Origin of the sequence: Limnohabitans sp. (assembly GCF_040401135.1) — a bacterium.
Classification (GTDB): domain Bacteria; phylum Pseudomonadota; class Gammaproteobacteria; order Burkholderiales; family Burkholderiaceae_C; genus Limnohabitans.
In genome coordinates this window covers 1-54,054 of sequence record NZ_JBBAOV010000012.1, presented here as the reverse complement: position 1 = coordinate 54,054, position 54,054 = coordinate 1, and the positions used below count along the sequence as shown (strand labels likewise).

Genomic DNA, 54,054 nt, shown 5'->3' with positions numbered 1-54,054 from the left:
AGAGCTTTTGTGCCAGCGTCAGCTAGACGCTGAAACGCTGGCGGGCTGGCGTACCTTTTGGTCGTTGGCCACCCACTTTTTTGAAGGTCTGCGCTTGGCCCCCAACCGCAGCATTCAAGAGCCCGAGGCCAATGCAGCCTCGCAAGTGCTAAGTGGTTTGCAGCTGCGTGAGCAGTTCAACGCGCACGACAAACCCATGGACGACAGCCTGCAAGTCATCAACCACTTGCTGTTTTTAGAGCAGGCCGACGTGATTTCGCAGCGCTTGGTCAGCATCCTCAACGATTGGTCAGAATCGCCCGAGTCAGACCTGCCCATCGAAGCCCAGCTCGACGTGCAAAGCATGGCCCAACTGGCTGAAGATGTTCAGCTGACGGCTGTGCAACAAGTGGCCGATTCGTTGGCTGTGCAACTGGCCCGCTTGCGCGCCAAGCGCGTGGCCGATGACATCAAAACCAGCCTCAGCGGCGCCCAAGAAGTGAGCCGCTTGCTGCAACACTTCGCGGTGGGCAGCGTGCGCGAGCCGCAGCCGCAAGTGTTGGCGGCACTCAAAGGGGAGTGACAGCGCCTAAGTGCTGTCGTGGCGAATAGCCTCGTTCCTTACTTCACTTTCTTCACCACCGCATACCGCTCCAGCGTGCGCGTGCGCGCCTCGGCGTGGTCCACGATGGGTCTTGGGTAATCTCGGCCCAGTACCAATCCCGCTTCTTCTAATTCCAAAGGTTTGGCCAGCCATGGTGCGTGGATGGCTTTGTTATTGAGTTTGGCCAGCGCGGGCACATAGCGGCGAATGAACTTGCCTTCTGGGTCAAACTTTTCGCTTTGGTTGGTGGGGTTGAAGATGCGAAAGTAGGGCTGCGCATCGCAGCCGCTCGAGCTGGCCCATTGCCAACCGCCGTTGTTGGCAGCAAGGTCAAAGTCGTTCAGGTGCTCGGCAAAATAGCGCTCGCCCCAGCGCCAATCGATGCCAAGGTCTTTGGTCAAAAAGCTGGCCACCACCATGCGCAGGCGGTTGTGCATGTAGCCAGTTTGGTTGATCTGCGCCATGGCCGCATCCACCAACGGATAGCCCGTGCGGCCCTCGCACCACGCGGCAAACAGTTCTTTGGCTTGCTTGTGATGGTCCCACTTGATGTCGTTGTATTCGGGTTTGAAAGCACCCGTCACCACACGCGGATGGTGATGCAAGATTTGGTGATAAAAATCGCGCCAAATCAGCTCTGACAGCCACACCTCAGCACCGGCCGAGCCCACCCGCATGCGCTTGAGCGCGGTGGATGCCAACTGGCGAATCGACACCGTGCCGAAGCGCAAGTGCACGCTTAGGTAGCTGGGGCCTTTGATGGCGGGGAAGTTGCGTGTTTCGTCGTAACGGTCCATGCGGTCAAAGAAGTCTTCAAACAAAGCCAGGCCGCCGGGGCTGCCCGTGGGCACATGCAAGCTGCTGAGGTTGGTGGCTTCAAAGCCAAGGTCTGCCAAGCTAGGCACAGCCAGTTGGTAGGCTGGTGGCCGTGCGGCCAAGGCTTTGATGTATTTACCCACGGGGTAAGACTTTAAATAGTAGTCGTTCACCTTTTGTAACCACGCGTTTTTGTAGGGCGTGAACACGCCGTAAGGCTTGCTCATTTGCGTCAACACCTCGCTACGCTCAAAAATCACATGGTCTTTGAAGGTTTGAAAACCAATGCCAAAGTTCGCTAAGCTGCCGCGCACTTGGGCGTCGCGTGCCTGCGCATCGGGCTCGTCGTCGTGGTTGGCAAACACCTCTTGCACGCCCAACTCGTGGGCCAAGCGCGGCACTTCATGCGCTGCCACGGCGTGGCGCACGATCAGGCCCGCACCCGCTTGGCCAGCCACGGCGTGCAGCTCGGCGTCCAGCGCCACCAGTGACTCGCGGATGAACTCCACACGGCGGTCAGCACGGGGCAGGCTGTCCAAAATGGCCTTGTCGAACACGAACACACAATGCACGTGTTTGCAGCTTTTGAGCGCTTGAAAAAGGGCTGCGTTGTCAAACGCACGCAGGTCGCGACGAAACCACATCAGACCCTTGTCCACGTGGGGCAAATGGTGTGTGGATTTAGACGATTGGCTAGGCATGTTCACCCTTTAAAATTACGGTATGTCTGCTGATTCTCTCTCCATCAACCTCACGCATCATTTTCTAATTGCCATGCCCGGTTTGGAGGACGAGACTTTTGCCAAAAGCGTGGTCTATGTGTGCGAGCACAGCGAACGCGGCGCGATGGGCTTGGTGATCAACAAACCAGGTGAACTGTCGATGAAGGGCTTGTTTGAAAAAGTCGACTTGCCCCTGCACCGGCAAGACCTGATGAATGCCCCTGTGTTGCAAGGCGGCCCCGTACACACCGAGCGTGGATTTGTGTTGCACGATGGGTTGTGGAGCCATGAGGCTGAGCCTGTGGCTGAGGTGATTGAATTGGTTAAGGCAGCCGAAGATGCGGCCGTGCTCACCGCTGTGAGCGACAAAGAATCGGTCTACGCCTCCACCATGGCCATCCCCGGCGGCCTAGAGATGACCACCTCCAAAGACGTGCTCGAAGCCCTGTCCATGGGCGCTGGCCCCAAGCGTGTGTTGATTTCCTTGGGCTACTCGGCCTGGGGTGAAGGCCAACTGGAGTCTGAGTTGGCCGAAAACAGTTGGCTGACGGTGGGTGCAGACATGGCGGTGATTTTTGACACGCCTGTCGACCAACGCTACGCAAGAGCCATGAAACTGCTGGGCCTTGAGCCTTGGATGCTCTCCGGCGAGGTGGGGCATTCATGACTGAACAAGCCGCACCTTTGGCAACTGCGCCCAAGCCTGCCGTGCCTGATCACTTTCAATCTTTTCTCGCGTTTGACTTTGGCGTCAAACGCACCGGCGTGGCCTATGGCAGCCGCTTGTTGCGTGAGGCGCAGCCGCAAGCCACTGTCAATGCCGAGGGCGAGGCCCGTTGGCCACTGATTACCCAACGCATTGCCGAATGGCAGCCCAACGCGCTGGTGGTGGGCGTGCCTTATCACCCCGATGGTGCCGCGCACGAAAACACGGCCAAGGCCAAAAAATTTGCACGCCAGTTGAATGGGCGTTTCAACCTGCCGGTTTTTGAAGTGGACGAGCGTTACAGCACCACCGAAGCGCACAGCCAAGGTGCCAAAGATGCAGACGCTGCATCGGCTTGCATCATCCTCAATCAATTTTTTCGAGAGAACTTATGAGTACCCACGGCAACCTCATGTTGGATGCAGAAAGCTTGTACACCGAGCTGCTCAAAGGCGTGCGCAGCATGCTCACACCCACCACACGTTTGGTGGGCATCACCTCGGGTGGCGCTTGGCTCGCTGCACGTTTGCAAAAAGATTTGGCTTTGGAAGGCGAAGCCGGCAGCATCTCATCGGCCATGCACCGCGACGACTTTGCGCAACGCGGCTTGGCTGATGGCGGCCAAACCAAGCTGCCGTTTGAAGTGAACGGCGCACACCTCATCGTGCTGGACGACGTGCTGTACACCGGCCGCACCATTCGTGCCGTGCTCAATGAATTGTTTGACTACGGCCGTCCTGCCCATGTGCAACTGGCTGTGTTGGTGGACCGCGGTGGCCGCGAGCTGCCCATTCAGGCCGACTTTGCCGCAGCACGTGTGGCACTGCCAGCCACCCAATCGCTGGCGCTGACGGTTGAGGCCAATGGGCAATTTAACTTTTCGGTCGAGACCGAATAAAGGCCAGACATGCTCTACAAGCGCAACCCCCAACTTAACAAAAACGGCGAGCTGATACACCTGCTCTCCACCGAAGGTTTGTCACGCAATATCCTCACCCACATCTTGGACACAGCTGCCAACTTTGTTTCGGTCAACGACCGCGAAGTGAAGAAGGTGCCACTCCTGCGGGGAAAAAGCGTGTTCAACCTGTTCTTTGAAAACAGCACACGCACACGCACCACGTTCGAGATTGCCGCCACGCGTTTGTCGGCCGATGTGTTCAACCTCGACATCGCACGTTCATCCGCTGCCAAGGGCGAGTCGTTGCTCGACACCATCGCCAATCTGAGCGCGATGGCCGCAGATATTTTTGTGGTGCGCCACAGCGAGTCGGGTGCGCCTTACCTCATTGCCGAACACGTCGCGCCGCACGTGCATGTCATCAACGCCGGTGACGGCCGTCACGCACACCCCACGCAGGGTTTGCTGGACATGTACACCATCCGCCACTACAAAAAAGATTTCACCAACCTCACCGTGGCCATCGTGGGTGACGTGTTGCACTCGCGTGTGGCGCGCTCGGACATTCACGCGCTCACCACACTGGGCTGCGCCGAAGTGCGCGTGGTGGGCCCTAAAACCTTGGTGCCCAGTGACTTGTCGGCCATGGGCGTGAAGGTGTTTAACAACCTTGAAGAAGGCATCAAGGACTGCGATGTGGTTATCACGCTGCGCTTGCAAAACGAACGCATGAGCGGTGCATTGCTTCCATCGAGCCAAGAATATTTCAAATCTTTTGGCCTCACGCCAGAGAAGCTGCAACTGGCCAAACCCGACGCGATCGTGATGCACCCGGGCCCCATCAACCGAGGTGTGGAGATTGACTCAGCCGTGGTCGATGGGCCGCAAAGTGTCATCTTGTCGCAGGTGACGTTTGGTATTGCAGTGCGCATGGCCGTGATGTCCATCGTGGCGGGAAATGAAGCATGAACATCTTGATACAAAACGGTCGTGTCATCGACCCCGCCTCTGGCTTTGACCACGTGGCTGATGTGGCGGTGGCTGAGGGTCACATCGTGGCAATTGTGAAAAGTGACGCTAAGTCGGGCGACAAATTGCCAGCCAATTTCAAAGCAGAGCAAACGATAGATGCCAAAGGCTGCATCGTTGCCCCTGGCTTGGTCGACTTGCAAGTGCGCTTGCGTGAACCCGGCTACGAGCACGAAGGCATGTTGGCCTCCGAGCTCATGGCCGCTGTAGCCGGTGGTGTGACCAGCCTGGTGTGCCCACCCGACACCGACCCCGTGTTGGACGAGCCCGGCCTGATTGAAATGCTCAAGTTCCGCGCCGAAAAGTTGCAGTGCGCACGCGTGTTTCCACTAGGCGCGCTCACGCGTGGCTTGAAGGGTGAAGTGCTGACCGAAATGTCAGACCTCACCGACGCAGGTTGCGTGGGCTTTAGCCAAGCCGAAGTGCCTTTGGAAAACACACAAGTGTTGCAACGCGCTTTGCAATACGCATCGACCTTTGGCTACACCGTGTGGCTGCGCCCACAAGACATGCATCTGGGCAAAGGCGTGGCCGCCAGCGGTCCGCTGGCCACCCGCTTGGGTTTGAGTGGCGTGCCTGTGGCGGCAGAGACCATTGCCCTGCACACCATCTTTGCGCTGATGCGCAGTACCAAAGCCCGCGTGCACCTGTGCCGCATCTCTAGCGCCGAAGGTGTTGAGCTGGTGCGGGCTGCCAAGCAAGAAGGCTTGGTTGTGACGGCAGACGTGAGCATCAATTCTTTGCACCTGACCGATCACGACATTGGCTACTTCGACAGCCGCGCCCGCGTGACCCCCGTGTTGCGCCAACAACGTGACCGCGATGCCCTGCGTGCCGCTTTGGCCGACGGCACACTCGACGCTTTGGTGTCAGACCACACGCCCATCGACATCGATGGCAAGGCGCTGCCATTTGCCGAAGCCGAGTCGGGTGCGACGGGCCTAGAGCTATTGCTTAGCCTTTCGCTCAAGTGGGCGCAAGAAAGCAAAGTAAGCGTGATGCGCGCCCTCGACGTGCTAACCGCGCAACCTGCCAAGGTGTTGGGCAAGGTGCAGGGCATGCCACGTGACATGAGCAACAGCTTGGGCCGGTTGCATGTGGGTGGCGTGGCCGATGTGGTGGTGTTTGATCCCGCAGTTGAATGGCAGGTCACACCCGATGCGTTGCACAGCCAAGGCAAGCACACGCCGTTTGCGTTTGACATGACGGGCATGGTCATGCCCGCTCGCGTCAAAGCCACCCTGGTGGCCGGCCGCATCGCTTACAGGGTGGCTTGATGAAGCACTTGTTGGCACTAGTGAAGTTTGTGCGCGTCATCGGGTGCATCTGGGTGGCGTATTGGGACATTCGTAACAAATTCCCCAGCTACAGCGACGATCAGCAAGCCCGCTATGTTGAGGTTTGGGCTCGTGGCATGTTGTCTGCCATCGGCATTGAGGTGCGCGTCAAAGGCCACCCAGCTCACGGTCCCGTGTTGATGGCGGCCAATCACATTTCGTGGCTTGATATTTTGGTCATGCATGCGGCTTGCCATTGCCGCTTTGTGGCCAAGTCTGAAATTCGCGACTGGCCTGTGTTGGGCTTACTCACCACAGGTGGCGGCTCGCTATACATCGAGCGATCTTCCAACCGCGATGCTCTGCGCGTGGTGCATCAAATGGCTGAGGCCTTGCAGCAAGGCCACGTGCTGGCGGTGTTCCCCGAAGGGGGCACGGGCGACGGCATCACGCTTTTGCCGTTTCATGCCAACTTGCTGCAAGCTGCCATTTCGGTGAATGCCCCCATTCAACCTATTGCCTTGCAGTTCATGGATGCCCACACCCACGACATTAGCCTAGCCCCGTGCTACCGTGATAACGACACCTTAATTGGCTCACTATGGCGCACGTTGTGCGCGCCGCCTTTGCTGGCGCAAGTGCGCTACGGCGACACGCAAACTGCCGATGGGCGCAACCGCCGTGAGTGGGCGGTAGACCTGCAAGCGACAGTGGCTGATCTGTGCAAGTGATATCCTTTTTCAAATATGGCAACTAACAAATTAACCCCATCTCCCGTCAAAGCAAAAGCTGTGACGGTGAAAAAACCTGCAACAAAAAAACTGACGCTTAAGCCTGCTGCCAAAGCAGTAAAGGCAACAGCCAAAGTGGTTAAAGCGCCTGTCAAAGCGTTGAAGGTACGTGCAAAGACTTCTAAACAGGCGTCATCCGATAGCGCCGATTTAGATGAGATGTTTCACTTGGCCGCAGAAACCTTTCGGGTTATGTCTGCGCCCATGCGTTTGAAAATCATCAATTGCTTGTGCACGGAAGAAAAAAATGTAGGCCAGTTGCTGGAAGAAATCGACACCACACAGCCCAATATGTCTCAGCACTTGAACACCTTGTTCAAATCTAAAATTTTGGGCCGTCGCCGTGAAGGCGTTCAAATTTACTACCGCATCATCAACGAGCGCGTGGTGACACTTTGCCGTGCTGTGTGTACGCAAATCGCCATTGACAGCGATATTGCGCACTAAGGCTTGAGGTAAACGTAGCCTTCTTTGGACTGTAAACGCGCGACTTCGGATACGCCAGACGGCACGATCTTGGCATCCATCGAGACTTTGTTGGCGTCGATGTTGCGTGAGGTCAGTGTGTTGTTACACACGCGAAATTGCACGCCTTTGCTTGAAAGGTCAGACACGATGCCGCTGAACTCGCGGCCTTTGTTGTCTTTGGCACCATCCAATAAAAAGTCAATGCCCGCACCGTGCGTGACCACGACGATTTTTGCCGAGGCGTCGGCGTTCAAGTGGTTGCGCACATTGCCCAAGATGGCTGCCGCTGTGTCAACACCCGTGTTGACGTGGTAGGCCACCTTGATGTCTTGCGCTTGCACTGCGCCAAAGCTCAATGCAAGTGTCATGGCGGCAAGTGTGTGAAAGACGGATTTAAGTATGTTCATACAAAAAGATTCTCACATCAAGCTATCGGCCCAAATGTTTTGGGCCCAGTTCCACGCGTAAATGCCTTCCAGCTCATTGGGCGCTGTGGACACTCCGCCAGAACCAGGTACGGTTTTGTAGGTCTTGTCTTTGGCGTCGTATTGGTGAACTGAGGCCACGTGCACCACCAGTTTGTCGTTCACAAAGCTGTAGCAGGTGTTGCTGAGGAACGGTGATGGGTTGACGGGCATGTCTGACAGTTGCGCCACGATGGCTGCAGCGGTGACCTTGCCATGCGAGTTGGCCATATGGCCAGACTTGGGCATGAGCGGGGCCAACATGATGGAGTCGCCAATGACGTGAATGTCTTTGGCCTGCGTGGACTCAAAGGTTTGGTAATGCACACCACACCAGCGTGCGTTGACGTTGGCCAAGTTTGATTGCACCGCAATGCCACCGGCGCGCATGGCAGGCAACACGTTGAGCACGTTGGCTTTGATGTCGTCTTGCACATCAAACTTCAAGGTGTTGGTCTTGGCGTCCACCGCCACCACTTTGTGTTGTGGCACGTACTCCAATATGCCCTTGTAGTTGTCAGCCCAGAACTTTTTGAACAGCGGCCCTTTAGATGTGACGTCTTGGTTGGCATCCAAGATAAGCACCTTGGACTTGGGCTTGTGTTGTTTGAAGTAATGTGCAGCTTGACTGGCACGCTCGTACGGTCCGGGTGGGCAGCGGTATGGCGCTTCGGGAATGGTGATGGCAAACACGCCGCCATCGTCCATGGCTTCTAGTTGCTTACGCAAGGCAAGCGTTTCTGGGCCGCCTTTCCACGCTTGCAAAATTTGGCCTGAGGCTTGGGCTTCTTTCAAACCTTCGACGGTGTTGAGCATCAAGTCAATGCCGGGCGACATGATCAGCTTGTCGTAGCGAATCGAGGGCCCACTGGCCAAGGTGACGGTTTTCTTGACGGGGTCCACGCTGGCCACGTAGTCGCGAATAATGTTGACACCGTGTTTGCCCGACAACTTGTCGTACGGTGTGGTGATGTCAGCCATGGTTTTACTGCCGCCAATCACTAAGTTAGAAATTGGGCAAGACACAAAATCACCACTGGGCTCAATCATCGTGACGTCAATTTTGTAGTCTGACAACATGCGCACATACTTGGCAGCGGTCGCGCCGCCATAGCCGCCCCCCACCACGATCACACGTGCTTTTTCGGGAACGCGGCCTACAGAGGCACACCCCATCATGCTACCAAGAGCACCCAACGAACCAAGCGCCATAGAGGCTTGAACAAAGCTGCGACGTTTCATGATAGATCCTTGATTAACGCTTGGTAGCAGCGTAGTAGCTGGCGATGGTGTCAATTTGGGCATCGGTCAGGCCTTTGGTGATTTGGTGCATCACTGTTGCAGGTCGTGTTCCATTTTTAAAAGCTTGCATTTGCAACACGTGGTATTCCTTGGGCATGCCCACCAAGGATGGAATAGCTGAACCCTCGACGGTGCGGCCCTCGGTGCCGTGGCAGTTGGCGCACATGGCGGCCGTGGCGCGGTTGTGCAGCTGCGTGGCTTTGTCTTGGGCGTGAGCAGTGGCGCTCACACTGAGTGTCAAGGCTGTAGCGGCAAGTAGGCGTAACAAGTGGGGAGATGTTGTTTTCATCGAGACCTCTTTGAACGGAGTAAATCAATCAGTGATCAGTAATATATCCAGAATGTGAAAACGCCATCACGGGGTTTACCCACTGATGACGCCGATCCACACATAAAACTATACCGTATGAATTCGAAGTAGTTAGTTCGGATTAGGGCTGTATCAAGTTGGGTGCGCTGGCCGGCGGTGCGTCTAACCAACGGTCAACCAAACCTGCTCCCATCCACATGCCAATGAGGGAGACCCATGCGGTTAATGCAAATATCGATCCACCCGTCACGCCCGCACCCACGGCGCAACCGCCAGCCAGCATCGCGCCAAATCCCATGAAGACAGCACCCACGATATAGCGGCGCATGGCATAGCCATCTTTAAAGCCTTCAAGCTTGAGCTCTTTGCCTATCCATGCCGCAAAGAAGGAGCCCAAGAACACACCGGGCATCAAACCAAAGTCAAAGCCAATGCCAGGAGGGTTGGGGGCCAACACGCGCATCAGCCACTCGGCCGATGGACCGCTGAAGGTGATGCCTTGAATGTGCACCACTTCAAATGACGCTTTAGACACGCTGTAAGAAAACCACCAAGCCAGCGCGACGCTCAAGCCCGTGCCAATGCCGCCCACCCACATCCAAGCCCGCTGCGTGGTTCGTGTGGTGAAGTAAAGAGCAGCCAATAGCCACACGCAGCCAATCATCAAGCCGGTGGTGTGGCTCAAGCCCAAAATGGATAGCAGGTCACGGCTGCTACCACCTTCGACGGTCCACCAAGTGCTGATTTCTTCGCGCAAGGGTGACAGCGCGCCCGACAGGGCCGATTGCGCGGTAACCGCAAAAATTAAACCCGATAGCAACGCACGCAAGTTGCCGGTAGCCGACAAGACAAGTAAGCGGCTGGCGCAGCCGCGCGTCATGATCATGCCTACGCCGAACAACAAGCCACCCACCAATGCCCCAGACAGGCTGCCACGCGAAGCCAGTTGGCGTGCGGTGCTGACATCCAGGCCGCCCAAAACAATCAAACCTTGAATAGCAATGACAGCCGCTGAGAAGGTAAGCAACCACACCGACAACTTCTCGCCAAACTGGTGGTGCCAAAACTCGATCACTGCTGCGCGCAGGCAAAACTTGGAGCGCTGTGCGAAGAAACCAAATAACAAGCCGACAAGCAAACCGCCCGTGGCTAAAACATAGGGTTCGCCATAGGCTTCATTGAATGCGGTGAGGTTCATATGGTTTAGTCTATGCTTATATTTGTACTATGCTAAGTGCCATAGCTTGCGCGATTCTTGATACACATCAAAAGCGACTGTGCTAGATATTTTTTTTGGAGAAGTAATTGTGAAAGTTCTTTTCGTTCGTTCACTGTGCGTGAGTTTGTGGCTGGGTTGCGCGAGCTTTGGCGGCTCTGCGCACGCAGAAAAAACTTTGCCCCAAGTTGCGGCGATCAAGCCGCTGATGCAAGCCAAACAAGTGGTCCCCAATGTGTATTACGTGCAGGGCGTTTCCGAGATGGGTTCGTCGGCGAATCAAAACTTCATCTCCAATGCGGGCTTTGTCGTCACACCTGCGGGCGTGGTGGTGATCGATGCGTTGGGCTCCCCCGAGCTTGCACGACGATTGTTGGCTGAAATTACCAAGGTGACAAAAAAACCCATACACACCGTGGTGCTGACGCATTACCACGCTGACCATATTTATGGTTTGCAGGTGTTTAAAGATTTGGGCGCACGCATAGTGGCGCATGGCGCCGCGCGTGAGTACCTGACCTCCGACACGGCACGTTTACGCTTAGAGGCTTCGCGTCAAGAGCTTTGGCCGTGGGTGGACGAAAAAACTCGTTTGGTGCCTGCCGACGAATGGCTGACGGGCTCCAAAATGTTGACCGTGGGTGGTGTGCGTTTTGACATCCAGCCTGTGGGTCCCTCACACACAGCGGAAGACTTGGTGGTGTACTTACGCCAGCAAAAAGTGCTGTTCGCGGGCGACTTGGTGTTTCGTAATCGCATTCCTTTTGTAGGTCAAGCAGACAGCCGCCATTGGATAGAGGCCATGCAAAGCCTGCTTAAGTTTGACACCCGTTGGGTGGTGCCTGGCCACGGTCCCATCTCCAACGATGCCAAGGCCGATATGACTCTCACGCGTGACTACCTCATCTATCTGCGCGAGACCATGGGTCGCGCCGCTAAAGACATGGAGCCGTTCGAAAACGCCTACAGCAGCACGGATTGGTCAAAGTTCGAGAAAATGCCCCTATTCAAATCAGCCAACCGCATGAACGCCTACAACACCTATTTGCTCATGGAGCAAGAAGCCAAGTGATGCACACGCCTCGTTTGTCTCGTCGTCACGCCATACAAGGTCTTGGCTTATCAATGGCCGCTCTGGGTGTGGCTGGCTGGGGTGTTTCGCTGGCTGTGGCTGCCCCTGTGATCCTGCCTACTACGGATGCTTTGTCGGATGCCTTGACCCTCGCTTTGCGGCAAAAGCAGCCCTTGGTGGTGATGGTCAGTTTGCAGGGCTGTGCCTTTTGCAAAGTAGTGCGAGAAAACTATTTACAGCCTTTGCGTGCCACTGGGTTGCAGGTGGTGCAGGTCGACATGCGTGACCATCGCACCTTGGCTGACTTTGATGGCACGCCGTTGACGCACGATGCATGGGTGCGCAAGCAGGGCATTAAGTTGGCGCCTACGGTGTTGTTCTTCGGCGCACAAGGGCGTGAAGTGGCCACACGGTTGAAAGGCGCTTATTTGCCTGATTTTTACGGCGCTTACTTGGATGAGCAATTGGCGGTGGCACGCCGTGTAGTGGCTGGCGCATGATCCCGATTAAGACGGAATCAGCTTGGCGCGGTACATCCGACTGCCGTAATTGCGGTATTCGCGAGATGGTGTTGTTTGCTGATTTAAATGAACAAGACTTCAACCTCATTCACGCTCCCATTGATGACTTGGTTTATCAGTCTGGGCAATCGTTGTACGACGAGTCAGACAAAGCTCTGGGCGTGTTCACCCTGCGTAAGGGGCTGGTTAAGCTGGTGCGCGTCACTTCGGATGGCCGAGAGCGTGTGGTGCGCGTGCTGTTTGCCGGTGACGTGGTGGGCCTTGAAGCCTTGGCCACAGGCCAATACGACAGCCAAGCCGTGGCTTTGAGCGAAGTTTCGTTGTGCCGCATCCCGCTTGACGTGATTCACCAACTCGGGGCCAACAGCCCGCGCTTGCATCGCAAACTTATGGAAAAGTGGCAAAGCGCGTTGAAGCAAGCGGAAGATTGGCTGGCCGAGTTGAACTTTGGTAGCGCACGCCAACGCGTACAACATTTCATTCTCAAAATGCATGAGGTGTCGCAAGACGGCACTGCCACCTTGTTTAGTCGTGATGACATGGGCGCCATGATGGATTTGAAGCTTGAAACGGTCAGCCGCGAGGTGACATCCTTGGTGCGTGCCGGTGTGATCGTGCCGATTGACAAAAATGGGCGACATTACAAGGTGTTGTTACCCGAGCTATTGACATAAAAGTAAAAGGAGACATGGCATGAAAAAGTATGCGGTTTTGTTCCTGTTCTTGACGGCAGGCTTTGCCAATGCCCAGCAGCATGCACTTTTCAAAGATGCAGACCTTAAAGTCGGTGAAAAGCTGATTGCCGAAAATCAATGCAATGAATGTCACATTCGCCGCGTCGGCGGTGATGGCAGCGCTATCTACAGGCCCAAAGGTCGCATCAACACGGCAGGTGCTTTGCGCGGCATGGTGGAGTATTGCAACACCGAGTTGAATCTCGGATTTTTTCCTGAAGACACCAACGCCGTGGCGGCTGTCCTGAACAAACAACACTATAAATTTCGCTGAGCTAATTTGGTTTACGGTGAAAACCCGATGGCCTTAGTATCAGAGATGATTTATATTAGTTGCTGTTGATATATAACTTGATCTGGAAGGACTGTCTGTGAAAAAACCAGATGGCATTCAATCGGGACGCATCCAAAAAGCGCCCGAAAACTTTTTAAACCGTGACGGCATTAGTACTGTCATCACGGAAAGCAAAAAAGACCGCCGCGATTTCATTCGTAACGCATTTGCCGCTGCTGCCGCTGGTGCTGCTGCACCTATGGCTTTATCTCAGGGTAATCCTGTGCCTGTTGAGGGCGGTGATCCCAATATCTTGAACTTGCCTGAGCACACCACGGGCCTTGGCCAAGGCGTGGCCGCCAACAATGGCTATGGCGTAACGTCTAAGTTCGAATCCAACGTGCAGCGTCGTCAAAGCCCTGGCTTGACCCAAACCACACAAGCCTCGGTGTCGTTTGCGCCCTTGCAGTCTTTGTTTGGCATCGTTACACCGAGCGGTTTGCACTTCGAGCGTCACCACCAAGGCTGGTGGGACATCGACCCCTCCAAACACCGATTCATGATCAACGGCATGGTGAAAACACCCAATGTTTTTACCATGGACGAAATCATGCGCTTGCCTTCCGTGTCGCGTTTTCATTTCATCGAGTGCGGTGCGAACACAGCCGTGGAGTGGGGCAACGTGGCGGTGCCCACTGTGCAATACACACATGGCATGGTGTCGTGCAGCGAGTTCACAGGCGTGCCTTTGATCACCTTGCTCGAAATCGCAGGCGCTGATTTCAAGAAAGCCAAATTTATTTTGGCCGAGGGTGGCGACGGTTCATCCATGACCCGCACCATTCCGATGAGCCTCATCTTGTCAGGCGAAGTGCTGGTGGCCTATGGCCAAAACGGCGAAATGTTGCGCCCTGAAAACGGTTACCCCTTGCGGTTGATCGTGCCAGGCATTCAAGGTGTGAGTTGGGTCAAGTACCTGCGCCGCATTGAAGTGGGCGACATGCCCTACGCCGCCAAAGACGAGGCCGTGCACTACATGGACTTGATGCCCGATGGGCAACACCGTCAGTACACCAACATCCAAGAGTGCAAGAGCGTGGTCACCACGCCCTCTGGCGGTCAAGTGCTGTTGGATAAAGGTTTTTACAACATCACGGGCCTCGCATGGTCGGGCCGTGGCAAGGTCAAAAAAGTCGACGTGTCTGTGGACGGTGGCCGCAACTGGCGCCAAGCCCGTTTGGAAACGCCGGTGCTCAGCAAAGCCTTGACCCGCTTTAACATCGACTGGGTGTGGGATGGCAAGCCCGCCATCATCCAAAGTCGTGCCACCGACGAGACCGGTTATGTGCAACCCACCTACAAGCACTTGCGTGCTGCGCGTGGCACCCGTTCGATTTATCACAACAACGCCATCCAATCTTGGTTGGTGCAAGAAAACGGCGAGGTCAAGAATGTCCAAGTTTCGTAAAGTTTTTTTGACCACAGCCCTATTGGCTGTTGCTGGTTTTGCCAGCGCACAAAGCACGGCTTACCCAGGCGTGGGCCGTCCGGCCACCGCCAAAGAAGTGGCCGCATGGGACATCGATGTCCGCCCTGACTTCAAAGGTTTGCCCGCTGGTTCAGGTTCGGTCGCCCAAGGCCAAGACCTGTGGGAAGCCAAGTGCGCCCATTGCCACGGTGTGTTTGGTGAGTCCAACGAAGTGTTCAGCCCCTTGGTGGGCGGCACGACCAAAGACGATATCAAAAACGGCAACGTGGCTAACTTAAAGCGGGCAGATTTTCCGGGTCGCACCACCATGATGAAAGTGGCCACGGTGTCAACACTTTGGGACTACATCAACCGTGCCATGCCTTGGACTTCACCTAAGTCACTCAAGCCCGACGAGGTGTATGCGGTTACCGCTTACATGTTGAGCTTGGCCGATGTGGTGCCAGAGAACTTTGTATTGACCGACAAAAACATCGCCGAGGTACAAAAGCGCATGCCCAACCGCAACGGCATGACCACCAAGCATGCGATGTGGGCTGGCAAAGAGTTCAACGGTACGCCCAAGGCCGACACCGCCAATGTGGCATGCATGAAGGACTGCGTTCCTGAAGCCAATGTGGCTTCTATGCTGCCCGACTACGCACGCAATGCGCATGGCAACTTGGCTGACCAAAACCGTTTGGTCGGACAGCAGCACGGTGCGAATACAGCGATGCCTGAAAGCAAATCAGCCGCTGCGGGTATAACTGCGGCAGCACCTGTCGCAGCTAAACCAGCAGTCAAAGTGGTTGACCCCGCCTTGGCTTTGTTGGCTAAGCACAACTGCACCGCGTGTCATGCGCAAAACTCCAAAGTGGTGGGACCCAGCTTCAATGACATTGCCAAAAAATATTTAGGAAAAAATGACTATTTGGTGGGCAAGATCAAGGTGGGCGGTTCCGGTGTTTGGGGTCCCATCCCAATGCCCATGCAAAATGCGCCTGATGCAGATATCAAAACCATGGCTAACTGGCTTGCAGCCGGTGCGGCAAAATAACCTTCACTCATTTTTAGGAGCATTACATGCAAACTCGTCGCGAGACCCTCAAGCACAGCGCTGCGGTAGCAGGCCTCTTGGCCTCAACTGGCCTGTTCCCACAATACGCACAAGCGTTTGACAAAGCTGCCTTCGACGCCAAAAGTGTTGCTGAAGCTGTCAAAGCCATGGGTGGCTCAGCCCCCGTGGAAAGCAAAGATGTCACGATCACTGGTCCAGACATCGCTGAAAACGGTGCCGTGGTTCCCTTGGGTGTGAACACCACCTTGGCTAACGTCAAGCGTGTGTTGTTATTGGTTGAGAAAAACCCCTCTGCTTTGATTGCCATGTTCAACGTGTCGCCTGAAGTGGAAGCTAACTTCGCCACACGCGCCAAGATGGGCCAATCGTCGGACGTTTACGCTATCGCGATCACCAATGAGGGCAAAGCTTTCTTTGCGAAGAAAGAAGTCAAAGTCACACTCGGCGGCTGCGGCGGCTAATTTAGAAATTTCAGGAGAAAAAACATGGCAGATCCAATGCGCATTCGCGCCCAAGCAACAGGCGATAAAGCAACTATCCGTGTCTTGATGAGCCACGAAATGGAATCCGGTCAGCGCAAAGACGGCACCGGTAAAACTATTCCCGCTTGGCATATCCAAGACGTAACCGCAACTCTCAACGGCAAAGTCGTCATGACCGCCGAGTGGGGCCCCGCCGTTTCTAAGAACCCATTCATGCAATTCACAATCAAAGGCGCTAAGGCCGGTGACAAAGTGGGTGTGGTTTGGAAAGACAACAAAGGCGATACTCGCACTGACGAAGCAACCGTTTCGTGATGATCGTGAACGCAGTGGAGACACAAATGAAGAAATTAATTTTTACTTTAGGGCTCATTGGCTTGTCGGCTGCTGCGTTCGCTCAAAAATCGTCAACTGACAGCATTGCCGAATACCGTCAAATGCTGCAAGACGGCAACCCTGCCGAGTTGTTTGAAGCCAAAGGTGAAGACCTATGGAAGCAAAAACGCGGCCCCAAAAATGCATCACTTGAAAAGTGTGATTTGGGCAAAGGCGCAGGCATCTTCAAAGGTGCGTGGGTCGAATTGCCGCGTTACTTCTCTGATACGGGGCGTGTGCAAGACCTCGAGTCACGTCTGGTGACATGCATGCAAGAGCTGCAAGGTTTCAACACTGAAGAAATTGCCAAGACACCTTTTGGTAGGGGCGAGCAAAGCAACGTGACCGCTTTGGCCACTTGGATTTCTGGTGAATCTAAGGGCATGAAGTTCAACCTCTCGCAACGCCATGTCGAAGAACGCAAGATGTATGAAGTGGGCAAACGCCTGTTCTTTTTGCGTGGCGGCTCACACGACTTTTCCTGTGCCACGTGCCACAGCCAAGACGACAAACGCATTCGTTTGCAAGACTTGCCAAACCTCACCCAGAACCCTGGCGCTGGCGCTGGCTTTGGAGCTTGGCCCGCTTACCGCGTGTCCAACGGCCAAATGTGGGGAGCACAGTTACGTTTGAACGATTGTTACCGTCAACAACGTTTTCCTTACCCTTTGTTTGGCAGCGATGCCACCATCGCCTTGGGCGTGTACATGGGTGTGAACGGCAAAGGTGGCGAAGCCATTGCGCCTGCGATCAAACGATAAGGACCACGCAAAATGAACCGTAAATATCAAATCACCTTAAGCGCTATTGCCGTGGCCTTATTGACCGCGTGTGCTGCGCCCATGCCTTCAGGCGCGGACCTGGACAAACTCACCCAAGACATTTTGGGTCGATCCTTCCGCGATCAAGGCCAAGCCAAGCTGGACCGTTTAAGCCCCGATGAAGACAACCGCTTGTGCGACGAGTCTGAACGCACAGGTGTGGCTTTAGATGACAAACTGACTGCCCAAATCGAAGCACGCAACATGAAAACCATCAAAGCACCCGCTGATGGCAAATACTTGGGCGACTTCAAAGAAGGCGAAAAAGTGGCACAAAGCGGTGCTGGCAAAACGTGGACCGACAAGGACGATTCTGTAAACGGCGGCAACTGTTACAACTGCCACAGAATTAGCAAAGAAGAGTTGTCTTACGGCACGCTGGGCCCTAGCCTTTACAACTACGGCAAGATTCGCGGCGTGACCAACCCCAGCAGTGCAGAAGCCAAACCCATCGTGGAATACACCTGGGGCAAGCTGCAAAACGCACGTGCCTACAACGCATGTTCCAACATGCCTCGCTTTGCTCACAAGGGCATCTTGACCGAAGCTCAAATCAAAAACGTCATGGCTTTGTTGCTCGACCCCGCGTCGCCTGTCAACAAGTAATCACATTTAGGGCCGCAGCATGAGTCATCACCTGCGGTTTTTTTACGCTCAATAAATAAGTAGGTGCTGATATGAACTTAACCAAACGCGAATTCATGCAAGTCATAGGCGCTGGCTCGATGGCTGGCCTGAACATGAACGCTTACGCCCAAGCCGATGCAGGCGTTGCGGCCAAAGGTCTGTACGACATACCCAAGTTTGGTCAAGTGTCTTTTTTGCACATGACCGATTGCCATGCGCAACTTAAACCCATTTACTTCCGTGAACCCAGTGTGAACATTGGGCTGGGCAGCATGAAGGGTAAGTTGCCACACTTGGTGGGCGAGCATTTGCTCAAGACCGCTGGCGTGCGCCCAGGCAGCGCAGAGGCGTATGGCATGAGTTACCTCAACTTTGAAACCGCCGCTCGTCGCTTTGGCAAAGTGGGGGGCTTCTCACACTTGTCGACCTTGGTCAAACGTCTCAAAGCCAGCCGCCCCGGCGCGTTGCTGCTCGATGGCGGCGACACATGGCAGGGCTCGGCCACCTCGTTGTGGACCAATGGCCAAGACATGGTGGACGCCTGTAAATTGCTAGGCGTTGACGTGATGACAGGCCATTGGGAGTTCACCTACGGCATGGAGCGCGTGCAAGAAATTGTGAACAAAGACTTTGCTGGCAAGGTCGACTTTGTGGCGCAAAACATCAAGACCCAAGACTTTGGCGACCAGGTGTTCAAGCCCTATGTCATTCGCGAAATGAATGGTGTGCCTTGCGCCATCATTGGCCAAGCCTTCCCATATACACCCATCGCCAACCCACGCTACATGGTGGCTGATTGGGCTTTTGGCATTCAAGACGAAAACATGCAAAAAATGGTCGACGAAGCCCGCGCCAAAGGTGCGCAGGTGGTGGTCGTGTTGTCACATAACGGCATGGACGTGGACTTAAAGATGGCCAGTCGCGTCAGCGGCATTGACGCCATCATGGGTGGCCACACCCACGACGGTATGCCTGTGGCTACCTTGGTCAACAACAAAGGCGGCAAGACCATCGTCACCAACGCGGGTTCAAACGGCAAGTTCTTGGGCGTGCTTGACTTTGAAGTGAAGAACAAAAAGATCACCGACTTCCGCTACAAGCTGTTGCCCATCTTCTCCAACATGCTGCCCGCTGACCCAGAGATGGAAGCGCTCATTACCAAAATTCGTGCGCCCTACGAAGCCAAACTCAACGAGAAGTTGGCCATCACCGAAGGTACCTTGTACCGCCGTGGCAACTTCAACGGGACAGGTGACCAGTTGTTGCTGGATGCGCTTATGGATGTGCAAGGTGCAGAGATGGCGTTTTCGCCAGGCTTTCGTTGGGGCACTTCCCTGTTGCCAGGCCAAGCCATCACCCGTGAGTGGTTGATGGACATGACGGCCACCACATACTCGTACGCCACCGTGACTGAGATGACGGGCGAGACTATCAAGACGGTGCTTGAAGACGTGTGCGACAACTTGTTCAACCCCGACCCGTATTACCAACAAGGCGGCGACATGGTGCGCGTGGGTGGCCTTGAGTACGTGTGCCGCCCCAACGAAAAAATGGGTAGCCGTATTGGTGAGATGCGCCTTAAGGGCAAGCTCATCGATGCCAATAAAAAATACAAAGTGGCCGGTTGGGCACCTGTGTCGGAAGACGCGAAAAACCAAAACCTCAAGCAAGTGTGGGAAGTGGCTGAGCAATGGCTCAAAGCCAGCGGCGGCAAAGTGTCTAAGCGCAAGCTCAACACGCCCAAGCTCGAAGGTGTATTGCCTAACCCCGGCTTTGCTGCGGTGTAAAAGTTTTTAAAAATAGGAGTAATTGAAATGACTGTCGAACGTTATATCCGCATCTTTGCGGGCTTGTTCATCATGGCCTCATTGGCCTTGGGCGTAGAAGAAAGCCCTTTGTTTGTAAGCCACTGGGCCTTGGTATTTACAGCGTTTGTTGGCCTGAACTTGTTTCAGTTTGGCCTGACAAACTTTTGCCCTATGGCCATCATCTTGCGCAAGCTGGGAGCCAAAGACGGCGCAGCTTGCTACCCAGCGCAATAAACGGCTTGCTTAAATGGGGCTGTTGATCGACCGGAGTGTTTTGTAAGTCAATCCAGCGCCCAGGATGATGGACACAAGAGTGAGCCATGCGGTATTCGAGAAAATCGCACCCCCGCTCATTCCTGCACCTACGGTGCAACCTCCGGCCATCACAGCGCCAAAGCCCATCAAAACAGCGCCTGTCAAATAGTGGCCTAGCTTGTTTTCTGTTTGAAAGCCTTCAAACTTGAACTCGCCAAACAGCACGCTGGCGACCAAAGAGCCAATAAACACACCCGGCAACAAACCTGCATCAAAGCCAAAGCTAGGTGCTGTGGTTGTGGACAAGGTGCGCATCAACCACTCAGCAGATGGCGCACTGAAACTTAGGCTTTGAACCGCAATGGGTTCAAACGATACGCTGGCTACCAGTTGGGTCAATCCCCAACCCATGGCAACGGCCAAGCCCACAAAAACACCGGCCCAGTTCCAAGTGTTGCTGCTGCTGTCTTTGCTGAGACGCAATCGCCAGAGTGCCACAGCACCCATCGCAATACCGACGACGAAACCCAGCCATGTGCTGGTGAGGTTGAGCAAGTTGCGATCAGGGCCGCCCTCAACCATCCAAAGCGCCGTGACCCACTGACGTGCGGGAGCCAACACACCAGAGATTGAGGCTTGCACCGTCACAGCAAATACCAATCCAGAGAGTAGGGCGCGCAAATTGCCGTTAGCAGACAAGATGAGCAAACGGCTGGCGCAACCGCGCGTCATGATCATGCCCATGCCAAACATCAGGCCACCCACCACAGCACCTGAGATGCTGCCGGGCGAGCCCAATTGGCGCGAGCTTTCAGGCTTCAAGAAACCAGTCAGCACGATGGCTTGTACCGCCAAAATGGCCACTGCAAAACCCAGCAGCCACACGGCCAAACGCGAGCCCCAACTGCCATCGCAGCATTCAATGACGGCAGCGCGTGCACAAAACTTAGAGCGTTGGGCAAAAAATCCGAACATTAAACCAATCAGTGCACCGCCCATGGCCAAGACAAAGTGGTCTCCGAAGGTTTCAATCAAGCTGGTCAGATTCACAAAAGTTCCCGTTGGTGGATATCAGTCAAGGCAACGATTGTCCCTTTTTTTGGCTCTTTATGTCTTTAAGGGCGCCGTGTGTATTCAAAGTCATCTATATTTACGTCTCCTTATGAACGCATGCACCCGATGAACCTTCCTCCTCACCCTCTTGTTCACGGTTTGTTTGACCCCGCCACTTGGACAGTGACCTATGTGGTCTATGAAAAAGAGGGCAGCGCTTGCGCCATCATTGATTCGGTACTCGACTACGACCCAAAATCGGGCCGCACCAGCAACGAGTCAGCAGATCGCGTCATTGCCTTTGTGCGTGAGAAAAGTCTCAACGTGCAATGGATCTTAGAAACCCATGCCCATGCAGACCACCTCACTGCTGCGCCATATCTCAAAGCGCACTTGGGCGGGCAAACTGCGATTGGTCATCACATCACCGCGGTACAGCATGTGTTCAAAGGAATTTTTAATTTAGAAGCCAGCTTCAAAGAAGACGGCTCGCAGTTTGGGCACTTGCTGCAAGCAGACGAAATATTTGCCATTGGCAACTTGACCGTCAAGGCCATGTCGGTGCCTGGCCACACGCCCGCGTGTATGGCCTATCAGATTGGCGATGCCGTGTTTGTGGGCGACACCTTGTTCATGCCCGATGTGGGCTCGGCACGTTGCGACTTTCCAGGTGGCAGCGCTAAAACGCTGTATGCCTCGGCACGCAAAATTTTGAGCCTGCCCGACAGCACCCGCTTGTTCATGTGCCACGACTACCCACCCAATGAGCGCGAAGTGCGCTTTGAAACCACGGTGGCCGAGCAACGTGCACACAACATCCATTTGCACGACGGCATAGACGAGGCCGAATTTGTGCGCATGCGTCATGCACGTGATGCCACCTTGGACATGCCTGTACTTATCTTGCAAGCGGTGCAAGTCAACATCCGTGCAGGTGCGTTTCCGCCCCAAGACGACAACGGCGTGTCGTATCTCAAAATTCCCTTGAACGCGCTTTGAAGCCCTCTTAATTAATCAGTGGTGGCCAATGATCTTGGCTAAAAACGCCTGCGTGCGTGCATGACGTGGATGATCAAAAAACTCAGAGGGCGGGGCCTCTTCCACAATCTGACCTTGATCCATGAACACTACACGGTCTGCCACGGCGCGTGCAAATCCCATCTCGTGGGTCACGCAAAGCATGGTGATGCCTTGTTGCGCCAACTCGGTCATCACGTCCAACACCTCTTGAATCATTTCGGGATCCAGGGCTGAGGTGGGTTCATCAAACAGCATGATTTGCGGGCTTAAGCACAGAGCCCGCGCAATCGCCACACGTTGTTGTTGCCCACCAGAGAGTTGCAGCGGATACTTGTGGGCTTGGTCGGCAATGCGCACACGTTCAAGTTGCTGCATGGCCCGTTGGTTGGCTTCAGCGGCTGGCAATTTGCCCACAAAAATCGGAGACAGCGTGAGGTTCTCCAGCACCGTGAGGTGTGGAAATAAATTGAACTGTTGAAACACCATGCCCACTTGGCGACGCACTTGGTCGATGTCGCGCAGGTTGTCGCTTAGCGTCACGCCAGCAACGGTGAGGCGGCCTTCTTGGTGTTCTTCCAAGCGGTTGATGCAACGAATCAAGGTGGATTTGCCCGAGCCTGATGGCCCGCAAATCACGATGCGCTCGCCACGTTGCACGCACAAGTTGATATCGCGCAGCGCATGAAAATCGCCAAACCATTTGTTGACGTTCTCGAAATTCAAAATAGGGTCAGACACGGGTGTTCCTTGGTGCTGCATCAACGGTGCACGAGTTGGCGCTCAACCCACAGGCTGTAGCGCGACATGGCGAAACAAAATACAAAGTAGATCAGGGTGATGAACAGATAGCCTTCGATTTTGAAAGGACGCCAGTTCGGGTCACCGCTGATGGCCAGCCCCAAAGCACCCGAGAGTTCATACAAACTCACGATGGTCACCAAAGAGGTGTCTTTGAAGATGGCAATGAAGTTGTTCATCAGCCCTGGCACCACATGCGTCAAGGCTTGGGGCAACACCACCCAACGTTGGGTTTGCCAATAACTGAGCCCCAAGGTGGCGGCGGCCTCGACTTGTCCTAAGGGCACCGCTTGCAAACCACCTCGCACAATTTCGGCGGTGTAAGCAGCTGAGAACAAGGTGATGCCCACCAGCACGCGCATCAACACATCGGGCGATGTGCCGCTGGGCAACAGCAGCGGAAACATAAAGCTGGCCATGAACAACACGGAAATCAAAGGCACACCCCGCACTAATTCGATGTAGCCCACGCACACACTGCGCAAGGCGGGCAGGGCGCTTTGTCGCCCCAAGGCCAGCAACACGCCCAACGGAAAAGCCAAGCTGATAGCAAGCGTGGCCAGCATCAAGGTCAGCGGCAGGCCACCCCATTGGTCGCTGGGTACCTTACTCAGGCCCGTCGGAACACCCCACCAACTGCCGCCACCCATCAAGCCAAAAAAAAGCAGCCACACGGCCAGCCACAGCAGCGCTAAATTGCGTCGCCAAAAGATGGGCAAACAACTCAGCACCAGTGCCGTTACCAACGCGAGTGTGGCCACCACGGGCCGCCATTGCGCCTCAAAGGGGTAACGTCCAAGCAAGATGAGCCGATATTTTTCGCTCACCACGCCCCAGCATGCGCCAACCCCTCGCAGGGCTTGGCAGCTGTCGGCATCGGCTTGCCACACCGCCCGCCACAGCGCCCAGTTGAGTGCTGTTGGTAGCCACCACAGCAGTGCAATGAGCAACAATACACTCACCACGGCTTGGCCTGGTGTGGGCCACAGATGGGTGTGGCACCACTGCCAAAGTGTGCGGTGTAGCGCAGGGGCCGGTCTGGCTGAAACCCAAGGTTGTTCGGCGGTGTGATTGGGCATCAACGCGCCTTCAACGCCATGCGGCGGTTGTACACATTCATGAGCGCGGCGGTGAGTAAAGACAGGCTGAGGTACACCGCCATCACGATGGCGATGCATTCCACGGCGCGGCCGGTTTGGTTTAAGGCGGTGTTGGAGATATTCACCAAGTCAGGGTAGCCGATGGCCACCGCCAGCGATGAGTTTTTGATCAAGTTCAAATACTGGTTGGTCAGCGGCGGGATGACCACACGCATGGCTTGGGGCAACACCACCAACCGTTGTGTTTGCCACGCGGATAAGCCAACGCTTTTAGCTGCCTCGGTTTGTCCATGCGGTACCGCGGTGATGCCTGCACGCACCAACTCCGCCACAAAGGCTGCGGTGTACAAACTTAAGCCCCACGTCAAGGCCAAGAACTCTGGCGTCACGCTGGCACCACCGGCAACTTCGCCCACGCCCTCGACGATGCGCCATACCGGCACGTCCCAAATCCAAGCGCCATCGGCATGAATCAGCCAAGGCAGCGTCAACCCACCTTTGCTTAAAAAAAGCCAGTCGTTGAGGTGCAGCGGCGCATCTGTGTCGGGCATGAATTCCACCAGCAGCACGTACCACATGAAAAGTTGTAAAAGCAGGGGAATGTTGCGAAACAACTCGGTGTAGGCATAGCACAAGCCACGCGCCAAAGCGTTGTGGGACACCCGTCCCAAGCCCAGCAAGCCGCCCCACAAAGTGCAGATCAATATGCCCAAAACCGAGACCCGCAAGGTGTTGAGCAGGCCTACCAAAAACGCTTGCCAATAGGCCTGCGTCGAGTCGTAGGAAATCATCGATTCACCGATGTCAAAGCCAGCGGTGTCGAATAAAAAGTCAAAGCCACTTTGAATGCCACGCGCGCGCAAGTTGGTCAGCGTGTTGTTGAACAGCCAAAAGGAGAGGGCCACCAACAGTGAGACCAACAGCACCTGGTAGAGCAGGGCGCGAGCTCGACGACTTTGCAGGTGCATGGTGAATCAGTATGAAAACAAGTTTTGATGGCAGGGCGCGTTGCCTGTTGCCTTTTACCTTTTGCCTCAGCGAATCGGCATGGCGTATTGCAGACCGCCTTTGCTCCATTGCGCGTTCAGGCCGCGTTTGAGGCCTAAAGGCGTTTTTTCACCCAAGTGACGCTCGAACATTTCACCGTAGTTGCCCACGGCGCCGATGGCGCGAGCCAGCCAATCGCGGTCTAGCCCTAGTAGCTTACCCGTGTCGTCGGATTTGCCAAGTAAGCGCAACACCACAGGGTCGGCGCTCTCGGCTTTAAGGGCGTCAAGGTTGGCGGCGGTGATGCCCACTTCTTCTGCCTCAATCAAGCCGTACACCGTCCACTTGACGATGGCCAGCCACTCATCATCACCTCGCCGCACCATGGGGCCCAAGGGTTCTTTGGAAATCAGTTCGGGCAAGATGACGTGGTCTTTGGGTGTCTTGGCTTCTTTGGCGCGGATGGAGGCCAAGCCTGAGGCGTCGGTGGTGTAGGCCTTGCAGCGGCCTGCAAAGTAAGCCGCATTGGCAGCATCAAACTTTTCAAACACCACTGGTTTGATGTCGAGTTTGTTGGCGCGTGAAAAGTCGGTCAGGTTCTTTTCGGTGGTCGTGCCCGATTGCACACACACGGTGGCCCCTTTGAGTTGCTTGGCGCTTTTGAGGTTGTTCTTGGCGGGCGTCATGAACCCTTGGCCGTCGTAATAGGTGACGGCCGTTTGGTGCAAGCCCATGGAAGCATCGCGCGTCATGGTGAAGGTGGTGTTACGGGAGAGCACATCCACCTCGCCCGATTGCAGAGCGGTAAACCGTTGCGGCGCAGACAGTGGCACGTAACGCACCTTGTCGGCACTGCCCAACACGGCAGCGGCCACAGCGCGGCACACGTCCACATCCAAGCCAGTCCATTTGCCTTGGCTGTCCGCGGCCCCAAAACCAGCCAAGCCGGTGTTGACCCCGCACACCACTTGGTCGCGTTGTTTGACGGTGTCTAGGGTTTTTCCGGCCCATGCGTTGACAGAGCAAGCTGCCAGTAAAACCAAGGCAGCGAGGGTTTGAAACGGGCGACCAGTCAGGGGTGTGTGCATGGGAACTCCTGTTTAAAAAGAATTGCGTCATTGTGCGTCAAAGCCCAAGACCCTTAGCTTGATGCGGCCTGAGCCGGCATATATGAATTAGCTATTAACAAACTACAAAACTGTTGTTTGTGATTGAAGCCTATTTCTCCACAATCGCGGCCATGTCTAAACGCGCACCCTTCTCATCTCATTCCTTGGAGCTTCAAACAGTATGAAAAAATTCCTACACACCACCTTGGCCGCTGCGCTCTTGGTCGTCAGCTCTATGGCCTCAGCACAAACGTTGCTGAACGCGTCGTATGACGTGGCCCGCGAGTTTTACAAAGACTACAACGCCGCCTTTGTGGCCCATTACAAAAAAACCACGGGCAAAGACATCAAGGTGGACCAAGCGCACGGAGGCTCTAGCGCTCAAGCGCGTGCGGTCAACGACGGCTTGGATGCCGACGTGGTCAGCATGAACACCACCACCGACATCGAGTTTTTGGCCAGCACCGGCGTGGTAGCCAAAGACTGGGCGAAGAAGTTTCCCAATAGCGCATCGCCCACCACTTCTACGATGTTGTTCCTCACCCGTAATGGCAACCCCAAGGGCATCAAAGATTGGGACGACCTGATCAAGCCTGGCGTGCAAGTCATCATCGTCAATCCCAAAACTGGTGGCAATGGACGCATGGCTTATTTGGCCGCTTGGACCTATGCGCGCAAAAAAGGACAGACCGATGCACAAGCCGCAGAGTTTGTGGCCAAGCTGTTTAAGAATGTGCCGGTACTCGCCAAAGGCGGCCGCGACGCCACCACCATCTTTTTGCAACGCAACATTGGCGATGTATTGGTGACGTTTGAATCAGAGGTGTTGTCAGTCGACCGTGAGTTTGGTGCAGGCAAGGTGGATGCCGTGCATCCATCGGTCAGCATCATTGCCGAGAACCCTGTGGCGGTGGTGGAACGCACCGTAAATAAAAAAGGCACAGGCGAATTAGCCACGGCCTATTTGAACTATTTGTACTCGGACGAAGCGCAAGAGATTGCAGCCAAGCACGCCTTACGCCCTCGCTCACCTGCCTTACTGAAAAAATATGCATCGACCTTCAAGCCAATTCAGTTAGTGCCTGTGAGCGAATATTTTGGTTCGCTCAGCGAAGCACAAAAAATCCACTTCAATGATGGCGGTCAGTTCGACAAGATTTACACACTGAAGTAATTATTCATGGCATTGTTCTCTCTGGCGCGCAGCCACAAGCCGGCGCGCGTGCTTCCAGGTTTCAACATCACGCTAGGTTTCACGCTCACTTACCTGAGCTTGATTGTGTTGATTCCGCTTTCCGCTTTGGTATTCAAAACCTTCACGCTCACATGGGAACAGTTTTGGGCGGCCGTCACGGGCCCGCGCGTGATGGCCTCATACCGCCTCACCTTTGGTGCGTCTCTTATTGCAGCTTTGGTCAACGTGGTGTTTGGTTTGCTCGTGGCTTGGGTGCTGGTGCGTTATGACTTCTTCGGCAAGAAAGTGGTTGATGCCTTGGTGGACTTGCCCTTTGCTTTGCCCACCGCGGTGGCCGGTATTTCACTCACGGCTTTGTTGGCGGGCAACGGTTGGATCGGTCAGTACCTAGAGCCCATGGGTATTCAGCTGGCCTTCAATCCCAATGGCGTGGTGATTGCGCTCATCTTTATTGGCTTGCCCTTTGTGGTACGAACGGTACAGCCGGTGTTGGAAGATGCTGAGAAAGAGCTAGAAGAAGCGGCTACTTGTTTGGGGGCCACACGTTGGCAAACTTTTACACGGGTAATTTTTCCCAGCATTGCACCTGCTTTGTTGACAGGTTTTGCCATGGCCTTTGCGCGTGCCATTGGTGAGTATGGTTCGGTTATTTTCATTGCGGGCAATATGCCCATGGTGTCTGAAATCACGCCGCTCATCATCATTGGCAAGCTAGAGCAATACGACTATGCCGGTGCCACGGCAGTAGCGGTGGTGATGTTGGTTATCTCGTTTATTTTGTTGTTGGTCATCAATGCGCTGCAAGCTTGGCAACGTCGCCACTCTGGAGCTTCGGCATGAGAACGACAACCACAGAGTCCGCATGGGTGCGCTACAGCCTGATTGGCTTGGCACTCACCTTTATGTTTTTCTTCTTAGTCCTGCCTTTGGCGGCGGTGTTCACCGAAGCCTTGCGCAAAGGTTGGGACGCGTATTGGCTGGCGTTGCAAGAGCCCGATGCGTGGGCAGCCATCCGTTTGACCTTCATCACGGCACTCATTGCCGTGCCGTTGAACTTGGTGTTTGGTGTGGCTGCTGCGTGGGCGATTGCCAAATATGAGTTCACAGGCAAAGCGTTTTTGACCACATTGGTGGACTTGCCATTTTCAGTGTCGCCTGTGGTGGCTGGTTTGATCTATGTGCTGATGTTTGGTGCGCAAGGTTGGTTTGGACCTTGGCTGCAAGAGCACGACATCAAAATTATTTTTGCGGTGCCTGGCATTGTGTTGGCCACGGTGTTTGTTACGTTTCCCTTCATTGCACGTGAGTTGATTCCACTTATGCAAGCGCAGGGCAATGACGAAGAGCAAGCGGCCATTGTGTTGGGTGCCACAGGCTGGCAAACCTTTTGGTATGTCACGCTACCCAATATCAAATGGGGTTTGATCTACGGCGTCATCTTGTGCAACGCACGTGCCATGGGTGAGTTTGGTGCAGTGTCCGTGGTGTCGGGCCACATCCGTGGACAAACCAACACCATGCCTTTGCATGTAGAAATTTTGTACAACGAATACCAATCGGTGGCGGCGTTTGCCGTGGCCTCGCTGTTGGCTTTGTTGGCTGTGGCGACCTTGGTAATCAAGTCTGCGGTCGAGTGGCGTCATGCGCGTGAGTTGAAGGCGACGGCCAATCTTCCTCCTGAGAATCCCAAGGCTTAACGGCACAGCGTCTGCGCAAAATTTAAGAATACGAGTACCGAATCATGAGCATCGAAATCAGAAATATCCACAAACAGTTCGGCGACTTTCAAGCGCTGGGCGACGTGAGCCTTGACATTCACTCTGGCGAATTGATCGCCTTGTTGGGCCCATCGGGCTGCGGCAAAACCACCTTGTTGCGGATCATTGCGGGTTTAGAACATGCCGATACGGGCACTATTTTATTTAGCGGTGAAGACACCACGCACGTCCATGTGCGCGAGCGTCAGGTGGGTTTTGTGTTTCAGCACTACGCCTTGTTTCGCCACATGACTGTGTTTGAAAACGTGGCCTTTGGCTTGCGCGTCAAGCCACGCAACGAGCGCCCCAGTGAAGTGCAAATAAAAAAGAAGGTGCACGACTTGTTGAGTCTTGTGCAACTCGATTGGTTGGCGGACCGCTACCCATCCCAGCTCTCAGGCGGCCAACGCCAACGTATTGCTTTGGCCCGTGCTTTGGCGGTGGAGCCCAAAGTGTTGTTGCTGGACGAGCCTTTTGGCGCCTTGGATGCCAAGGTACGCAAAGAGCTGCGCCGTTGGTTGCGCCGTTTGCATGACGACTTGAATGTGACCACCATCTTTGTGACGCACGACCAAGAGGAAGCCCTCGAAGTGGCCGACCGCGTGGTGGTCATGAACAAGGGCAATGTCGAGCAAGTGGGTAGCCCTCAAGAGGTGTGGGAACACCCCGCCAGCCCTTTTGTGTATGGATTTTTAGGCGATGTCAACTTGTTCCACGGCCGCGCCCATGAAGGCGAAATGCACATTGGTGTGGAAGACCAAACCGTGCGCGTGGCTAGCCCCGAGCACCATGCGGCACAAGATGTCAAAGCGTTTGCCTATGTGCGCCCGCACGATTTGGATGTGCGTCGCTACACATCCGGCAGAGACGACGAAGGCGGTATCGTGGCGCAGCTGACCCGTGCCATTGTGGTGGGCCCGATTGCGCGCTTAGAGCTGGTGGCGGCTGAGGGCGATGGCCCTTCGGATCAGCAGATCATTGAAGCGCAAATCCCTGCATCGCAGTTTTACGAGCAGGGATTTACAGAGGGTGAGACCTTGGTGCTCACGCCGCGCAAAGCGCGGGTGTTTGTGGCCTAAACCTTATTCTTTTAAACGTATTGCTTGAACCAAGCCAAGGCACGGTTCCAACCATCAGCCGCTGGTGCTGCACGGTAGCTGGGTCGGTAATCGGCATGAAACGCATGCGGTGCATCTGGGTACAACACAAACTCACTGGCCTTGGCCGCTGAGTTGCCTTTTGAGGCAGCTTGCGCCAAGGCTTCTTTCATGTTGTTCACAGATGTCACGGGAATGCCGGTATCCGCGCTGCCGTACAAGCCGAGTACGGGTGCTTTCAGCGTGGCGGCCAAGTCGACCGCATGTTTTGGGTTGTTGGCATTGGTTTGGCCTTCCATGCGGCCATACCAAGCCACGCCTGCTTTGATCTTGGGGTTGTGCGCTGCATACAGCCACGTGATACGACCGCCCCAGCAAAAGCCGGTGATCGCCGCACGGTTGGCGTTGCCCCCGTTTTTGCTTGCCCAATTTATGGTGGCATCTAAATCAGTCAACACTTGTGCATCAGGCACTTTGGAGATGATCTCGGCTTGCAGCTTTGCAATTTCGCCGTACATGCTGGGGTCGCCTTGGCGCACAAACAACTCGGGCGCAATCGCCAAATAGCCTGCTTTGGCAAAGCGACGTGTGACGTCGGCAATGTATTCATGCACACCAAAAATTTCAGAGATCACCAAGACCACAGGCAAATCGCTTTTGCCTTTTGGGGCTGAGCGGTAGGCCGGCATTTTGAAGCCATTGACGTCAATCGTCACTTCGCCATCGATCAGGCCTTCGCTTGAGGTTTGAATGGTGGTTTGTGCAACCAATGGCATGGCCGCAGCGGCGTAGCCCAAGCCCAAAGCCGTTTGCAAAGCGAGGCGACGTGTGGGTGCCGATTCATCTTTGCTGTTGAGCAAAGCTTGTGTGTCTAGGATCAAATTGGTGTGCATGAAAAGTCCTTTTAGAAATCGCCTTTGTGGACGGGGAAGCCCAATGCGACCCAATCCAACATACCGAAGCGATAGTAATAAATTTTGTTAACGCGGAAGCCGTCAAGCGTCATAGCCAAAATGGCACAGGGGTTTTGTTGACACACGGAGTCATTGCAAAAATGCAAATACTTTCTGCTTCAATGTCAGCATGCTGTTTCCAGTGCACTCGAGCTAAAAAGCTCACCAAGGGACCTGTACCAGTCGCATTACTTGGCGCCTGCCAAGACCCATGTAGCCAAGGTTTTGGCATCTGCATCGCTTAGTTGAGCTTGAACAGGCATGGGGATAGGGCCCCATTTGCCGCTGCCGCCAGCTTTGATGGACTTGGCCAGCGTGGCTTCGGCATCGGGCTGACCTGCGTATTTTTTTGCCACATCTTTGTAGGCGGGACCCACAATTTTTTTGTCAACTGCATGGCAGGCCATACAGTTGTTATTTTTAGCCAAGTCGGCGTTGGCCCAAGCACCCGTTGATGCAAATGCGATGAGCGCGATGGTGGTTAATTTTTTCATGTGCGAGTCTTCTGAAAGTGATAATTCTTTAGTTGCTTATATAAAAATTCTAGCAATCATGAGTGGCACATCACGCAAGGGATTTCCCTGCTGTTAGCTTGTCGACTTACTAAACGCGCAGCATGCGCTTGGGTTTGATTAGGAGTTTTTTTCCACGGCCGTGATGTCGTTAGCGCAGCTGCCGGCCCACACAGATGTTGTTAGAAGAAACATGGCGTAGAAAACAGCGGTGAAAAATCGCAGCGAAATCAAGACTTATTTCAGCAATGCATTGACTTGACTAAGCTGCGCCTCGCCCAAATCTCCGCTAGCGGCAAACAGGCGAAGTTGATCGATGGCAGTTTGAATGCGCAACTGCATCACCGCCAGCTCAGCTTGAGTTGCATCGTGCTCGGCACCCAGCAATTCGTTGGTGGTGCGTGCGCCCGTGCGGTGCGCTTTACGTGTGGCCGCAAGGCGAGCCTTGCTGGCTTTTTCAGATTGCGTCAAAGCTTGTAGGCGAGCAGGTGCTGAGCTAAGGCTTTGCCAAGCGTCGCGCACGCGTTGCTCGATTACTTGCTCAGCAGCTTCTTGGTCGTAGCGCAGTTTTTCCACTTGCTTTAAGGCTTCACGTTCTCGCGACTCAACCATGCCGCCCGTACTTAGAGGAACATTGATTTGCATGCCCACCATGTACTGAGCCAATTGATTGCTGGCAGAGCCATGCATACCTAGCCCTGATAAGCGGTCCAGTTGCGCTTGCGCTACCCAATCGACGGTCATGGCATTGCCTGCTTTGATACGTTTGGCCTCTTGGCCTTGAATGGCTTGTTGCAGACGCATGATTTTCAGGCTAGGGGATTGTTGCTTTGACTGTTGTACCCAGATGTTTGCATCGACTAGGTTGACGTATGTAAAGCTTAGATTGGGAGGTGCCAATAGTTGCGTGGGTGCTTGGCCAACCAGTTGTCGATATGCGACCTTCATCATGGCCAAGTTGTTTTCTTGTGTCAGCACTTGTGCCTGGATTTCAAACAAGTTGGCAATGGTTTCTTGCACGTCCATCACGCTGGCATCTCCAATGGCTTGGCGTTTTTTGATTTCGTTGGCGGCCTGTTGTACTGCTTTTTCTTGACGTTGCAGACTGTTGAGCTTGAGTTCTGCGCCCACCACATCAAAGTAGCGTTGCGCAGTGTGCATGATGAGGTTTTGCTGGGCTTGCTGCCACTGCGCATCCGCAATTTGCGCTGATATTTCAAGCTGCTTGCTTTGTGCTTCGCGTTCAGGGCTAATCCACGCTTTTTGTGCGCCGATGCTGGCTCGGGTTAGGGCACCTAAGTAGACATTAGTTTTGAAGGTCACATCATTTTGCCCCATGGCCTCTGCGCCTTTGGTGCGGCTGTCTGCACCGCCAACGCCCACTGTGCCACCTGCAGACAATGTGGGTTCCCATAAGGCCTTGGCTTGTTCTAGGCGAAATGCAGCTTGTTGGTGCAAGGCGCGTGCAGCGGCGATTTCGGGATCGCGCGTTTGAGCGGCTTGCCACGCGCTCATCAGATCGGCGGCGTGGGTCGTTGAGGTGATGCTTGCCAAGGTGAGGGCGGCAATGAGTCGCAAGCGTTTCATGAGTGTGCTCCTGAGGTGTTGTTTTCAGCGGTCAATGCGGCAGACTTGTTCTTGAAAGCCATGAAGTAGAGAAGAGGGATCACCAATAAAGTGAGTGCTGTCGAAACAAAAATGCCAAAGATGAGCGAGATGGCCAAGCCATTAAAAATCGGATCATCCAAAATAAAAAATGCACCCATCATGGCGGCTAATCCGGTCAACACAATCGGTTGAGCGCGGGTGATGGCCGAGGCCACCACCGCGTCTTTCAACGCCACACCTTGTGAGACCTGCAAGCGGATAAAGTCCACCAGCAAGATCGAGTTACGCACGATGATGCCGGCCAAAGCAATCATGCCAATCATGGAGGTGGCGGTGTAGGGCGCACCCAGCAGGGCGTGGCCTGGCATCACCCCAATGATGGTCAGTGGAATAGGCGCCATGATGATGAGTGGCACAAGGTACGAGCCAAACTGCGCCACCACCAACAAGTAAATCAACACCAAACCCACTGCATAGGCGGCGCCCATGTCGCGGAAGGTCTCATAAGTCATTTGCCATTCGCCGTCCCACTTGACGGCATAACTTTGGTAGGGATCCGCAGGTTGTTGGATGAAGTATTCATCCACAGGTTTGCCATTGGGAGTGGTGATATTTTGCAGCCCACTGCGCATGCCAAACATGCCGTACAACGGGCTGTCGACTTTGCCGGCCATATCTCCCACCACGTAGGTGACGGGCAGCAAGTCTTTGTGATAAATGGGTTGCTCGCGAAGGGTGTCGCTGATGGTCACCAATTGACGAATTGGCACGATTTCGCGTTGCGAGTTGCGTACGCCTAGGCTGAGCAGTTTGTCCAAAGAGTTTTGTTCGCTCTTTGCTAAACGAATGACCACGGCACCAGCGTACTTGTTTTGGTCATGTGCATAGACAGTAGATTCACCGGCCAAGGCAGCACGCAGTGTGCTGACGATAGCTTGTTGCGACACGCCCATTTGCGCCGCCTTTTGGCGATTGATCAACAGAACTTTACGCGGCGCGGCGCTGATGGTGCTGTCGTCTACATCGACCACGCCATTTTGCGCATTGAACATGGCGCGCACTGACTTAGCCACTTGGTTGCGACCTTCATCTGTCGGTCCATAAACCTCTGCCACGATGGGGGCCAACACTGGTGGGCCGGGCGGCACTTCAATCACTTTGACATTGGCGTTGAACTGTTTACCAATGGCTTGCAGGGCAGGCCGCTCACGCGTAGCGATGATGTGGCTTTGTGCTTTGCGCAAATGCTTGTCTTGCAGGTTGACTTGAATATCACCCACGTTAGGACCACTGCGCAAATAGTATTGGCGCACCAAGCCGTTAAAGTTGATGGGGGCACTCAGGCCTGCATACGCTTGGTAATGGGTTACCTCGGGTACGGTGGCCAAGTGAGCGCCTAAGGTACGTAATACTTTTTGGGTTTCTTCTACGCGGGTGCCCGCAGGCATGTCGACCACGACTTGGAATTCAGACTTGTTGTCAAAGGGCAGCATCTTCAAAGCCACCAAGCCCGCGACAGGAAGTGCGACCGACACCACGATGGCACCCAATACAGCAACGCCTAAGCTCCAGCGGTAGCCTGAGGTGTCGCTCAAGAAGGGCCTAAACACTGCTTGAAAAAAGCGGGCCAACCACTTCTTGAAGGCGCTAATGTCTGCATGGCCATGACCATCTGCGGGTGAGGGCTTCATCCAAATGCGAGCCAACCAAGGTGTCACGACAAACGCCACCGCCAATGACAACAACATGCCCATGCTGGCGTTGATTGGGATGGGGCTCATATAAGGGCCCATCAAACCTGACACAAATGCCATAGGCAGCAAGGCTGCAATTACGGTGAAGGTGGCGAGGATCGTGGGAGCTCCCACTTCGTCGACGGCGCTAGGAATAATTTGCGTGAGTGATTGATGGGGAAATAAGCCTTGGTGGCGATGGATGTTTTCCACCACCACAATGGCGTCGTCTACCAAAATACCAATGGAGAAAATCAACGCAAACAAAGACACACGGTTGAGCGTGAAGCCCCACGCCCATGAGGCAAAGAGGGTGACCGTCAAGGTCAAAATCACAGCGGTTCCCACGATAGCGGCTTCGCGACGGCCCAACGCGATGAACACCAGTGCCACCACAGAGGCGGTGGCAAACAGCAGTTTTTGAATCAGCTTCTTGGCTTTGTCATTGGCTGTTTCGCCGTAATTGCGCGTGGTGGTGACCTCTACGGTTGCGGGAATCTTGCTTTGTTTGAGCAAGGCCACTTGGGCGACGACGGCATTGGCCACCTCAATGGCGTTTTCACCCGGTTTCTTGGTGATGGCAATGGTCACTGCGGTACGTTCAACAGGATTGACACCCGCTAGCCCGTGCCAGACAGCCGTGTTGGCCTGTGCGCCTCCATCGCGCACCTGCGCAATGTCGTGCACATGAACAGGGTTGCCTGCCCGCACGCCCACCACCAAGCTGGCTACATCTTTGGCACTGCTTAAAAAGGGTCCAGATTCAATAGCGATGGCTTGTTGGCCCACCAGTAAATCACCTACGGGAGCACCTAAGTGCGCCGCCTGCAAAGCCATGCGTAGCTCAGGCACCGTGATGCCAGCGGTTTGCATGCGTGCAGGGTCGATGTCGATTTGAATGGCGCGGGTGGGGCCGCCCACCGTGGTGACTTCGCGTGTGCCTTTGACGCGCTTCAAATCTATTTCAATGTTTTGGGCAATGCGCTCTAGCTCAAATGCACTTAGGTCGGTGTCCTTGCCATGCAAGGTGAGCGACAAAATGGGCACATCGTCAATGCCTTTGGGTTTGATCAGCGGCTGTAGCACGCCTAAGCCTTTGGGTAGCCAATCGGCATGTGAGTTGACGGTGTCATACAAACGTACCAACGCTTCGGTGCGTGCTACGCCCACTTTGTATTGCACGGTGATGATGGACAACCCCGGTTGCGACACCGACATCACGTGCTCCACGCCAGCAATTTGCGACAGCACTTGCTCTGCAGGGATTGACACCATTTGCTCTACGTCTTTGACAGACGCGCCCGGAAAGGGGATTAGCACATTGGCCATGGTCACATTAATTTGGGGCTCTTCTTCGCGCGGTGTCACCAACACAGCAAAAACACCCAACAAAAAGCACATCAAAGCTAGCAGCGGTGTGATTTGTGAGGCTTGAAACAAACGGGCCAAGCGGCCGGAGATGCGGAGTGTGGAATCAGTCATAGTGTCTATTCTATAAATAATTACATGATTATTTAATTAATTGCTTAAATAATCAAATACTTAAATAAGTTTACAATTTTCACCATGAACCAACTTCCAGAACAAGCCATCGATCGTGTGGCTTCCTACTTCCAAGCGCTGGCTGAGCCCACGCGCTTACGCATCTTGAATTTGCTGCGCGAGGCAGAGCACAACGTGGGAGAGCTGGCTGATGCTTGCGGCTACACCGCCGCCAATATGTCGCGCCACTTGTCAGTGTTGATGCAGCAAGGTTTTGTCAAGCGCGAAGGTCGCGGCACCAGCGTGTATTACCAAATCGCTGACCCCACCATTTACGCCTTGTGCGACTTGGTTTGTGATCGCATTGCTCAGCAGCACTCAAAACAAGCATGGCCCAACGCCATAGCACTTAAAGAACGCCCCACATCCAAAAGGAAAACCGTATGAAATCCGCCCATGATTTAGTCGTTGAAGCCAAACAAACCGTTCAAGAAATTTCAGTTGACCAAGCCATCCAAGCCATTCAAACCTGTGATGTGTTGATTGATGTTCGCGAAACCGAAGAGTATTTGGCTGGCCATTTACCAGGTGCCGTGCATATGTCGCGAGGCATGTTGGAGTTCAAAATGGCCAGCAACCCTGCCATGCAGCCGCGAGACCTGAAGATCGTGTTGTATTGCAAAACTAGCGGCCGTGCCGCTTTGTCCGCTTGTTCGTTGGCTGGTATGGGCTACAGCCATATTCAATCCATCTCCGGGGGTATTGACGCTTGGATGGCTGCAGGGCACGAAGTGTTTAAGCCAGCACAGCCTACATTTGAATAACGAAAGAAATCGTATGTCTGGAAAAACAATTCGGGTTGAACTATCGCAGCGCCAGGACTATCGCTTCGACATAGTATTTGGCGATGACATGTCCGTTCTGACCAGCGATGAACCAGCACCTTTGGGGACTGGCTTAGGGCCATCGCCCATGCACATGCTTTGTGCAGCAGTGGGTAACTGTTTATCTGACTCGTTGTTGTTTGCGTTTCGTAAATTCAAACAAGTGCCAGAGCCTATTCATTGTGTGGTGACAGCCGACGTAGGTCGCAACGATGACAACCGTTTGCGCGTGTTGCACATGAATGCCCAAATCCGCATGGGTGTGCTGGCAGCATCGCTGGATCAGCTTGATCATGTGTTGGCGCAGTTTGAAGAGTTTTGTACGGTCACGCAAAGTGTGCGTCAAGGCATTCCCATCACGGTGGAAGTGTTTGACAGCGCCGGTCAGCAATTGAAGTAATTTTGAAAGAGTACACACCATGAGCACGTTTGACCACGCCAACTTGATGCAAGGCATCAACGAGTGCTTGACGCCATTTCGCAAATCGCAATCCGAAGCCATGCAAGGCTTTGGTCAATTGGCCAAAGCGTCAATGGCGGAAGGCACCATCAGCGCTAAAAATAAAGAGTTGATTGCGTTGGCTATTGGCATCACGCAGCATTGCTCGGGCTGCGTAGGTTTTCATGTGAAAGCCTTGCGTAAATTGGGGTGCACGCGTGAAGAGCTGGAGGAGATGCTGACGATTTGCGTTTACATGGGTGGTGGACCTGCGTTGATGTATTCAGCTGAAGCGTTGAAGGCTTGGGACACATTGGCATGATCTCATTGCTTTTATTTGTGACAAGAAAACCATGACAGAAAGCACAACTCCAAAAATGCACTTGGTTTGTCCAAAATGCAATGCGACGAACCGTGTGCCTTCAAACAAGCTGCACGCCGAACTGAACTGCGGTCAATGCCACGCCTCATTACTCAGCGAGCATCCAGACAACCTGGGAGAAACTGCGTTCAATGCGCAGATTGCCAAAAGCGATTTGCCGGTGGTCGTGGATTTTTGGGCGCCTTGGTGTGGCCCTTGTCGCATGATGGCGCCGGCCTACGACAAAGTTTGTCATGACATGCAAGGCCGTGCGCGCTTTGTAAAGGTCAACACGGAGGTCGAGCAAGGCCTGGCCTCCAAGTACAACATTCGGAGTATTCCGACGTTGGCTGTTTTTGCGGGCGGCCGTGAAATTGCCAGGCAGTCTGGGGCGATGTCCGTCACAGATTTAACGCGATGGGTCAGCGCCGTGCTGCTCAAAACAAGCTCTTAAACCCCTACCAAAGGAGACCATCATGGACGCTCTTGACCCACTTTTGCTGGCACGGTTGCAATTTGCCGCCAACATCACGTTTCACATTTTGTTTCCTACCATCAGCATCGCCATGGGGTGGTTTTTGTTGTTTTTCAAAACCCGATTTGTAGCGACGGGTGAGCAGCACTGGATGGACGCTTACCAGTTTTGGGTCAAGATTTTCGCCCTGACCTTTGCTTTGGGAGTGGTCAGCGGCATCACCATGAGTTTTCAGTTTGGTACCAATTGGCCCGGCTTTATGAACACGGTGGGCAATGTGGCTGGACCCTTGCTCGCCTATGAGGTGCTCACGGCTTTCTTTTTGGAAGCAACTTTCTTGGGCATCATGTTGTTTGGTCGGGGACGCGTGAGCGAAGGCGTGCATACCTTGGCCACTTGGTTGGTTGCCTTAGGCACCACCGCTTCGGCGTTTTGGATTTTGGCCCTCAACTCTTGGATGCACACACCAGCAGGCTTTGAGATGATCAACGGGCAAGCGCATGTGATCAGCTGGTTCGAGGTGATCTTCAACCCCTCGTTCCCTTACCGCATGACCCACATGTTGCTGGCTTCTGGCTTGACTGGGTCGTTTTTATTGGCGGGTATCAGCGCTTACCGTTGGCTTAAAAACGACCGCGCCTTAGACGTGATGGCATCTTTGCGTACCGGTGTCATGGTGGCCGCGGTCTTGATTCCGGTGCAAATTTTTGTGGGCGACTTGCACGGCTTGAACACTTTGAAGTACCAACCCGCCAAATTGGCTGCGATGGAAGGCATTTGGGAGACGCAGCAGGGCGTTCCCGCGGTCTTATTCGCCATTCCTGACCAGGCCACGCAATCTAATCTCTATGAAATTGCTATTCCTAAATTGGCGTCGTTTTACTTGACCCACGACTGGAATGGTGAGGTCAAAGGCATCAAAGATTTTGGTGACAAGCATCCGCCAGTGGGCCCGGTTTTTTGGGCATTTCGCATCATGGTTGGCGTTGGCTTGCTCATGCTCGCAGTCAGTTGGTTTGCCAGTTACGAACTGAAATTTAAGCCAAGCCTGTCCAAACGCACCGCCATGGTCTTGGTGGCCATGACCTTTGCCGGTTGGGTGGCGCTGGTGTCAGGTTGGTACGTCACAGAAATTGGTCGCCAACCCTGGTTGGTGCATGGGGTACTGACCACGGCGCAAGCAGCCTCGCAAGTGCCGGCGGGCAACATTGCGCTTTCTTTGGCCATGTACCTCACCTTGTATGTGGCCTTACTGAGTGCCTATGTGTCTGTGGTTTTTTACCTCGCCAAAAAGGCTGTGAACGGCGGCCATGAACCCATTACCGGCTTGAAAGGAGTGCGTCATGTATGAATTTGGTGTTGACTTGATGAGCCCAGCGGGTTGGCTGCCTTTGGTGTTTGCCTTGGTTATGGCTTTGTCCATGTTGGCTTACGTCATCTTGGACGGCTATGACTTGGGTGTGGGTGCGCTGCTCGACAGCGCCGACTCGGTGGAACAAAAAGACATCATGATCGCCAGCATCGGACCTTTTTGGGACGCTAACGAAACTTGGTTGGTGCTAGGTGTGGGTGTATTGCTGGTGGGTTTTCCTATGGCGCACGGTGTCATCTTGGGCGCTTTGTACCTGCCTGTTGCACTCATGCTGGTGGCGCTGTCTTTGCGCGGCGTGGCGTTTGAATTTCGGGTCAAGGCCAAGATGCACCATCGGCCTTTGTGGGACAAAACCTTTTACATCGGATCTTTGCTGGCCTCTTGGTCGCAAGGCTTTATGTTGGGCCAACTCATCACAGGCTTTCAGCAAGACACAGCAGGGTATTTCTTTAGCGCCCTGATCGGTTTTTGCTTGGTGTTTGCTTACCGCTTATTGGGCGCTGGCTGGCTGATCATGAAAACCGAAGGTATTTTGCAATTGCGAGCAGTCGATTGGGCCAAGGCCAGTTTGTGGTTGACTGCATTAGGGGTATTGGCCATTTCTGTGGCAACGCCGTGGGTAAGCCCGCGCATCTTCGAGAAGTGGTTCAGCTTTCCGAATCTGCTCATGCTGCTGCCTATCCCTGTCATGACCTTGGCCTTGTTTGTGGTCATTCGGCGGAGCTTATACAGGTTGCCGACACGCTTTGCACAGGGCAACCAATATGGAGCAAGCGTGCCATTCGCTAGCACCGTGGGTGTCTTTTTACTGTCTTTTTACGGCTTAGCCTACAGCCTGTTTCCATGGCTGGTGGTTGACAAAATCAGCATCTGGCAATCTGCCAGTTCACCTGAGGCCTTGCTGGTGATCTTTTACGGTGTGGTGGTGGTGTTGCCCGTCATCATTGGTTATACCGTCTTTGCTTACCGCGTGTTTTGGGGCAAGTCCACCCAACTGCGCTACTGATTGTGAAAGGCTGACATGGTCTAGCGATGTCGGCCGTTATCCTTTCTCTTTTCTTTTTAGGTCTCTATGAACCGTCATCTTGTTTTGCTGTCTATCGCGCAGGGACTGTTCCTAACAAACAACGTCACCTTCATTGCCATCAACGGCTTGGTAGGTTTGAGTTTGGCCCCTGAGAGTTGGATGGCCACTTTGCCTGTCATGGGTTATGTGGTGGGTGGTGCGCTCAGCACGGGGTTAGTGGCCAACTCGCAGCAGCGTTTTGGACGCAAGGGCTCCTTTCAGTTAGGGCTGTTGGTGGCTTTGTTGTCCGCAGCCCTGGGAGCGTTTGCCGTGCTCTCACAGTCTTTCTGGTTGTTAGTCACGGCCACTGTGGTGGCGGGTTACTACAGCGCCAACGGGCAGTTGTATCGCTTTGCAGCGGCTGAGCTGTGCAAGCCCGATTACCGCGAAAAGGCCGTGTCTTTGGTGATGGCGGGCGGTTTGATTGGCGCGGTCATTGGCCCCAACTTGGCCATTCAAACCAAGAGCCTGTTGGGTATGCCGTTTGCCGGCGCCTATGTGGCCTTGATGGGGGTTGCTGCGCTGTCGATGGTAGTGATGAGTAAGATTGATTTCCCACCTGCACCTGTAGCCAAAGCCGATGAGGCAGGCGGTCGACCCTTGTCAGAAATCATGCGTCAGCCTGTGTTCTTCGTTGCCGCCTTGGCTGCGGCATTGGGCTATGGCGTGATGAACTTGTTGATGGCTGCCACGCCCTTGGCCATGCAAGTGTGTGGCTTCTCATTTGAAGACACAGCTTGGGTATTGCAGTGGCACGTGATAGGTATGTTCGCGCCCGGCTTTGTGACGGGCCATCTCATCAAACGATTTGGCGTGTTGACCATCATGGGTGTGGGCGTGTTGCTCAACATCGGCTGCATTGCTGTGGCGTTGTCGGGTGTGGACTTGCACCAATTTTTGTTTGCACTCTTCATGCTGGGTGTGGGTTGGAATTTCTTGTTCACGGGCAGCACCACTTTGTCAATGCAGGCCTACACACCGCAAGAAAAAAACCGCGCACAGGCCGCCATTAACTTCTGCGTGTTTGCCACCATGGCTGTTACTTCATTTGCTTCGGGTGCTTTGGTGACCACGCAAGGCTGGGCTTGGCTCAACTGGGGCTCGCTCATACCTGTGCTGTTAACGGGAGCGGGTCTTATGTGGTTAAAAATAAAAAATACCAAACCTAAAACCTAATGAAGAACTCTTTGAGTGGAGAAATTAACTTGATTAGATGTTCAATCATATGATTTAAATCATATGTGATTGATGTAGAGCGCTTGATACTTTAGCGGCGCTACAAGACCCTGCAGAGATCGAACCTTGCCGAGTACCCGTATTCGCCAAAAAAATTGGTCACGAGCAGCACTCGAAATTGCAAAACGGATGTCAACAAAAGGAACTTCTATGTCAGTCAATCAGATTCAAATTCATGTTGAAAATATCAAATGCGGTGGCTGTGAAAAGTCCATCATCAAGGGGCTAACCTCAATCGAGGGGCTGTCTCATATCGTGATTGACCAAGAGCAGCAGATGGTCAGCGTGTTGGCAGATGAGTCGTTGCGAGAGGCTGTAGTTTCAAAGCTCAAATCGATGGGCTATCCTGAGCACGGCAGCGTGAGCGGGTTGGAGGCAGGCCTAGTCAATGCCAAGTCATTTGTCAGTTGTGCGATTGGACGCGTTTCCTGATTGTTTAGATCTTTCATAAAGACAGGTAGCCTGGTGAACTTTCCCAAAATAACAAAACAGCGCCTGGTCATTGTGGGTGCTGGTTTCGCCCTAGTTGGCTTGATTGCATTTGTGTTCTTCAGGGCCGGGCCGTTGGCTGCGACTTCAGTGACGGTCTATTCTGTCAAGCAGGGTGGGTTTACGCCCGCTTTGTTTGGTGTGGGCACGGTCGAAGCCAGACGCAGTTGGATGATTGGTCCTACGGTTGCCGGGCGGGTTGCACAGGTTTATGTTGATGTGGGCGACATTGTGAAGGCGGGCCAACTGCTAGCTGAAATGGATTCGGTTGATTTAGACCAGAAGTTGACCGCACAGGACGCCTTGATTGCCCGAGCGGCCAGTTCACAAACTGCTGCACAAGCTCAGCAAACAGATGCACTCGCAAGGTACGAGCTTGCAAAACTAAACTTCATTCGCAATCAAGATCTTGCGAATCAATTTTTCATTAGCCCAAGCGCTCTTGAATTGCGCACACAAGAAAAAATATCAGCTGAAGCCGCATTTGAAACCTCACGTGCAAACCTGGCTGGCGTCAAACAAGACGTGATACGTTTAAACGCTGAGCGAGCGGGTCTACAGCAACAACGCAACAACGTGCGATTGATTGCACCCGCCCACGGTGTGGTGACGACGAGAGATGCTGAGCCAGGCACAACGGTGGTTGCTGGACAGCCTGTTATTCGCCTGATTGATCCCGATAGTCTTTGGGTCAAACTGCGTTTGGATCAAGGACGATCTGCTGGTTTGAAGTCTGGGCTAGAGGCCCAAATTGTGGTGCGTTCGCAAGCGCAGAACAACTTCAAGGGCCATGTCGTTCGCGTCGAGTTGTTAAGTGACAGCGTGACCGAGGAGCGTGTGGCGCTAGTCTCGTTTGCACAAATACCTAAAGAAGTTTCTGTTGGAGAGGTGGCAGAGGTCACCTTGGCGCTGCTACCTGTTGAAAACGCGCTGCTTATTCCTAATGCCAGCATTCAGCGGCAAGGCGACACCGTAGGAGTGTGGCGCTTGATCAACGACAAGCCAGTCTTTACAAAAATACGCGTTGGTACCTCCAGCCTCGACGGCGAGTTGGTTGTTTTGGAGGGTTTGCAGCTCAATGAACAAGTGGTGGTGCACAGCCAAAAAGCCTTGACTGAAAACAGCCGCGTTCGCGTTGTTGAGACATTGCGATGATCAGCCTAGCCGGGCGCGACATACTTCATTCGTGGCAAAAATTTGTCCTCACGGGCATGGGCTTGGGGCTGCTGATTGGTGTCACATTGACGATGGCCGGCGTTTATCGCGGTATGGTGGACGATGCAAAAGCTCTTTTAAGCAACAGTGGTGCAGATGTTTGGGTTGTGCAAAAAGGCACACAAGGCCCTTACGCAGAGCCTTCGACCATCAAAGATGATGTGGTTCGTAGCCTGTTGGGCATGCCCGGTGTGATGCGTGCTGCCAACGTGACTTACTTCACCCTTCAAGTCAGTCATGGCGGTCATGACAAGCGAGCCATGGTGGTGGGTATGGAGCCAGGTCAACCTGGGGAGCCGTCACATTTGGTGGCCGGGCGTTATTTGACGCGCAGTCATTACGAGGCCATCGCCGATGTCAAAACTGGTTTCATAATTGGCGACCGCATAGGCATTCGACGACACGAATACACCGTGGTTGGTTTGACGCAGCGTATGGTGTCTTCTGGCGGTGACCCGATGGTGTTCATTGCCATCAAGGATGCACAAGATGCGCAGTTTTTAAAAGACAACGACGCCATTTTGAACGACAGGGTTAGAACTGCAGCGAACACCGCCATCAACAGGCCAGGTGTTCCTGGTGTTCTTGAGGCTGTCCAGGCGACACAAACCAACAGCCACAACGTGAATGCAGTGCTGATTCAGGTTGAGGGTGCATCCACGTCAGAACAAGTGGCGCAATCTATACGTCGCTGGAAACACTTAGAGGCTTTCACGCGCGAGGGTATGGAAGAGATTTTGGTCGTTAAATTGATCGCCACCTCGGCCAAACAAATCGGCATGTTTTTGGTGATTTTGGCCATCGTGAGTGCTGCCATTGTGGCGTTCATCATCTACACCATGACGCTGGGAAAGATTCGCGAAATTGCGGTGCTTAAACTCATTGGCACACGCAACAGCACAATTGCATGGATGATTCTTCAGCAGGCACTAGGCCTTGGTTTGATTGGTTTTGTCGTTGGAAAAGTGGCTGCAACATTTTGGGCGCCCGTCTTTCCAAAATTTGTTTTGCTAGAGCAGGGCGACGCTGTGACAGGGTTTATCGTCACTCTGTTGATTTGCGCATTGGCTAGCACCTTGGCGATTCGAGCCGCACTGGCAGTTGATCCGGGTGAGGCGATTTCGTGACAACAAATACATTGCATACACCACGCGCAGGAGGCATCGTGATCGAAGGATTGCGCAAGGTTTATGGTCACGGCGACACCGCCTTTGAGGCACTTAAAAATGTCAATATGACTGTTGAGGCAGGTGAGGTGGTAGGCCTGGTGGGACCATCCGGCTCAGGCAAAAGCACCTTGCTGAAATGTCTAGGTGCCATCATTGAACCCACCTCAGGAAAAATGACTTTAGGTGGTGATGTAATTTACGATCAAGGTTGGAAGATTCCAGACCTAAGAACGCTGCGACGTGATCGCATTGGATTCATATTTCAAGCGCCTTATCTGATCCCATTTCTCGATGTCACTGATAACGTGGCCCTGTTACCTATGCTGGCTGGCGTGGGTAACCTTAAAGCACGTGAGAGGGCGCTGGAATTACTCAAAGCACTCGATGTTGCGCATCGTGCACAGGCTGAGCCTTCTCAGCTATCCGGGGGCGAGCAGCAGCGTGTGTCTATTGCACGCGCATTAGCCAATCGTCCTCCAGTCATATTGGCCGACGAGCCCACAGCCCCCTTAGACAGTGAGCGTGCCTTAGGTGTAATGCGTATCTTGAATCAAATGGCTAAGCAGTCGCAAACAGCCATCATCGTAGTGACGCATGATGAAAAAATCATTCCAACATTTAAGCGCATTTACCAAATTCGAGATGGCGAAACAATTGAAGTGAAGGGTGAGGGCCGCTCGGTTGATTAATTTCGCAGTTGCAGAGGCGAATTTATCTACCTGTTTTGGAGCTGCCCCATTGGTCCATGATGCGTTGGTCGCGGGCCATTTCGGCTTCCAATGTGTCTTTGGGTAACTGTCGCAGGCACTCTTCCATTGCCTGAGCGTCAAGCTTAGGCTCTGTGGGGGCGGGCTGAGCTTTCACCTGCTCAGATTTGCCATCCCAAGCAAACGGATTTTTAAAAGCAGGTGTGTCCGGCAGGCAGTCGTCTTTGTAGGTTGGTGGGCCGTCGGATGCAAAAGGGGAAAACGAAATTGTTTTCTCAAAAATCAAAGGTTTGCCTGTAGGGGTAGGAGGCAATGCTGGCATGTTTTGGATGGCTTTACGAGCCAGTTTTTCAGCATGTGCTGAGGTACTCCATAGCGTGTCGAGTTTTGCCAAAGTGCCGTTTGGCGCTATCTCGATGCGAAAGCGAACTTCACCTTGATCAGGTCCCTCAATAGCTGTGCCCATCATGCTGCGAACTTGCTGGCCCCAGCTATGGCGATAGCCTTTGCTGTTTTTATTTGTGTACTTGGAGGCGAATGTCCATTCTTCAGCGGTGGGTGCAGAAGGTGCAGCCATAGTCGCGGGTAGCTTTTCTGAAATTGCTTGGGTGATTGCTGCCTCCTGCTTTGTGATGGACCGATCACGCGAAGGTTCAATTTCGGGCTGTAGTTTGGTCTTGATGAAAAAGACCTCAACCTCTTGATCAGGCGTTTTGGTTGGTTGCCGAAGTGTCAATAAATGTTGGCTCGCGCTAATCGCGACCACTACGTGCAACACGATGGCGATTGTCAGAAAGATCAGGCGCTGTTGCCCGCTTAATAAGCGTGTTAACACAGGTTTTAAATAAGTAATGTCTAATATTATTGTCCATAATAGTTTCTAAGAGGGGTGGCGTTATGCAAGGATCTGATCATTGGGAAAACGTGTACCGCAACAAACAGTTTGATGCTGTCAGTTGGTATGCGCATCACTTGAGCGAGTCTCTTAGGTTGATCCAAGAGTTGTGCCCCGAATCCACTGCATCCGTCATAGATATAGGAGGTGGTGAGTCAACGTTAGTTGATGATTTGCTGCGTTCCAACTATCTGGATGTGTCCGTATTGGACATCTCAGCTACTGCGATTGATTTCACACGTCAGCGCCTTGGCTCAAAAGCTCAAGACATTAGCTGGCATGTTGGTGACATAACTCAATATGACTTTGGTTCCAAGCAATTTGATCTTTGGCACGACCGAGCGGTATTCCATTTCTTGACGGAACCCTCAGCCAGACTGTCTTACGTTGAGCTGGTTCGACAGTCTGTTAAACCTGGTGGACATGTACTTATGGCAACTTTTGGACCAGATGGTCCCTTGCAGTGCAGTGGTTTAGATGTTGTGCGGTACGACGATAAAAGTCTGCATCATGAATTTGGCGAGGACTTTCAAATGTTGGGCAGTCAGCTAGTCGAGCACAACACGCCGTTGGGAACTAACCAACAGTTTTTGTATTGTTGGTGTAAGACTTGAACGATTCAGTTCCATTTTCAAAAATCTGCAACCGCCAAAATATAAGCGGATGATTATGAAGTTGTAGACTACTCTCTGTTTCAAATTGAAAGAGTCTCATGGGTTTTATTGAGCAATATTGGCCAATCATTGCACTCGCTCTATGGTTTGGATACAAGTGGTGGAGTGCAAAACAAGTGGTGCGCATGCTCCCTGAGTTACGTCTAAAAGGCGCAGTGTTTGTCGATGTGCGTTCGACAGCTGAATTTGTTTCAGGCAATGCGCCTGGGAGCATCAACATTCCCCTTCCTGAGTTGGGTTCTCGTTTGGCTGAGTTGCCCAAAGATCGCGATGTGGTTTTGTGCTGTGCCAGTGGCTCGCGAAGTGGCATAGCCAAAATGATGCTCAGAGCCAAAGGTTTTGCAAAAGTGCACAACGCAGGGACATGGGGTAATTTATGTTGAGCAAGTTTCGTTTTAGTGTGGTGCTTGCCGTATTGGCTGTGCTCACTGCCTGCCAAGATGCTAAGCCGGTTCATGTGGTGTTGGACGGTATAGCTCGGAAGGGTGCCGAGCCTATGCTGATGCTGACGGATGAACTAGAGCCTATGGCAGACCCCACGTATGTTCATAAAAAGCGCGATCTATACGACTGTGAACATGTGGTTGCACCTTGGTTTCAAAAGGTGTTGATGGCAGAGCTGAATTATTTGTCCGACAAGGATAAGTTGCAATTGATCAATGCACCTGTTTGTTTGCTGATCGTTGACAAAGACTTAGGACCGAAAGAGGGCCGCTTTAGCGTTCACTTTTATGAGGATGCGCAAGAGCTGCGCGAGTGCGCCATTAACCATCGCTGCAAGCTGGCTCGCAATGTAAGTTTGGTACTTAAAAATCAGTTGGTGTATCGCTCTTACTTCTTGACTGATTTCAACCGTGAAAAATACTACCAACATTGCATCACGCCTGATGACATGTGGATGGCTAACACCACTTGCTATGTGCTTCCCTAATCTGGAGTTGACGAAATGAATTTTTGTAAAACCAAAATTAACCGCTTCTTGCGCGTGGCGTTGTTTGCAGTGTTTGCTGCCGCTCTGAATTCGGGCTGTTCAGAACCCGTCAATTCCGCAGATCGAGTGACTTTAGTGCAAGCCCGTGCCGACTACGAGGCAGGCAAGGTCATGCTGGTAGACATTCGCGAAACGCGTGAACATAAAACTGGTGTGGTCGCAGGTGCAGTCCTACTTCCCATGAGTGAGTTGGGAGAGAAAATCAGCCTTATCCCTAAAGATACGGACCAGCCTGTGCTGCTCATTTGCAACACACAAAACCGTTCGCAGGTTACCTTGAAAAAACTTAAACAAGCGGGTTACGAAAACATACGCTTTGTCGAAGGCGGTATGAGCCAGTGGGCTGCAAAAGGCTGGCCGCTGGTCGCCCCTCGATAAGCACAAAACTCACATTCTTAATGGAAGCGACTGTTATGAATCAATTGCCCCCTGATGATTCTGAGCGCGCATTGCTTCACAACGAGGTGCACGCTCGACCAAGTGCCAGGATTCGCATCCCTGCGTTTATATTGCTAGTGGGTGTATTTAACGACGGCATCAGTCGAGAGCAAGAGTGCGAACATCTTCGGCAGCTGCAACCTGATTTGAGTCTGCAAGATATGCAGGGAAACTTTGTCCGATTAAGGATGAATGGTTACACCTTGAAATGGGAACGGCACACCGAATTCACTCGATACTCCTTAGTTCAATCATTACCTGAAAATGCCGCACTTGGCTCTCAAGAGCCTGAATTGTTGTCTCACTTGAAGCTGCCTCAAGGTTGGCTAGCGGCTATTCCCGGAAAAACGTTTTCAGCCATCAAACTTGTGATGTTGAACGAGGACTTAACAGACCCACAACTTGCACTTGATCAAGCCCGCAAGTGGATTGGTGATGCGCCAGTGATTGCTTCTCGCATGGGTAATCCTGCGCATTCACTTGTTGCGACGGATTTCAAGTTACGAGAAAGTGGTTTTGAACGGATACTCGTTTTAGCGCCCCATGGAACCAGTCAAAGTCGAGCGGGACGAATTTCACAGAGATTGCTTGAATTAGAAACTTATCGATTAATGGCTTTGCGTGGCTTATCAGTTGCAAAAGTCGTCAGCAGTCATCTTGGACAAGCTGAAAAGGAGTTGTCAGACATCATTGACTACTTGGCACACAAGGACTGTGATGATCAGGCACTTTTAACTAGGTTAATAGAGCTTGCAGCAGGAGTTGAGCGTATGACAGCGGGGCATGCCTATCGTTTTGCTGCGACGGCTGCATATGACAAACTGGTGTCTCAGCGTATTGCTGAATTGCGTGAATCTCCAATTAGCGGAACTCAAACGATTGGAGAATTCATGAAAAGACGCTTGTCCCCTGCGATGGCTACTGTTGCGGCAACCTCACAGCGTCTGACTTTATTGTCTGAACGAATCAACCGAGCTAGTTCGTTGTTGAGAACCCGTGTAGATATTGCGACAGAAGAACAGAACCGTATGCTGCTAGAGAAGTTGACGAAGGGGCAAGAGTTGCAACTACGTTTGCAAAGTACGGTTGAAGGCTTGTCAATCGCTGCTATCTCTTACTACGTCGTTAGCCTTCTGCTCTACGCTGCCAAAGCTGCTAAAGCAGCTGGTCTTGCTATTCAACCTGAGGTGGTCGCGGGTTCACTTATTCCTATGGTGCTGTGGCTCGTTTGGAGTGCAACCAGACGGATCCATGCAAGGCTTTACAAAGTCGTTTGATTGAATAAAAAAGCCTCAGCCGCTTGACGCGCTGAGGCTTTACAAAGTTGTGAACCGTTTACTTAGCTGGCTCTTCTTTTGCGGCTTTGAGTGGGCAAGTGTTCAAGCCAAACAAAGTATATGCACCGCAAAAACGAAACACGCCGGTGGCCAGCACAATGCCGCCCACGATGTAGCCCCACATGCCCACCACGTTTGTGATGGCCAGAGCGATGAGTAACAAGCCTGCGACGATGCGCAGAATGCGGTCAATGCCGCCAACGTTTGATGTCATATATTTCTCCTTGGTAAATTCTTATTAGACACCCAGAACTTAGAAACAGGTTTGATTCAAATCAACGCTTTTTTGGTCTTACTCAGGCTTGATGTTGCCGTCTTTCACGACCTTGCTCCATTGCACCAATTCTTGTTTTAACAAAGTATCCAGTTCACCCGTGCTAGAGCTGGTGGCTTGCATACCTAGCTTGTTGAATCGTTCTTTCACATCAGGACGCTGCATGATGCTGCGCAAGTCTTGGTTCATTTTGTCCACGATGGCGCTAGGCGTTTTAGCCGGCAAAAAGAAGGCCAGCCAAATAGTGGTGGCATATCCGGGCACACCTTGTTCGCTGATAGTAGGGAGGTCGGGCAGCTCTGGGTGGCGTTTAGCGCTGGCAATGCCCAATGCTTTTACGCGGCCAGCTTTGATGTTGGGTACGGCTGAGTTGAAGGCATCAAACATGATTTGAATGTGGCCCGCCAACAAGTCTTGTGCGGCAGGACCTTGGCCTTTGTAGGGTGCGTGGCCCAGTTGCGTTTTGGTTATGTTGGCAAACATTTCAGAGCCCAAGTGGTAGGTGCTGCCAATGCCTGATGAACCGTAAAACAACTTGCCTGGGTTCTCTTTGGCGTAGCGCACCAACTCTTGCACGTTATTGGCGGGCACCGAAGGGTGGACCACCAAAATGTTTTCTATGGTGGCCACGGTGCTAACCGCTGCAAAGTCTCTCACAGGGTCGTAGGGTAGCTTTTGCATGAGCGCGGGATTGGCCGCCATGATGCTGCTTGTACCAAACAAAATGGTGTTGCCATCGGCGGGCGCACGCGCCACAAACTCTGCGCCAATCGCACCTGTGGCGCCCACGCGGTTGTCCACAATTACCGTCTTGCCCATGGCTTCTGACAACAACGGCGCGATTACGCGAGCTGCAATGTCTGTGGGGCCGCCTGTTGAAAAAGGCACCACCAAACGAACCGCATTATTTTGCGCAAAGCTACCGAATGTGGCAAAAAGCAAGCTAGCGGAAATGGCGATGTGGCGTCGTGAAATCATGGGGCTCTCCTGTGATGTGTGAAGCCAATTTAGGCCAGCAGGCGTTGGCGAATGTCCAGCGGTGACAAAACCTCAAGGGGTTCATTGCCGCCATTTGGAATGCCCACTTGCGTGGCATTAAGCAGCATCGACACCATTACATAGGTGCCCGATAGCACCGTGAGATCGACCACCGCTTGCTCGCCCATATCGGCCACTGCTTGCTGCCACAAGGCATCAGGTACACGGTGGTTGAGGCTGAGTTGGATGCAAAAGTCATACACCAACACCTCGTCAGCTTGCATGCCCTCTGGCCTTTTGCACTGACGTAATTGCTCGATGATGTTCGCGGACAAGCCTGCACGTTGTGCAATGGGGTCGTGTGCCCACCACTCGTATTGCGCGTTGGAAATGCGGGCTTGAATCAAGATGGCAAATTCATTCAGCCGCTTGCTCACTGAGGTTTTGAACCGCAGGTAGTCCAAGAAGTCAAAGCAGCGCCGCGCCATGTCGGGGCTGCGCAGCAAGGCGTTGTAGGGCCCCCCTAATGCTGCGCTAGACACTTTGAGAATGTCATCGGCCAAGGGGCGAACTTCGGGTGAGAGTTCTTCGTAGGTAAGTTGAGTGAAGCGTTCAGTCATTTTGCGGGCCTGCACATTGCACAAATCTTGTTGCCTGATGGGTCGCGCAAGTATGCGATGTAGTAGCTAAAGGCTGGCGTGGTGCGCAAGCCTGGTGGGTCTTCGCACGTCATGCCGCCATTGGCTAAGCCAGCTGCGTGAAAGGCGTTTACTTCGGCTTCAGATTTGGCTGCAAAACCAAAAGTGCTGCCGTTGCCAAAGCTTGCCGCTTCACCGTTCACAGGCGTGGTGATGCCAAAGGTTCCTGTGGCTGTGCGGTACACATAACGGTTGCCTGCGCTTGCGCCGGGTGCGTGGCCCAATGCGTTGAGGGCTGCGTCATAAAACTTGCGTGAGGCCTCGAGGTCTTGAGCACCTAAAAAAACGTGTGTAAACATGCTTGTCTCCAATTTGAATTAGACGTAAAAAAAGCGGCTCGGTGACCCGATGCCGCTTTTGTGCGTGAACGCGAAGAATTACTTCTTCTTGGTGTTCACAGCAGCTTTGAAGGCAGCGCCGGCAGTGAAGCGAGGCACCACAGCAGCTGCGATTTTCAAGGCTTCGCCGGTGCGTGGGTTTTTGCCAGTGCGTGCAGCGCGCGCAGCAGCTTTGAAAGTGCCAAAGCCGATCAATTGCACGTCGTCTTTTTTCGCAACAGCGTGCGTGATGACATCGATGATGGCATTGACAGCGCGGCCAGCATCAGCCTTTGTCAATTCTGTGTGGGCTGCAACGGCTTCGATCAATTCAGTTTTGTTCATGAGTAGTTCCTTGTTAAAACGGGTGCATTGTGCCATTTTTGGCAAGTGTTTAGCAGGATTGATCTTTTGATTTTCATGAATTTTTCATCGCTAAGCCCGCATGGGTCAAGGCATGTGGCAATTTATTGGTGTTCACCCTAGTTTGTGAATCGATGTATGCGCTTGCTCATCAAAATTAGTGCGCTACCCACACCGCACCGAGTTGCTTCTTTGATACAAAGAAAGGTATGAATATTCAACACTTATTAGTTCAATGTGTCAGTCGCAAGGCATCCGACTTGCATTTGTCATCGGGTGTGCCAGCCGTGCTCAGAGTTGATGGTGATCTCACGCCACTGTCAGCAATGGCGCTTTCGCATGATTCACTTTATGCGGCATTGATGAGCATCATGTCATCTGGTCAGCAGCAGCAATTCAGCCAAACCTTGGAATGTGACTTTGCTATGGCGCTTCCTGATGTGTCGCGTTTTCGGGTCAATGTGTTTCAACAAGCGCGTGGTGTATCTGCTGTATTTCGGGTTATTCCGCATCACATTCCCAGCTTGCATGCCATGCATGCGCCTGACATCTTGGCAGCGCTGGTGCACAAGCCGCGCGGCTTGGTGTTGGTTACGGGGCCTACGGGTTCGGGCAAGTCCACCACCTTGGCCGCGATGGTTGATGAGCTTAATCAAACGCAATCCAAACACGTTGTGACGATTGAAGACCCGATTGAATTTGTGCACACCCCTAAACAATGCTTGATCCAACAGCGCGAGTTGGGCGCACACACGCGTAGCTTTGCCAATGCATTGCGCGCTGCATTGCGCGAAGATCCCGATGTGATTTTGGTCGGCGAGCTGCGCGACTTGGAAACCATTCGCTTAGCAATGACCGCCGCCGAAACAGGTCACTTGGTGTTGGGCACATTGCACACGTCAAGCGCTGCCAAAACTATGGACCGTATCGTTGATGTGTTTCCCGCCGAAGAAAAAGACATGGCACGTAGCATGTTGTCCGAGTCGCTAAATGCGGTCATTTCGCAAGTGTTGTGCAAACGCAAAGACGGTGCAGGGCGAGTGGCCGCTTACGAGGTGATGGTGGGCACAGCTGCCGTGCGCAACCTGATCCGCGAAGGCAAAGTGGCGCAGCTGTATTCGGCCATTCAAACGGGTAGGGTGGCTGGCATGCAGACCCTAGATCAAAGCTTG

Annotated in this window: 63 protein-coding genes (1 of these 63 only partly in view); 43 read left to right on the top strand and 20 right to left on the bottom strand. The window is 53.4% G+C overall.

Translation table 11 applies throughout. The features are described 5' to 3' along the window. Positions 1-562, top strand: partial view of a hypothetical protein gene (locus tag ABWP81_RS05295; protein WP_353140101.1) — the 3' portion only. It extends 86 nt beyond the left edge of the window; only the last 562 of its 648 coding nucleotides appear in the window; its start codon lies off the left edge, out of view; the stop codon is at positions 560-562. 38 nt (positions 563-600) lie between these two features. On the opposite strand, the gene ABWP81_RS05290 is transcribed toward ABWP81_RS05295, so the two are convergent. Continuing rightward, a complete protein-coding gene (locus ABWP81_RS05290) occupies positions 601-2,100 on the bottom strand; it encodes a cryptochrome/photolyase family protein (RefSeq protein WP_353140099.1) in 1,500 nt (499 codons plus the stop codon). A gap of 22 nt (positions 2,101-2,122) precedes the next feature. On the opposite strand from ABWP81_RS05290, the gene ABWP81_RS05285 reads away from it, so the two are divergent. From ABWP81_RS05285 to ABWP81_RS05255, 7 genes are all read left to right on the top strand, one after another. Continuing rightward, positions 2,123-2,788: a YqgE/AlgH family protein gene (locus tag ABWP81_RS05285; RefSeq protein ID WP_353134914.1), complete on the top strand. Its 666-nt coding sequence runs from the start codon at positions 2,123-2,125 to the stop codon at positions 2,786-2,788. Further along, the gene (gene ruvX, locus ABWP81_RS05280) at positions 2,785-3,222 is read left to right on the top strand and encodes a Holliday junction resolvase RuvX (protein WP_353140097.1); all 438 of its coding nucleotides are present in this window, start codon (positions 2,785-2,787) and stop codon (positions 3,220-3,222) included. Before ABWP81_RS05285 ends, ruvX begins: the two co-directional genes overlap by 4 nt. Then, complete coding sequence (pyrR, locus tag ABWP81_RS05275) at positions 3,219-3,725, top strand: bifunctional pyr operon transcriptional regulator/uracil phosphoribosyltransferase PyrR (RefSeq protein WP_353140095.1); 507 nt, start codon at positions 3,219-3,221, stop codon at positions 3,723-3,725. Before ruvX ends, pyrR begins: the two co-directional genes overlap by 4 nt. Before the next feature lie 9 nt (positions 3,726-3,734). Further along, complete coding sequence (locus ABWP81_RS05270) at positions 3,735-4,697, top strand: aspartate carbamoyltransferase catalytic subunit (RefSeq protein WP_353134905.1); 963 nt, start codon at positions 3,735-3,737, stop codon at positions 4,695-4,697. Next, positions 4,694-6,034, top strand: coding sequence for a dihydroorotase (locus ABWP81_RS05265; RefSeq protein WP_353140093.1), 1,341 nt, complete (start codon positions 4,694-4,696; stop codon positions 6,032-6,034). Before ABWP81_RS05270 ends, ABWP81_RS05265 begins: the two co-directional genes overlap by 4 nt. Beyond that, a complete protein-coding gene (locus ABWP81_RS05260) occupies positions 6,034-6,765 on the top strand; it encodes a lysophospholipid acyltransferase family protein (RefSeq protein WP_353134899.1) in 732 nt (243 codons plus the stop codon). Before ABWP81_RS05265 ends, ABWP81_RS05260 begins: the two co-directional genes overlap by 1 nt. A 219-nt stretch (positions 6,766-6,984) precedes the next feature. Continuing rightward, positions 6,985-7,272, top strand: coding sequence for an ArsR/SmtB family transcription factor (locus ABWP81_RS05255; RefSeq protein ID WP_353134926.1), 288 nt, complete (start codon positions 6,985-6,987; stop codon positions 7,270-7,272). Here ABWP81_RS05255 and ABWP81_RS05250 read toward each other — a convergent pair. The 4 genes from ABWP81_RS05250 to ABWP81_RS05235 all read right to left on the bottom strand — a co-directional run bounded on the left by ABWP81_RS05250 (position 7,269) and on the right by ABWP81_RS05235 (position 10,567). Further along, on the bottom strand, positions 7,269-7,700 hold the full coding sequence (locus ABWP81_RS05250) for a DsrE family protein (protein ID WP_502905513.1): 432 nt from the start codon (positions 7,698-7,700) through the stop codon (positions 7,269-7,271). The genes ABWP81_RS05255 and ABWP81_RS05250 overlap by 4 nt on opposite strands. A 12-nt stretch (positions 7,701-7,712) precedes the next feature. Continuing rightward, complete coding sequence (locus tag ABWP81_RS05245) at positions 7,713-8,999, bottom strand: FCSD flavin-binding domain-containing protein (RefSeq protein WP_353134893.1); 1,287 nt, start codon at positions 8,997-8,999, stop codon at positions 7,713-7,715. Positions 9,000-9,012: 13 nt separating this feature from the next. Further along, entirely contained in the window at positions 9,013-9,348 is a 336-nt protein-coding gene (locus tag ABWP81_RS05240; protein ID WP_353134890.1) for a c-type cytochrome, read from the bottom strand. Positions 9,349-9,490: 142 nt separating this feature from the next. After that, positions 9,491-10,567 (bottom strand): YeeE/YedE family protein, encoded by a 1,077-nt coding sequence (locus ABWP81_RS05235; RefSeq protein ID WP_353134887.1) that lies wholly within the window; start codon positions 10,565-10,567, stop codon positions 9,491-9,493. A gap of 109 nt (positions 10,568-10,676) precedes the next feature. Here ABWP81_RS05235 and ABWP81_RS05230 point away from each other — a divergent pair, with 109 nt between their 5' ends. From ABWP81_RS05230 to ABWP81_RS05175, 12 genes are all read left to right on the top strand, one after another. Next, a complete protein-coding gene (locus ABWP81_RS05230; protein ID WP_353140091.1) occupies positions 10,677-11,657 on the top strand; it encodes an MBL fold metallo-hydrolase in 981 nt (326 codons plus the stop codon). Then, positions 11,657-12,157: a thioredoxin fold domain-containing protein gene (locus ABWP81_RS05225; protein WP_353140089.1), complete on the top strand. Its 501-nt coding sequence runs from the start codon at positions 11,657-11,659 to the stop codon at positions 12,155-12,157. Before ABWP81_RS05230 ends, ABWP81_RS05225 begins: the two co-directional genes overlap by 1 nt. Further along, positions 12,154-12,852, top strand: a complete 699-nt coding sequence (locus ABWP81_RS05220) for a Crp/Fnr family transcriptional regulator (RefSeq protein ID WP_353140087.1) — start codon at positions 12,154-12,156, stop codon at positions 12,850-12,852. The genes ABWP81_RS05225 and ABWP81_RS05220 overlap by 4 nt, the downstream gene beginning before the upstream one ends. Before the next feature lie 19 nt (positions 12,853-12,871). Beyond that, complete coding sequence (locus ABWP81_RS05215; RefSeq protein ID WP_353134875.1) at positions 12,872-13,186, top strand: hypothetical protein; 315 nt, start codon at positions 12,872-12,874, stop codon at positions 13,184-13,186. 97 nt (positions 13,187-13,283) lie between these two features. Beyond that, positions 13,284-14,654, top strand: a complete 1,371-nt coding sequence (gene soxC, locus ABWP81_RS05210) for a sulfite dehydrogenase (protein WP_502905512.1) — start codon at positions 13,284-13,286, stop codon at positions 14,652-14,654. Further along, the gene (locus tag ABWP81_RS05205; protein ID WP_353134872.1) at positions 14,638-15,711 is read left to right on the top strand and encodes a c-type cytochrome; all 1,074 of its coding nucleotides are present in this window, start codon (positions 14,638-14,640) and stop codon (positions 15,709-15,711) included. The genes soxC and ABWP81_RS05205 overlap by 17 nt, the downstream gene beginning before the upstream one ends. A 26-nt stretch (positions 15,712-15,737) precedes the next feature. Next, complete coding sequence (gene soxY / locus ABWP81_RS05200; protein WP_353140085.1) at positions 15,738-16,193, top strand: thiosulfate oxidation carrier protein SoxY; 456 nt, start codon at positions 15,738-15,740, stop codon at positions 16,191-16,193. A 24-nt stretch (positions 16,194-16,217) separates the two neighbouring features. Beyond that, entirely contained in the window at positions 16,218-16,529 is a 312-nt protein-coding gene (gene soxZ, locus ABWP81_RS05195; protein WP_353140083.1) for a thiosulfate oxidation carrier complex protein SoxZ, read from the top strand. Positions 16,530-16,555: 26 nt separating this feature from the next. After that, positions 16,556-17,350: a sulfur oxidation c-type cytochrome SoxA gene (gene soxA / locus ABWP81_RS05190; protein WP_353140081.1), complete on the top strand. Its 795-nt coding sequence runs from the start codon at positions 16,556-16,558 to the stop codon at positions 17,348-17,350. 12 nt (positions 17,351-17,362) lie between these two features. Further along, positions 17,363-18,016: a sulfur oxidation c-type cytochrome SoxX gene (gene soxX / locus ABWP81_RS05185; RefSeq protein WP_353134863.1), complete on the top strand. Its 654-nt coding sequence runs from the start codon at positions 17,363-17,365 to the stop codon at positions 18,014-18,016. A 71-nt stretch (positions 18,017-18,087) separates the two neighbouring features. Beyond that, entirely contained in the window at positions 18,088-19,824 is a 1,737-nt protein-coding gene (soxB, locus tag ABWP81_RS05180) for a thiosulfohydrolase SoxB (RefSeq protein WP_353134860.1), read from the top strand. Between the two features lie 27 nt (positions 19,825-19,851). After that, positions 19,852-20,079, top strand: a complete 228-nt coding sequence (locus tag ABWP81_RS05175) for a YgaP family membrane protein (protein WP_353140079.1) — start codon at positions 19,852-19,854, stop codon at positions 20,077-20,079. Between the two features lie 9 nt (positions 20,080-20,088). Here ABWP81_RS05175 and ABWP81_RS05170 read toward each other — a convergent pair whose 3' ends face one another. Then, a complete protein-coding gene (locus tag ABWP81_RS05170; protein WP_353134854.1) occupies positions 20,089-21,150 on the bottom strand; it encodes a YeeE/YedE family protein in 1,062 nt (353 codons plus the stop codon). Between the two features lie 129 nt (positions 21,151-21,279). Between ABWP81_RS05170 and ABWP81_RS05165 the strand changes: the two genes are divergently transcribed. Beyond that, positions 21,280-22,152: an MBL fold metallo-hydrolase gene (locus ABWP81_RS05165; RefSeq protein WP_353140077.1), complete on the top strand. Its 873-nt coding sequence runs from the start codon at positions 21,280-21,282 to the stop codon at positions 22,150-22,152. Between the two features lie 15 nt (positions 22,153-22,167). Here ABWP81_RS05165 and ABWP81_RS05160 read toward each other — a convergent pair whose 3' ends face one another. From ABWP81_RS05160 to ABWP81_RS05145, 4 genes are all read right to left on the bottom strand, one after another. Beyond that, positions 22,168-22,932, bottom strand: coding sequence for an amino acid ABC transporter ATP-binding protein (locus ABWP81_RS05160; RefSeq protein WP_502905511.1), 765 nt, complete (start codon positions 22,930-22,932; stop codon positions 22,168-22,170). Beyond that, the gene (locus tag ABWP81_RS05155; RefSeq protein ID WP_353140075.1) at positions 22,932-24,050 is read right to left on the bottom strand and encodes an amino acid ABC transporter permease; all 1,119 of its coding nucleotides are present in this window, start codon (positions 24,048-24,050) and stop codon (positions 22,932-22,934) included. The genes ABWP81_RS05160 and ABWP81_RS05155 overlap by 1 nt, the downstream gene beginning before the upstream one ends. Next, positions 24,050-25,039 carry an amino acid ABC transporter permease gene (locus ABWP81_RS05150; RefSeq protein WP_353140073.1) on the bottom strand — a complete coding sequence of 330 codons (990 nt, stop codon included), beginning with the start codon at positions 25,037-25,039 and terminating at the stop codon, positions 24,050-24,052. Before ABWP81_RS05150 ends, ABWP81_RS05155 begins: the two co-directional genes overlap by 1 nt. A 66-nt stretch (positions 25,040-25,105) precedes the next feature. Next, positions 25,106-26,146: an amino acid ABC transporter substrate-binding protein gene (locus tag ABWP81_RS05145; protein WP_353140071.1), complete on the bottom strand. Its 1,041-nt coding sequence runs from the start codon at positions 26,144-26,146 to the stop codon at positions 25,106-25,108. A gap of 202 nt (positions 26,147-26,348) precedes the next feature. On the opposite strand from ABWP81_RS05145, the gene ABWP81_RS05140 reads away from it, so the two are divergent. The 4 genes from ABWP81_RS05140 to ABWP81_RS05125 are packed head-to-tail and all read left to right on the top strand — an operon-like array spanning position 26,349 to position 30,198. Then, entirely contained in the window at positions 26,349-27,341 is a 993-nt protein-coding gene (locus ABWP81_RS05140) for a sulfate ABC transporter substrate-binding protein (protein ID WP_353140069.1), read from the top strand. 6 nt (positions 27,342-27,347) lie between these two features. Next, positions 27,348-28,202 (top strand): sulfate ABC transporter permease subunit CysT, encoded by an 855-nt coding sequence (gene cysT / locus ABWP81_RS05135; RefSeq protein ID WP_353140067.1) that lies wholly within the window; start codon positions 27,348-27,350, stop codon positions 28,200-28,202. Further along, positions 28,199-29,059, top strand: coding sequence for a sulfate ABC transporter permease subunit CysW (cysW, locus tag ABWP81_RS05130; protein WP_353140065.1), 861 nt, complete (start codon positions 28,199-28,201; stop codon positions 29,057-29,059). Before cysT ends, cysW begins: the two co-directional genes overlap by 4 nt. Positions 29,060-29,103: 44 nt before the next feature. Then, positions 29,104-30,198 carry a sulfate/molybdate ABC transporter ATP-binding protein gene (locus ABWP81_RS05125; RefSeq protein ID WP_353140063.1) on the top strand — a complete coding sequence of 365 codons (1,095 nt, stop codon included), beginning with the start codon at positions 29,104-29,106 and terminating at the stop codon, positions 30,196-30,198. An 11-nt stretch (positions 30,199-30,209) separates the two neighbouring features. Here the strand turns inward: ABWP81_RS05125 and ABWP81_RS05120 are convergent, their stop codons facing one another. The 4 genes from ABWP81_RS05120 to ABWP81_RS05105 form a co-directional block, all read right to left on the bottom strand. Beyond that, complete coding sequence (locus ABWP81_RS05120) at positions 30,210-31,109, bottom strand: dienelactone hydrolase family protein (RefSeq protein WP_353134105.1); 900 nt, start codon at positions 31,107-31,109, stop codon at positions 30,210-30,212. Between the two features lie 248 nt (positions 31,110-31,357). Beyond that, a complete protein-coding gene (locus ABWP81_RS05115; protein ID WP_353134102.1) occupies positions 31,358-31,663 on the bottom strand; it encodes a c-type cytochrome in 306 nt (101 codons plus the stop codon). A gap of 255 nt (positions 31,664-31,918) precedes the next feature. After that, positions 31,919-33,268 (bottom strand): TolC family protein, encoded by a 1,350-nt coding sequence (locus tag ABWP81_RS05110; protein ID WP_353140061.1) that lies wholly within the window; start codon positions 33,266-33,268, stop codon positions 31,919-31,921. Next, positions 33,265-36,504, bottom strand: a complete 3,240-nt coding sequence (locus tag ABWP81_RS05105; RefSeq protein WP_353140059.1) for an efflux RND transporter permease subunit — start codon at positions 36,502-36,504, stop codon at positions 33,265-33,267. The genes ABWP81_RS05110 and ABWP81_RS05105 overlap by 4 nt, the downstream gene beginning before the upstream one ends. Positions 36,505-36,588: 84 nt before the next feature. Between ABWP81_RS05105 and ABWP81_RS05100 the strand changes: the two genes are divergently transcribed. The 12 genes from ABWP81_RS05100 (at position 36,589) to ABWP81_RS05045 (ending at position 45,899) form a co-directional block, all read left to right on the top strand. Further along, entirely contained in the window at positions 36,589-36,951 is a 363-nt protein-coding gene (locus ABWP81_RS05100; protein ID WP_353134093.1) for an ArsR/SmtB family transcription factor, read from the top strand. After that, positions 36,948-37,328, top strand: a complete 381-nt coding sequence (locus ABWP81_RS05095) for a rhodanese-like domain-containing protein (protein WP_353140057.1) — start codon at positions 36,948-36,950, stop codon at positions 37,326-37,328. Before ABWP81_RS05100 ends, ABWP81_RS05095 begins: the two co-directional genes overlap by 4 nt. 13 nt (positions 37,329-37,341) lie before the next feature. Continuing rightward, positions 37,342-37,788, top strand: coding sequence for an OsmC family protein (locus tag ABWP81_RS05090; RefSeq protein ID WP_353140055.1), 447 nt, complete (start codon positions 37,342-37,344; stop codon positions 37,786-37,788). A gap of 19 nt (positions 37,789-37,807) precedes the next feature. Further along, entirely contained in the window at positions 37,808-38,149 is a 342-nt protein-coding gene (locus tag ABWP81_RS05085; protein WP_353134084.1) for a carboxymuconolactone decarboxylase family protein, read from the top strand. A gap of 31 nt (positions 38,150-38,180) precedes the next feature. Continuing rightward, complete coding sequence (trxC, locus tag ABWP81_RS05080; protein WP_353140053.1) at positions 38,181-38,642, top strand: thioredoxin TrxC; 462 nt, start codon at positions 38,181-38,183, stop codon at positions 38,640-38,642. Positions 38,643-38,664: 22 nt separating this feature from the next. Then, complete coding sequence (locus ABWP81_RS05075; RefSeq protein WP_353140051.1) at positions 38,665-40,014, top strand: cytochrome ubiquinol oxidase subunit I; 1,350 nt, start codon at positions 38,665-38,667, stop codon at positions 40,012-40,014. Then, positions 40,007-41,041, top strand: coding sequence for a cytochrome d ubiquinol oxidase subunit II (locus ABWP81_RS05070; protein WP_353140049.1), 1,035 nt, complete (start codon positions 40,007-40,009; stop codon positions 41,039-41,041). Before ABWP81_RS05075 ends, ABWP81_RS05070 begins: the two co-directional genes overlap by 8 nt. Before the next feature lie 66 nt (positions 41,042-41,107). Further along, on the top strand, positions 41,108-42,277 hold the full coding sequence (locus ABWP81_RS05065) for an MFS transporter (RefSeq protein WP_353140047.1): 1,170 nt from the start codon (positions 41,108-41,110) through the stop codon (positions 42,275-42,277). A gap of 210 nt (positions 42,278-42,487) precedes the next feature. Then, positions 42,488-42,769, top strand: a complete 282-nt coding sequence (locus ABWP81_RS05060) for a heavy-metal-associated domain-containing protein (protein WP_353140045.1) — start codon at positions 42,488-42,490, stop codon at positions 42,767-42,769. Between the two features lie 147 nt (positions 42,770-42,916). After that, complete coding sequence (locus ABWP81_RS05055) at positions 42,917-43,981, top strand: efflux RND transporter periplasmic adaptor subunit (protein WP_353140043.1); 1,065 nt, start codon at positions 42,917-42,919, stop codon at positions 43,979-43,981. Continuing rightward, positions 43,978-45,168, top strand: a complete 1,191-nt coding sequence (locus ABWP81_RS05050) for an ABC transporter permease (RefSeq protein ID WP_353140041.1) — start codon at positions 43,978-43,980, stop codon at positions 45,166-45,168. Before ABWP81_RS05055 ends, ABWP81_RS05050 begins: the two co-directional genes overlap by 4 nt. After that, positions 45,165-45,899 carry an ABC transporter ATP-binding protein gene (locus ABWP81_RS05045; RefSeq protein WP_353140039.1) on the top strand — a complete coding sequence of 245 codons (735 nt, stop codon included), beginning with the start codon at positions 45,165-45,167 and terminating at the stop codon, positions 45,897-45,899. Before ABWP81_RS05050 ends, ABWP81_RS05045 begins: the two co-directional genes overlap by 4 nt. A gap of 22 nt (positions 45,900-45,921) precedes the next feature. Here ABWP81_RS05045 and ABWP81_RS05040 read toward each other — a convergent pair whose 3' ends face one another. Continuing rightward, positions 45,922-46,494: an energy transducer TonB gene (locus ABWP81_RS05040; RefSeq protein WP_245912818.1), complete on the bottom strand. Its 573-nt coding sequence runs from the start codon at positions 46,492-46,494 to the stop codon at positions 45,922-45,924. A gap of 320 nt (positions 46,495-46,814) precedes the next feature. Here ABWP81_RS05040 and ABWP81_RS05035 point away from each other — a divergent pair, with 320 nt between their 5' ends. The 5 genes from ABWP81_RS05035 to ABWP81_RS05015 all read left to right on the top strand — a co-directional run bounded on the left by ABWP81_RS05035 (position 46,815) and on the right by ABWP81_RS05015 (position 50,192). Then, positions 46,815-47,426 (top strand): class I SAM-dependent methyltransferase, encoded by a 612-nt coding sequence (locus ABWP81_RS05035; RefSeq protein ID WP_353140037.1) that lies wholly within the window; start codon positions 46,815-46,817, stop codon positions 47,424-47,426. Positions 47,427-47,524: 98 nt separating this feature from the next. Then, positions 47,525-47,869 (top strand): rhodanese-like domain-containing protein, encoded by a 345-nt coding sequence (locus ABWP81_RS05030; RefSeq protein ID WP_353140035.1) that lies wholly within the window; start codon positions 47,525-47,527, stop codon positions 47,867-47,869. Beyond that, positions 47,863-48,417 (top strand): hypothetical protein, encoded by a 555-nt coding sequence (locus ABWP81_RS05025; RefSeq protein WP_353140033.1) that lies wholly within the window; start codon positions 47,863-47,865, stop codon positions 48,415-48,417. Before ABWP81_RS05030 ends, ABWP81_RS05025 begins: the two co-directional genes overlap by 7 nt. Positions 48,418-48,432: 15 nt before the next feature. Beyond that, entirely contained in the window at positions 48,433-48,855 is a 423-nt protein-coding gene (locus ABWP81_RS05020; protein ID WP_353140031.1) for a rhodanese-like domain-containing protein, read from the top strand. A 35-nt stretch (positions 48,856-48,890) separates the two neighbouring features. Further along, the gene (locus ABWP81_RS05015) at positions 48,891-50,192 is read left to right on the top strand and encodes a DUF3422 family protein (protein ID WP_353140029.1); all 1,302 of its coding nucleotides are present in this window, start codon (positions 48,891-48,893) and stop codon (positions 50,190-50,192) included. Between the two features lie 58 nt (positions 50,193-50,250). Here the strand turns inward: ABWP81_RS05015 and ABWP81_RS05010 are convergent, their stop codons facing one another. From ABWP81_RS05010 to ABWP81_RS04990, 5 genes are all read right to left on the bottom strand, one after another. Then, positions 50,251-50,466, bottom strand: a complete 216-nt coding sequence (locus ABWP81_RS05010) for a YgaP family membrane protein (protein ID WP_353140027.1) — start codon at positions 50,464-50,466, stop codon at positions 50,251-50,253. Between the two features lie 78 nt (positions 50,467-50,544). Then, positions 50,545-51,504 (bottom strand): Bug family tripartite tricarboxylate transporter substrate binding protein, encoded by a 960-nt coding sequence (locus ABWP81_RS05005; RefSeq protein ID WP_353140025.1) that lies wholly within the window; start codon positions 51,502-51,504, stop codon positions 50,545-50,547. A gap of 29 nt (positions 51,505-51,533) precedes the next feature. Then, the gene (locus tag ABWP81_RS05000; protein WP_353140023.1) at positions 51,534-52,124 is read right to left on the bottom strand and encodes a carboxymuconolactone decarboxylase family protein; all 591 of its coding nucleotides are present in this window, start codon (positions 52,122-52,124) and stop codon (positions 51,534-51,536) included. Then, the gene (locus ABWP81_RS04995) at positions 52,121-52,501 is read right to left on the bottom strand and encodes a VOC family protein (protein ID WP_353134036.1); all 381 of its coding nucleotides are present in this window, start codon (positions 52,499-52,501) and stop codon (positions 52,121-52,123) included. Before ABWP81_RS04995 ends, ABWP81_RS05000 begins: the two co-directional genes overlap by 4 nt. A gap of 78 nt (positions 52,502-52,579) precedes the next feature. Beyond that, entirely contained in the window at positions 52,580-52,900 is a 321-nt protein-coding gene (locus ABWP81_RS04990; protein ID WP_353134033.1) for an HU family DNA-binding protein, read from the bottom strand. A gap of 191 nt (positions 52,901-53,091) precedes the next feature. Between ABWP81_RS04990 and ABWP81_RS04985 the strand changes: the two genes are divergently transcribed. After that, positions 53,092-54,054 (top strand): type IV pilus twitching motility protein PilT (locus tag ABWP81_RS04985; protein ID WP_353140021.1); only part of this gene is annotated, 963 nt, incomplete at its 3' end.

Bases quoted from the DNA above. Each gene is read 5' to 3' on its own strand.
- ABWP81_RS05125 (WP_353140063.1), top strand. From the start codon at position 29,104: ATGAGCATCGAAATCAGAAATATCCACAAACAGTTCGGCGACTTTCAA.
- ABWP81_RS05040 (WP_245912818.1), bottom strand. From the start codon at position 46,494: ATGGCTGCACCTTCTGCACCCACCGCTGAAGAATGGACATTCGCCTCC.
- pyrR (WP_353140095.1), top strand. From the start codon at position 3,219: ATGAGTACCCACGGCAACCTCATGTTGGATGCAGAAAGCTTGTACACC.
- ABWP81_RS05260 (WP_353134899.1), top strand. From the start codon at position 6,034: ATGAAGCACTTGTTGGCACTAGTGAAGTTTGTGCGCGTCATCGGGTGC.
- ABWP81_RS05255 (WP_353134926.1), top strand. From the start codon at position 6,985: ATGTTTCACTTGGCCGCAGAAACCTTTCGGGTTATGTCTGCGCCCATG.
- ABWP81_RS05095 (WP_353140057.1), top strand. From the start codon at position 36,948: ATGAAATCCGCCCATGATTTAGTCGTTGAAGCCAAACAAACCGTTCAA.
- ABWP81_RS05235 (WP_353134887.1), bottom strand. From the start codon at position 10,567: ATGAACCTCACCGCATTCAATGAAGCCTATGGCGAACCCTATGTTTTA.
- ABWP81_RS05010 (WP_353140027.1), bottom strand. From the start codon at position 50,466: ATGACATCAAACGTTGGCGGCATTGACCGCATTCTGCGCATCGTCGCA.
- ABWP81_RS05215 (WP_353134875.1), top strand. From the start codon at position 12,872: ATGAAAAAGTATGCGGTTTTGTTCCTGTTCTTGACGGCAGGCTTTGCC.
- ABWP81_RS05005 (WP_353140025.1), bottom strand. From the start codon at position 51,504: ATGATTTCACGACGCCACATCGCCATTTCCGCTAGCTTGCTTTTTGCC.
- ABWP81_RS05240 (WP_353134890.1), bottom strand. From the start codon at position 9,348: ATGAAAACAACATCTCCCCACTTGTTACGCCTACTTGCCGCTACAGCC.
- ABWP81_RS05025 (WP_353140033.1), top strand. From the start codon at position 47,863: ATGTTGAGCAAGTTTCGTTTTAGTGTGGTGCTTGCCGTATTGGCTGTG.
- ABWP81_RS05225 (WP_353140089.1), top strand. From the start codon at position 11,657: ATGCACACGCCTCGTTTGTCTCGTCGTCACGCCATACAAGGTCTTGGC.
- ruvX (WP_353140097.1), top strand. From the start codon at position 2,785: ATGACTGAACAAGCCGCACCTTTGGCAACTGCGCCCAAGCCTGCCGTG.
- ABWP81_RS05245 (WP_353134893.1), bottom strand. From the start codon at position 8,999: ATGAAACGTCGCAGCTTTGTTCAAGCCTCTATGGCGCTTGGTTCGTTG.
- ABWP81_RS05175 (WP_353140079.1), top strand. From the start codon at position 19,852: ATGACTGTCGAACGTTATATCCGCATCTTTGCGGGCTTGTTCATCATG.
- ABWP81_RS05155 (WP_353140075.1), bottom strand. From the start codon at position 24,050: ATGCCCAATCACACCGCCGAACAACCTTGGGTTTCAGCCAGACCGGCC.
- ABWP81_RS05085 (WP_353134084.1), top strand. From the start codon at position 37,808: ATGAGCACGTTTGACCACGCCAACTTGATGCAAGGCATCAACGAGTGC.
- ABWP81_RS05165 (WP_353140077.1), top strand. From the start codon at position 21,280: ATGAACCTTCCTCCTCACCCTCTTGTTCACGGTTTGTTTGACCCCGCC.
- ABWP81_RS04995 (WP_353134036.1), bottom strand. From the start codon at position 52,501: ATGTTTACACACGTTTTTTTAGGTGCTCAAGACCTCGAGGCCTCACGC.
- ABWP81_RS05035 (WP_353140037.1), top strand. From the start codon at position 46,815: ATGCAAGGATCTGATCATTGGGAAAACGTGTACCGCAACAAACAGTTT.
- ABWP81_RS05290 (WP_353140099.1), bottom strand. From the start codon at position 2,100: ATGCCTAGCCAATCGTCTAAATCCACACACCATTTGCCCCACGTGGAC.
- ABWP81_RS05050 (WP_353140041.1), top strand. From the start codon at position 43,978: ATGATCAGCCTAGCCGGGCGCGACATACTTCATTCGTGGCAAAAATTT.
- cysW (WP_353140065.1), top strand. From the start codon at position 28,199: ATGAGAACGACAACCACAGAGTCCGCATGGGTGCGCTACAGCCTGATT.
- trxC (WP_353140053.1), top strand. From the start codon at position 38,181: ATGACAGAAAGCACAACTCCAAAAATGCACTTGGTTTGTCCAAAATGC.
- ABWP81_RS05060 (WP_353140045.1), top strand. From the start codon at position 42,488: ATGTCAGTCAATCAGATTCAAATTCATGTTGAAAATATCAAATGCGGT.
- ABWP81_RS05270 (WP_353134905.1), top strand. From the start codon at position 3,735: ATGCTCTACAAGCGCAACCCCCAACTTAACAAAAACGGCGAGCTGATA.
- ABWP81_RS05150 (WP_353140073.1), bottom strand. From the start codon at position 25,039: ATGCACCTGCAAAGTCGTCGAGCTCGCGCCCTGCTCTACCAGGTGCTG.
- ABWP81_RS05250 (WP_502905513.1), bottom strand. From the start codon at position 7,700: ATGAACATACTTAAATCCGTCTTTCACACACTTGCCGCCATGACACTT.
- soxY (WP_353140085.1), top strand. From the start codon at position 15,738: ATGCAAACTCGTCGCGAGACCCTCAAGCACAGCGCTGCGGTAGCAGGC.
- ABWP81_RS05020 (WP_353140031.1), top strand. From the start codon at position 48,433: ATGAATTTTTGTAAAACCAAAATTAACCGCTTCTTGCGCGTGGCGTTG.
- ABWP81_RS05100 (WP_353134093.1), top strand. From the start codon at position 36,589: ATGAACCAACTTCCAGAACAAGCCATCGATCGTGTGGCTTCCTACTTC.
- ABWP81_RS05070 (WP_353140049.1), top strand. From the start codon at position 40,007: ATGTATGAATTTGGTGTTGACTTGATGAGCCCAGCGGGTTGGCTGCCT.
- ABWP81_RS05115 (WP_353134102.1), bottom strand. From the start codon at position 31,663: ATGAAAAAATTAACCACCATCGCGCTCATCGCATTTGCATCAACGGGT.
- ABWP81_RS05090 (WP_353140055.1), top strand. From the start codon at position 37,342: ATGTCTGGAAAAACAATTCGGGTTGAACTATCGCAGCGCCAGGACTAT.
- soxZ (WP_353140083.1), top strand. From the start codon at position 16,218: ATGGCAGATCCAATGCGCATTCGCGCCCAAGCAACAGGCGATAAAGCA.
- cysT (WP_353140067.1), top strand. From the start codon at position 27,348: ATGGCATTGTTCTCTCTGGCGCGCAGCCACAAGCCGGCGCGCGTGCTT.
- ABWP81_RS05075 (WP_353140051.1), top strand. From the start codon at position 38,665: ATGGACGCTCTTGACCCACTTTTGCTGGCACGGTTGCAATTTGCCGCC.
- soxA (WP_353140081.1), top strand. From the start codon at position 16,556: ATGAAGAAATTAATTTTTACTTTAGGGCTCATTGGCTTGTCGGCTGCT.
- soxB (WP_353134860.1), top strand. From the start codon at position 18,088: ATGAACTTAACCAAACGCGAATTCATGCAAGTCATAGGCGCTGGCTCG.
- ABWP81_RS05105 (WP_353140059.1), bottom strand. From the start codon at position 36,504: ATGACTGATTCCACACTCCGCATCTCCGGCCGCTTGGCCCGTTTGTTT.
- ABWP81_RS05220 (WP_353140087.1), top strand. From the start codon at position 12,154: ATGATCCCGATTAAGACGGAATCAGCTTGGCGCGGTACATCCGACTGC.
- ABWP81_RS05145 (WP_353140071.1), bottom strand. From the start codon at position 26,146: ATGCACACACCCCTGACTGGTCGCCCGTTTCAAACCCTCGCTGCCTTG.
- ABWP81_RS05285 (WP_353134914.1), top strand. From the start codon at position 2,123: ATGTCTGCTGATTCTCTCTCCATCAACCTCACGCATCATTTTCTAATT.
- ABWP81_RS05120 (WP_353134105.1), bottom strand. From the start codon at position 31,109: ATGCACACCAATTTGATCCTAGACACACAAGCTTTGCTCAACAGCAAA.
- ABWP81_RS05205 (WP_353134872.1), top strand. From the start codon at position 14,638: ATGTCCAAGTTTCGTAAAGTTTTTTTGACCACAGCCCTATTGGCTGTT.
- ABWP81_RS05110 (WP_353140061.1), bottom strand. From the start codon at position 33,268: ATGAAACGCTTGCGACTCATTGCCGCCCTCACCTTGGCAAGCATCACC.
- ABWP81_RS05160 (WP_502905511.1), bottom strand. From the start codon at position 22,932: ATGCAGCACCAAGGAACACCCGTGTCTGACCCTATTTTGAATTTCGAG.
- soxX (WP_353134863.1), top strand. From the start codon at position 17,363: ATGAACCGTAAATATCAAATCACCTTAAGCGCTATTGCCGTGGCCTTA.
- ABWP81_RS04990 (WP_353134033.1), bottom strand. From the start codon at position 52,900: ATGGCACAATGCACCCGTTTTAACAAGGAACTACTCATGAACAAAACT.
- ABWP81_RS05140 (WP_353140069.1), top strand. From the start codon at position 26,349: ATGAAAAAATTCCTACACACCACCTTGGCCGCTGCGCTCTTGGTCGTC.
- ABWP81_RS05265 (WP_353140093.1), top strand. From the start codon at position 4,694: ATGAACATCTTGATACAAAACGGTCGTGTCATCGACCCCGCCTCTGGC.
- ABWP81_RS05000 (WP_353140023.1), bottom strand. From the start codon at position 52,124: ATGACTGAACGCTTCACTCAACTTACCTACGAAGAACTCTCACCCGAA.
- ABWP81_RS05065 (WP_353140047.1), top strand. From the start codon at position 41,108: ATGAACCGTCATCTTGTTTTGCTGTCTATCGCGCAGGGACTGTTCCTA.
- ABWP81_RS05015 (WP_353140029.1), top strand. From the start codon at position 48,891: ATGAATCAATTGCCCCCTGATGATTCTGAGCGCGCATTGCTTCACAAC.
- ABWP81_RS05030 (WP_353140035.1), top strand. From the start codon at position 47,525: ATGGGTTTTATTGAGCAATATTGGCCAATCATTGCACTCGCTCTATGG.